Source organism: Halomonas rhizosphaerae, assembly GCF_030012485.1.
Taxonomy (GTDB): Bacteria; Pseudomonadota; Gammaproteobacteria; order Pseudomonadales; family Halomonadaceae; genus Halomonas; species Halomonas rhizosphaerae.
Genome location: NZ_JASCQQ010000009.1, coordinates 1 through 56434, shown reverse-complemented (window position 1 = coordinate 56434; position 56434 = coordinate 1). Strand labels below are relative to the sequence as shown.

General features: G+C 69.4%; 50 protein-coding genes (1 of these 50 cut by a window edge). 16 read left to right on the top strand and 34 right to left on the bottom strand.

Going from position 1 to position 56434, the window contains the following annotated elements:
* From QLQ86_RS04365 to QLQ86_RS04350, 4 genes are all read right to left on the bottom strand, one after another.
* On the bottom strand, window positions 1-755 hold the 5' portion of the coding sequence (locus QLQ86_RS04365; protein ID WP_282736235.1) for a metallophosphoesterase. Its footprint begins 16 nt before the window's first position; only the first 755 of its 771 coding nucleotides appear in the window; its start codon is at window positions 753-755; its stop codon lies off the left edge, out of view.
* A gap of 141 nt (window positions 756-896) precedes the next feature.
* Window positions 897-1211: a cupin domain-containing protein gene (locus tag QLQ86_RS04360; RefSeq protein ID WP_282736234.1), complete on the bottom strand. Its 315-nt coding sequence runs from the start codon at window positions 1209-1211 to the stop codon at window positions 897-899.
* Between the two features lie 372 nt (window positions 1212-1583).
* Complete coding sequence (locus QLQ86_RS04355) at window positions 1584-2759, bottom strand: HAD-IC family P-type ATPase (RefSeq protein ID WP_282816010.1); 1176 nt, start codon at window positions 2757-2759, stop codon at window positions 1584-1586.
* Complete coding sequence (locus QLQ86_RS04350; protein ID WP_282816009.1) at window positions 2735-4309, bottom strand: HAD-IC family P-type ATPase; 1575 nt, start codon at window positions 4307-4309, stop codon at window positions 2735-2737. The genes QLQ86_RS04355 and QLQ86_RS04350 overlap by 25 nt, the downstream gene beginning before the upstream one ends.
* A 227-nt stretch (window positions 4310-4536) precedes the next feature.
* Between QLQ86_RS04350 and QLQ86_RS04345 the strand changes: the two genes are divergently transcribed.
* From QLQ86_RS04345 to QLQ86_RS04310, 8 genes are all read left to right on the top strand, one after another.
* Complete coding sequence (locus QLQ86_RS04345) at window positions 4537-5433, top strand: NAD(P)-dependent oxidoreductase (protein ID WP_282816008.1); 897 nt, start codon at window positions 4537-4539, stop codon at window positions 5431-5433.
* On the top strand, window positions 5430-6194 hold the full coding sequence (locus tag QLQ86_RS04340) for an SDR family oxidoreductase (protein WP_282816007.1): 765 nt from the start codon (window positions 5430-5432) through the stop codon (window positions 6192-6194). The genes QLQ86_RS04345 and QLQ86_RS04340 overlap by 4 nt, the downstream gene beginning before the upstream one ends.
* An 89-nt stretch (window positions 6195-6283) precedes the next feature.
* On the top strand, window positions 6284-7138 hold the full coding sequence (locus QLQ86_RS04335) for an AAA family ATPase (protein ID WP_282816006.1): 855 nt from the start codon (window positions 6284-6286) through the stop codon (window positions 7136-7138).
* Between the two features lie 3 nt (window positions 7139-7141).
* The gene (locus QLQ86_RS04330) at window positions 7142-8332 is read left to right on the top strand and encodes a vWA domain-containing protein (protein ID WP_282816005.1); all 1191 of its coding nucleotides are present in this window, start codon (window positions 7142-7144) and stop codon (window positions 8330-8332) included.
* A 117-nt stretch (window positions 8333-8449) separates the two neighbouring features.
* Window positions 8450-9085, top strand: coding sequence for a nucleotidyl cyclase domain-containing protein (locus QLQ86_RS04325; RefSeq protein WP_282816004.1), 636 nt, complete (start codon window positions 8450-8452; stop codon window positions 9083-9085).
* Window positions 9082-9837, top strand: coding sequence for a DUF3307 domain-containing protein (locus QLQ86_RS04320; RefSeq protein ID WP_282816003.1), 756 nt, complete (start codon window positions 9082-9084; stop codon window positions 9835-9837). Before QLQ86_RS04325 ends, QLQ86_RS04320 begins: the two co-directional genes overlap by 4 nt.
* A gap of 150 nt (window positions 9838-9987) precedes the next feature.
* Window positions 9988-11709 carry a proline--tRNA ligase gene (locus tag QLQ86_RS04315; protein ID WP_282816002.1) on the top strand — a complete coding sequence of 574 codons (1722 nt, stop codon included), beginning with the start codon at window positions 9988-9990 and terminating at the stop codon, window positions 11707-11709.
* Window positions 11710-11887: 178 nt separating this feature from the next.
* The gene (locus tag QLQ86_RS04310; RefSeq protein WP_326521266.1) at window positions 11888-12382 is read left to right on the top strand and encodes a transglycosylase SLT domain-containing protein; all 495 of its coding nucleotides are present in this window, start codon (window positions 11888-11890) and stop codon (window positions 12380-12382) included.
* A gap of 176 nt (window positions 12383-12558) precedes the next feature.
* Here the strand turns inward: QLQ86_RS04310 and ccoM are convergent, their stop codons facing one another.
* The 3 genes from ccoM to rfaH are packed head-to-tail and all read right to left on the bottom strand — an operon-like array spanning window position 12559 to window position 13896.
* Window positions 12559-12807 carry a cytochrome c oxidase subunit CcoM gene (gene ccoM / locus QLQ86_RS04305; protein ID WP_282736225.1) on the bottom strand — a complete coding sequence of 83 codons (249 nt, stop codon included), beginning with the start codon at window positions 12805-12807 and terminating at the stop codon, window positions 12559-12561.
* Window positions 12804-13310 carry an FKBP-type peptidyl-prolyl cis-trans isomerase gene (locus tag QLQ86_RS04300; RefSeq protein ID WP_282816001.1) on the bottom strand — a complete coding sequence of 169 codons (507 nt, stop codon included), beginning with the start codon at window positions 13308-13310 and terminating at the stop codon, window positions 12804-12806. Before QLQ86_RS04300 ends, ccoM begins: the two co-directional genes overlap by 4 nt.
* A 43-nt stretch (window positions 13311-13353) precedes the next feature.
* Window positions 13354-13896 (bottom strand): transcription/translation regulatory transformer protein RfaH, encoded by a 543-nt coding sequence (gene rfaH, locus QLQ86_RS04295; RefSeq protein WP_282816000.1) that lies wholly within the window; start codon window positions 13894-13896, stop codon window positions 13354-13356.
* Window positions 13897-14153: 257 nt separating this feature from the next.
* On the opposite strand from rfaH, the gene QLQ86_RS04290 reads away from it, so the two are divergent.
* On the top strand, window positions 14154-15515 hold the full coding sequence (locus tag QLQ86_RS04290) for an AmpG family muropeptide MFS transporter (RefSeq protein ID WP_282815999.1): 1362 nt from the start codon (window positions 14154-14156) through the stop codon (window positions 15513-15515).
* Window positions 15516-15537: 22 nt separating this feature from the next.
* Here the strand turns inward: QLQ86_RS04290 and QLQ86_RS04285 are convergent, their stop codons facing one another.
* On the bottom strand, window positions 15538-17364 hold the full coding sequence (locus tag QLQ86_RS04285; protein ID WP_282815998.1) for an SEC-C domain-containing protein: 1827 nt from the start codon (window positions 17362-17364) through the stop codon (window positions 15538-15540).
* Between the two features lie 84 nt (window positions 17365-17448).
* Complete coding sequence (locus tag QLQ86_RS04280) at window positions 17449-18693, bottom strand: ABC1 kinase family protein (RefSeq protein ID WP_282815997.1); 1245 nt, start codon at window positions 18691-18693, stop codon at window positions 17449-17451.
* A gap of 118 nt (window positions 18694-18811) precedes the next feature.
* Between QLQ86_RS04280 and QLQ86_RS04275 the strand changes: the two genes are divergently transcribed.
* From QLQ86_RS04275 to QLQ86_RS04265, 3 genes are all read left to right on the top strand, one after another.
* Window positions 18812-20731, top strand: a complete 1920-nt coding sequence (locus QLQ86_RS04275; RefSeq protein WP_282815996.1) for a DNA topoisomerase III — start codon at window positions 18812-18814, stop codon at window positions 20729-20731.
* A gap of 16 nt (window positions 20732-20747) precedes the next feature.
* Window positions 20748-21683, top strand: a complete 936-nt coding sequence (locus QLQ86_RS04270; RefSeq protein ID WP_282815995.1) for a ketopantoate reductase family protein — start codon at window positions 20748-20750, stop codon at window positions 21681-21683.
* 63 nt (window positions 21684-21746) lie between these two features.
* Entirely contained in the window at window positions 21747-22319 is a 573-nt protein-coding gene (locus QLQ86_RS04265; protein ID WP_282736217.1) for a hypothetical protein, read from the top strand.
* A 100-nt stretch (window positions 22320-22419) separates the two neighbouring features.
* Here QLQ86_RS04265 and ppc read toward each other — a convergent pair whose 3' ends face one another.
* From ppc to cysM, 5 genes are read right to left on the bottom strand one after another with little or no spacing between them, the layout of a single operon-like run.
* Complete coding sequence (ppc, locus tag QLQ86_RS04260; protein ID WP_282815994.1) at window positions 22420-25068, bottom strand: phosphoenolpyruvate carboxylase; 2649 nt, start codon at window positions 25066-25068, stop codon at window positions 22420-22422.
* The gene (gene mazG / locus QLQ86_RS04255; RefSeq protein WP_282815993.1) at window positions 25065-25961 is read right to left on the bottom strand and encodes a nucleoside triphosphate pyrophosphohydrolase; all 897 of its coding nucleotides are present in this window, start codon (window positions 25959-25961) and stop codon (window positions 25065-25067) included. Before mazG ends, ppc begins: the two co-directional genes overlap by 4 nt.
* Window positions 25958-28243: a GTP diphosphokinase gene (relA, locus tag QLQ86_RS04250; protein WP_282815992.1), complete on the bottom strand. Its 2286-nt coding sequence runs from the start codon at window positions 28241-28243 to the stop codon at window positions 25958-25960. The genes mazG and relA overlap by 4 nt, the downstream gene beginning before the upstream one ends.
* Window positions 28236-29681, bottom strand: a complete 1446-nt coding sequence (locus tag QLQ86_RS04245; protein WP_282815991.1) for a TRAM domain-containing protein — start codon at window positions 29679-29681, stop codon at window positions 28236-28238. Before QLQ86_RS04245 ends, relA begins: the two co-directional genes overlap by 8 nt.
* 2 nt (window positions 29682-29683) lie before the next feature.
* A complete protein-coding gene (cysM, locus tag QLQ86_RS04240) occupies window positions 29684-30580 on the bottom strand; it encodes a cysteine synthase CysM (RefSeq protein WP_282815990.1) in 897 nt (298 codons plus the stop codon).
* Window positions 30581-30698: 118 nt separating this feature from the next.
* Here cysM and QLQ86_RS04235 point away from each other — a divergent pair, with 118 nt between their 5' ends.
* Entirely contained in the window at window positions 30699-33428 is a 2730-nt protein-coding gene (locus tag QLQ86_RS04235) for an ATP-binding protein (protein WP_282815989.1), read from the top strand.
* Here QLQ86_RS04235 and acpS read toward each other — a convergent pair.
* The 11 genes from acpS to rpoE form a co-directional block, all read right to left on the bottom strand.
* Window positions 33368-33745, bottom strand: coding sequence for a holo-ACP synthase (acpS, locus tag QLQ86_RS04230; RefSeq protein WP_282815988.1), 378 nt, complete (start codon window positions 33743-33745; stop codon window positions 33368-33370). The two genes, QLQ86_RS04235 and acpS, sit on opposite strands and share 61 nt — an antisense overlap.
* The gene (pdxJ, locus tag QLQ86_RS04225; protein WP_282815987.1) at window positions 33742-34542 is read right to left on the bottom strand and encodes a pyridoxine 5'-phosphate synthase; all 801 of its coding nucleotides are present in this window, start codon (window positions 34540-34542) and stop codon (window positions 33742-33744) included. The genes acpS and pdxJ overlap by 4 nt, the downstream gene beginning before the upstream one ends.
* A 200-nt stretch (window positions 34543-34742) precedes the next feature.
* Window positions 34743-35444 carry a DNA repair protein RecO gene (gene recO, locus QLQ86_RS04220; RefSeq protein ID WP_282815986.1) on the bottom strand — a complete coding sequence of 234 codons (702 nt, stop codon included), beginning with the start codon at window positions 35442-35444 and terminating at the stop codon, window positions 34743-34745.
* A complete protein-coding gene (gene era, locus QLQ86_RS04215; RefSeq protein WP_282736207.1) occupies window positions 35445-36344 on the bottom strand; it encodes a GTPase Era in 900 nt (299 codons plus the stop codon).
* The gene (gene rnc, locus QLQ86_RS04210) at window positions 36341-37045 is read right to left on the bottom strand and encodes a ribonuclease III (protein WP_282736206.1); all 705 of its coding nucleotides are present in this window, start codon (window positions 37043-37045) and stop codon (window positions 36341-36343) included. Before rnc ends, era begins: the two co-directional genes overlap by 4 nt.
* Before the next feature lie 100 nt (window positions 37046-37145).
* On the bottom strand, window positions 37146-37949 hold the full coding sequence (lepB, locus tag QLQ86_RS04205) for a signal peptidase I (protein ID WP_282736205.1): 804 nt from the start codon (window positions 37947-37949) through the stop codon (window positions 37146-37148).
* 14 nt (window positions 37950-37963) lie between these two features.
* Window positions 37964-39781: a translation elongation factor 4 gene (lepA, locus tag QLQ86_RS04200; protein WP_282736204.1), complete on the bottom strand. Its 1818-nt coding sequence runs from the start codon at window positions 39779-39781 to the stop codon at window positions 37964-37966.
* 181 nt (window positions 39782-39962) lie between these two features.
* On the bottom strand, window positions 39963-41384 hold the full coding sequence (locus tag QLQ86_RS04195) for a DegQ family serine endoprotease (RefSeq protein WP_282736203.1): 1422 nt from the start codon (window positions 41382-41384) through the stop codon (window positions 39963-39965).
* 61 nt (window positions 41385-41445) lie between these two features.
* Window positions 41446-42444 carry a MucB/RseB C-terminal domain-containing protein gene (locus QLQ86_RS04190; protein ID WP_282736202.1) on the bottom strand — a complete coding sequence of 333 codons (999 nt, stop codon included), beginning with the start codon at window positions 42442-42444 and terminating at the stop codon, window positions 41446-41448.
* Window positions 42444-43151, bottom strand: coding sequence for a sigma-E factor negative regulatory protein (locus tag QLQ86_RS04185; protein ID WP_282736201.1), 708 nt, complete (start codon window positions 43149-43151; stop codon window positions 42444-42446). Before QLQ86_RS04185 ends, QLQ86_RS04190 begins: the two co-directional genes overlap by 1 nt.
* A gap of 201 nt (window positions 43152-43352) precedes the next feature.
* Window positions 43353-43958, bottom strand: coding sequence for an RNA polymerase sigma factor RpoE (gene rpoE, locus QLQ86_RS04180; protein WP_282736200.1), 606 nt, complete (start codon window positions 43956-43958; stop codon window positions 43353-43355).
* A 307-nt stretch (window positions 43959-44265) separates the two neighbouring features.
* Between rpoE and QLQ86_RS04175 the strand changes: the two genes are divergently transcribed.
* Entirely contained in the window at window positions 44266-45345 is a 1080-nt protein-coding gene (locus QLQ86_RS04175; protein ID WP_282736199.1) for a 3-deoxy-7-phosphoheptulonate synthase, read from the top strand.
* A 111-nt stretch (window positions 45346-45456) separates the two neighbouring features.
* Here QLQ86_RS04175 and dinG read toward each other — a convergent pair whose 3' ends face one another.
* Both dinG and rhlB read right to left on the bottom strand, forming a co-directional pair.
* Window positions 45457-47598, bottom strand: a complete 2142-nt coding sequence (gene dinG, locus QLQ86_RS04170; RefSeq protein WP_282815985.1) for an ATP-dependent DNA helicase DinG — start codon at window positions 47596-47598, stop codon at window positions 45457-45459.
* A 6-nt stretch (window positions 47599-47604) separates the two neighbouring features.
* The gene (gene rhlB, locus QLQ86_RS04165) at window positions 47605-48879 is read right to left on the bottom strand and encodes an ATP-dependent RNA helicase RhlB (RefSeq protein ID WP_282736197.1); all 1275 of its coding nucleotides are present in this window, start codon (window positions 48877-48879) and stop codon (window positions 47605-47607) included.
* A gap of 169 nt (window positions 48880-49048) precedes the next feature.
* Between rhlB and QLQ86_RS04160 the strand changes: the two genes are divergently transcribed.
* Both QLQ86_RS04160 and xthA read left to right on the top strand, forming a co-directional pair.
* On the top strand, window positions 49049-49300 hold the full coding sequence (locus QLQ86_RS04160) for a hypothetical protein (RefSeq protein WP_282815984.1): 252 nt from the start codon (window positions 49049-49051) through the stop codon (window positions 49298-49300).
* 2 nt (window positions 49301-49302) lie between these two features.
* A complete protein-coding gene (gene xthA, locus QLQ86_RS04155) occupies window positions 49303-50130 on the top strand; it encodes an exodeoxyribonuclease III (protein ID WP_282815983.1) in 828 nt (275 codons plus the stop codon).
* Window positions 50131-50158: 28 nt separating this feature from the next.
* On the opposite strand, the gene QLQ86_RS04150 is transcribed toward xthA, so the two are convergent.
* The 7 genes from QLQ86_RS04150 to QLQ86_RS04120 form a co-directional block, all read right to left on the bottom strand.
* Window positions 50159-51253: a hypothetical protein gene (locus QLQ86_RS04150; RefSeq protein WP_282815982.1), complete on the bottom strand. Its 1095-nt coding sequence runs from the start codon at window positions 51251-51253 to the stop codon at window positions 50159-50161.
* A gap of 19 nt (window positions 51254-51272) precedes the next feature.
* Window positions 51273-52055, bottom strand: a complete 783-nt coding sequence (locus tag QLQ86_RS04145) for an energy transducer TonB (RefSeq protein WP_282815981.1) — start codon at window positions 52053-52055, stop codon at window positions 51273-51275.
* Entirely contained in the window at window positions 52052-52462 is a 411-nt protein-coding gene (locus QLQ86_RS04140) for an ExbD/TolR family protein (protein WP_282815980.1), read from the bottom strand. Before QLQ86_RS04140 ends, QLQ86_RS04145 begins: the two co-directional genes overlap by 4 nt.
* Complete coding sequence (locus QLQ86_RS04135; RefSeq protein WP_282816124.1) at window positions 52455-52988, bottom strand: MotA/TolQ/ExbB proton channel family protein; 534 nt, start codon at window positions 52986-52988, stop codon at window positions 52455-52457. The genes QLQ86_RS04140 and QLQ86_RS04135 overlap by 8 nt, the downstream gene beginning before the upstream one ends.
* Window positions 52972-54360 carry a MotA/TolQ/ExbB proton channel family protein gene (locus QLQ86_RS04130; protein WP_282815979.1) on the bottom strand — a complete coding sequence of 463 codons (1389 nt, stop codon included), beginning with the start codon at window positions 54358-54360 and terminating at the stop codon, window positions 52972-52974. Before QLQ86_RS04130 ends, QLQ86_RS04135 begins: the two co-directional genes overlap by 17 nt.
* Entirely contained in the window at window positions 54357-55163 is an 807-nt protein-coding gene (locus QLQ86_RS04125) for a DUF3450 domain-containing protein (RefSeq protein ID WP_282736190.1), read from the bottom strand. Before QLQ86_RS04125 ends, QLQ86_RS04130 begins: the two co-directional genes overlap by 4 nt.
* Window positions 55164-55403: 240 nt before the next feature.
* Window positions 55404-56015, bottom strand: coding sequence for a superoxide dismutase (locus QLQ86_RS04120; RefSeq protein WP_282815978.1), 612 nt, complete (start codon window positions 56013-56015; stop codon window positions 55404-55406).
* Window positions 56016-56434 lie beyond the last annotated feature (419 nt).

Here is a 56434-nt window from a genome sequence, read left to right as displayed (position 1 = left end):
TCGATGATCAGGTCGGGGGCGAAGAGCGGCGGGACGAACTCGTCGGGGTAGCCGCCGGGGTTGGCGATGACCCGGGTGCCGCCGGACTCGAGGTCCACCGGCTCATGGACATGGCCATGGAGCCAGAGGTCCGTGCGGCCCATGAGCTGCGGCAGATGGGAGGCGAAGGCCGGCGACAGCGCATCGCCACGGTAGCGCCCCGGGATGCAGTCGGCCAGGGGCGCATGGTGGCTGATCACCACCCTCGGGCCGCTGAACGGCCGGGCCAGTTCGGCCTCCAGCCAGGCCAGGGCCTCGGCATGCAGGCGGCGGCTCTCCGCCGGGGTGAACACCGCCCCCTCCGGCTGCTCGATGATGCGGAAATCCGGCATCAGGTCCAGTGCCCTGGCCTCGGTGAGTGCCGGGTCGTGTTCCGGCTGACCGGCGTAGAGGGCGAAGTCGGTCCACAGCGTGGTGCCGTGAAAGCGCACGCCGTCCAGGGTCAACGTGCGGTTGTCCAGCAGGTGGATGCCGAGCCGTGCGGCCACGGCGGCCAGTTCACGGCGCAGCGCGGGCATGCCCGTGCCGTAGAACTCGTGGTTGCCGGGAACATAGAGGATGGGGGTGCCGGCAAAGCGCTCCGCTGCCCAGCCGAGCCCCTGGATGCCGGCGTGAATGTCACCGGCGAGGATCACCGCATCGGCGCTGGCCTCCGGCAGTGCCGGTGGGCTGTCGAAGTGTTCCAGGTGCAGGTCGGAGAGAAGCCTCAGGCGCATCGTCGGTTCCCTGTGCAGCGAGCCATCCGCGCCAGTGTGAGGCACGGACCGGACCAACACTAGCGCCCGCTCGGCACCCTGTGGCCGCTCCTTGTGCCCTGACGGCGACGCCGCCAGGGGTCGCGCCTCGCCGGGCCGGCCTCAGTCGTAGTGGACCGCCAGCCATATGGTCTCCTCGTCCGGGTCGGTCCAGGCGACACGATGCCGGCAGTGGGCGGGGATCGTCAGGTGGTCGCCCGGGCCCAGCGTCACCGGCTCGCCGCGCTCGAAGGCCACCATCCCCCGGCCCTTGAGCACCAGCACCCACTCGTGGCGCGGCTGGTCGTACCAGCCGGTGGCCGGCGAGGTGTGGCCGCGCGACACGATGCGCTCCACCATCACTCCGCGGCCGCGCACGACCTCCTCGAACAGCTCTTCGGGGAGGGCCTCGGGTATCGCCTCGAACAGGTTCGCCATCGACTGTCACTCCTCCATATAGCGGGTCATGCGCCGACGCATGACCGGATCATTTCTCGCCTCACTGCCCTGACCCTAGCAGCCCGGCTGCCACGAGCGCTCCTCTTTCGAGCACACATAAAAAAGGCCCCCCGAAGGGGACCAGTAGGAGCACGCCAGCTCACTCGGTGAATCGCCACTCTGGCTCGGCGATCATGGCCATTACTTTGCGAGGATCGCGCCAAGAATGTGATCTTTTCAATTAATACAAAATGTTATAGAAAACACGCGGTTCAGGGACCTGGTCCGGACCGCGCGAATGCATGCGGCACTGCACCATACGAGCGCCTTCCGGCATCGGGATGCGCCATGGCGAGGCGGTGCCGCGCCGGTTCACGCCCGGGAGATGCCTCGTTCACGCCGCTTGATGAGGGCCTTCTCGAGTTCCACCAGGACGAAGAGCACCACGCCGAAGGCCAGGATGCTAGCCCACTCCTTCCCACCCAGGGGTGCGGTGCCGAACAGGAACTGAAACGGTGGCGCATAGGTGAAGAGCGCCTGCAGGATGACCAGCACGCCCACGGCCACCAGCACCGCACGGTTGCCCAGCAGGCCGGCGCGGTTGCAGGTCGGCTCGAGGATGTAGCGGCTGTTGAAGAGGTAGGCGATCTCACCCATCACCAGGGCGTTGATGGCCACGGTACGGGCGAGTTCGATCTCCACACCCTGCTGCTCCATCCACAGGAAGTGCCCGAAGGTCCCCGCCAGCAGCAGGACCGACACGAAGACCACCCGCCAGATCAGGAAACCGGAGAGGATCGGGGTGCCGGGATCGCGTGGGCGGCGGCGCATGACGCCGGGCTCGGCGGGTTCGAAGGCCAGGGCCAGGCTCAGGGTCACCGCAGTGACCATGTTCACCCACAGCACCTGGGCCGGCAGCAGTGGCAGGGTCATCCCCAGCAGCACGGCGGCCATGATCGTCAGCGCCTCGCCGCCGCTGGTGGGCAGGATATAGAGAATGGCCTTGCGCAGGTTGTCGTAGACGGTACGGCCCTCCTCCACCGCATGGACGATGGAGGCGAAGTTGTCGTCGGCCAGCACCATGGCGGCCGCTTCACGGGCGGCCTCCGAGCCCTTGATCCCCATGGCGATCCCCACGTCGGCGCGCTTGAGGGCAGGTGCATCGTTGACGCCGTCACCGGTCATGGCCACCACCTGGCCGCCCGCCTGGAGGGCGCGCACCAGGCGCAGCTTGTGTTCCGGCGTGGCACGGGCGAAGACATCTACCTCGCGCACCAGGCTTTCCAGCTCCGCATCGGAGGCCTGCTCCAGGGCGTGCCCCGGGATCACCCCGCCCGCGGTGGCAATGCCGAGCTCGTCGGCGATGGCCCGGGCAGTGACCGCATGGTCGCCGGTGATCATCTTCACCACGATGCCAGCCTGCTGGCACTGCTGCACTGCGGCAATCGCCTCTTCACGGGGCGGGTCGATGAGACCGCACACCGCCACCAGGGTCAGGCCGCCCTCCTCGACGTCGGGGAAGCTCAGGGTGCGCTGATCCGCGTCCACCTGCTTGACCGCCACCGCCAGCAGCCGCTGGCCAAGTGGCCAAGGGCGGCGACCGTTTCCATGCGCCGCTCCCAGCGCGGCAGGTCGAGCGGGCGGTCGCCATCTCGGGTGCGCTCGCGGTCGCAGACGGCCAGCACCCGCTCGGGCGCCCCCTTGAGGAAGAGCAGGCCGTGACCGTCCTCGTGGTGATGGTGGAGGGTGACCATGAACTTGTAGAGGGACTCGAAGGGGATCACGTCGGCACGGGGATAGCGCCTGGCGACCTCCCGGGCATCCAGCCCCGCCTTGAGCCCGGCGACCACCAGCGCCCCTTCCGTGGGGTCGCCCTCCAGCTGCCAGCCATCGTCCCGCTGCTGGAGCTCGGCATCGTTGCACAGCAGGATGCTCCGCAGCGCCTCGGCCAGCACCGGATGATGCTCGACCTCCACCGCCTCGCCCGCGCGGCTGAAGCCACCCCGGGGCTCGTAGCCGACCCCGCTGACCTCGAACTGCTCCTCGGCGGTGAGCAGGGTCTTCACGGTCATCTCGTTGCGGGTCAGGGTGCCGGTCTTGTCGGTGCAGATGGTGGTGACCGAGCCCAGGGTCTCCACCGCCGGCAGGCGACGGATGATGGCATTGCGTACCGCCATGCGCTGCACGCCGATGGCCAGGGTGATGGTCATGATCGCCGGCAGGCCCTCGGGGATGGCCGCCACCGCCAGGCTGACGGCGGCCAGGAAGGTCTCCACAAGGTCGTAGTGGCGCCCCCAGTAGCCGAAGGCGAAGGTCATGGCGGCCAGCACCACGATGGCGCCCGACAGCCAGCGTCCGAAGACGGCGATATCGCGCAGCAGCGGCGTGATCAGGGTCTCCACCTCGCCGAGCAGCATGGATATGCGCCCGATCTCGGTGTCCGCGCCGGTCCCCACCACCACCGCCCGTCCCTGGCCGAAGGCCACCAGGGTGCCGGAGAAGGCCATGCAGCGCCGGTCGCCCAGGTCGGCCTCCGCGTCCACGGCCGCGGGCTGCTTGTCCACGGGCACGGATTCGCCGGTGAGCATTGCCTCGTCGATGCGCAGGTTGTGGCTTTGCAGCAGACGCAGGTCGGCGGGCACCCGGTCCCCGGCCTGGAGGAACACCAGGTCGCCGGGCACCAGCTCCTCGGCGGGAACCGTGTGCCGCTGCCCGTCGCGCAGCACCTGGGCTCGGGGCGAGAGCATGCCGCGGATCGCCTCCAGGGCCTGCTCCGCCTTGCCCTCCTGGAGGAAGCCGACGATAGCATTGATCAGCACCACCCCCAGGATCACCCCGGTGTCGACCCAGTGCTGCAGCAGGGCCGTGCCCAGCGCGGCGGCCAGCAGCACATAGATCAGCACGTTGTGGAACTGCCGCAGGAAGCGACGCAGCGGGCCGCTGCGTGGCGGCGCCGGCAGGCGGTTGTGGCCATGGCGCGCCAGCCGCTCCAACACCTGCTCGGCGGTCAGGCCCTGTTCCGAGGCCGCAAGCCCGGCGAGGACCGCGGCGGGCGCCTGGCTGTGCCAGGCGGGCTCGCGGCGAGGTTCCCCGCTCATGCCGAGGGCTCCAGGCGCGTGTCGTTGCGCTTTTCCGATGGCGTCTCCCACCACTCCTTCCGCATGGCACTCCCCTGTCGAGGCTTCACCCTCCCCGGCCCTGTCGCCGCCGGTCCCGTTCCCCTTCGCTTCTCGCACATTCCTGCCTCGCCGAACAGGCCGAGTTGCTGAAAAACCCGTCCATCACGCATGCTGCATCTCCAGTCTAATTCGCCAGGAGACCCTCCATGACCCAGCCTCGCCTCGGCTTCATCGGTATCGGCCTGATGGGCAATCCCATGACGCGTCGACTGCTGGCCGCGGGATTCGACGTGACCGTATGGAACCGCACCCCCGCCAAGGTCGCCCCCCTGGGCGAGGCCGGCGCCCGGGTAGCCGGCTCCATCGCCGAGCTGATGGAGGCAGTGGACGTGGTACTGCTCTGCCTGGCCAATACCGCCGTGGTGGAGGAGGTGGTGTTCGGCGAGGGAGGCGTGGCCCAGCACGGCCGTGCCGGCCAGCGGCTGGTCGACCTCTCCAGCAGTGACCCTGCCGCGACGCGTGACTTCGCCGACTGGCTCGAGAGCGAATGCGGCATGTGCTGGGTGGATGCGCCGGTCTCCGGTGGCGTCGCCGGCGCCGAGGCGGGCAGCCTGGCCATCATGTGCGGCGGCGACGCCGAGGATATCGCGGCGCTCCGGCCGTTACTGGCGCCCCTCTCCGCCCGGGTGACCCATATGGGCCCGGTGGGCAGCGGCCAGGTGACCAAGGTCTGCAACCAGATGGTGGTCGGCTGCCAGGCGGCGGTACTGGCCGAGATGGTGGCCCTGGCCGAGGCGAGCGGCGTCGATGCCACCCGGCTCGTCGAGGCGCTCTCCGGCGGCTTCGCCGACTCGACCCCCTTCCGGATCCTCACCCCGCGCATGGCGGCGAGCGACTTCGCCGACCCGCCCTGGCACCTGCGCACCCTGCTCAAGGACCTGGACATGGCGGTGGCCCAGAGCCAGCGCAGCCACAGCGCCACGCCCATGAGCGGCCTGGCCGCCCAGCTGATGCGCGCCCATGCCAGCCGCGGCCACGCCGAGCACGATCCGGCGATCCTGGTGGAGGCCTTTCGCCCCGTCGGCGAGGGGGATAAGGCATGAGCGAGCCAAGGGTGGTCTACCTCACCGGCGGCGCCCAGGGGATCGGCCTGGGCATCGCCGAGCACCTGCTGGCCCGTGGCGACTGCGTGGCGCTGACCGACATCGACGCCGAGGCGCTGGCCGAGTGCCGCGAGCGCCTGGGTCATGCCGAACGCCTGCTGGCCATGGTCTCGGACGTGCGCGACGAAGCTCGGGTCGCGGAGAGCCTCGAGGCGACGGTGGCACGCTTCGGCCGGCTCGACGGGGTCATCCATAACGCCGGCCTGGCCGACCCCTTCCAGGGCCCGGTGGAGTCGCTGCCGCTCGCCACCTGGCAGGCCTACCTGGACACCAACCTCACCGGCGCGATGCTCTGCGCCAAGCATGCCGCGCCCCACCTGCGCGAGAGCCGCGGCGCCATGGTGCTGATGGCCTCCACCCGGGCGCTGCAGTCGGAGCCCGATACCGAGGCCTATGCCGCCAGCAAGGGCGGCGTGGTCGCGCTTACCCATGCGCTGGCCGTGAGCCTGGGTCCCGAGATTCGCGTCAACGCCATCAGCCCGGGGTGGATCGAGGTCGGCGACTGGCAGAAGGCGTCGAATCGCACGCCGGTGGAGCACCGGGAGGTCGATCGCGACCAGCACCCGGTCGGACGCGTCGGCCGCCCCGAGGACATCGCCACCATGGCGGCCTTCCTGCTCTCCGACGAGGCGGGCTTCATCACCGGCCAGAACCTGGTGGTGGACGGCGGCATGACGCGCCGGATGATCTACGCCGAGTGAGGCCGGGTGGCTGGATTTGTCGCCTCCCGCCCCCTTCCGTACACTCGTTCGACTTTTTCTCCCATCTGCGACCAGCCGAGGCATGACCCATGGCGTTTGATTCCACTTCCACCTATGTGGCCACCGAGGCCCTGAAACAGGCGGTGAACGCCGCCGTGACCCTGGAGCGACCGCTGCTGATCAAGGGCGAGCCGGGCACCGGCAAGACCCTGCTCGCCGAGGAACTGGCGGCCTCGTTGGGCACGCGACTGCATACCTGGCACATCAAGTCCTCCACCAAGGCGGCCCAGGGGCTCTACGAGTACGATGCGGTGAGCCGCCTGCGCGACTCCCAGCTGGGGGTCGAAGGGGTGGAGAACGTCGCCCACTACATCAGGCCCGGCAAGCTGTGGGAAGCCTTCACCGCGGACGAGCGGGTGGTGCTGCTGATCGACGAGATCGACAAAGCGGACATCGAATTCCCCAACGACCTGCTCCAGGAGCTGGATCGCATGGAGTTCCATGTCTACGAGACAGGCGAGACCATCCGCGCCAGGCACCGCCCGATCATCGTCATCACCTCCAACAACGAGAAGGAGCTCCCCGACGCCTTCCTGCGCCGCTGTTTCTTCCACTACATCGAGTTCCCCGACCGCGAGACCATGCAGGCGATCGTCGACGTGCACTTCCCCGAGATCGCCCCAAAGCTGGTCGGCGAGGCGCTGGAGGTGTTCTTCGACCTGCGCCAGGCCCCGGGCCTCAAGAAGAAGCCCTCCACCTCGGAGCTGGTGGACTGGCTGAAGCTCTTGATGGCCGACGACCTGGCACGGGAGGCGCTCTACCAGCGCGATCCGGCCAAGGCGATCCCGCCGTTGGCGGGGGCCCTGGTGAAAAATGAACAAGATACACAGTTACTGGAACGGCTGGCGTTCATGATGCGCCGCCAGGGCAACCCGAGGCGCTGACCCATGTTCATCGGCCTGTTCGAGACCCTCAAGCGCGCCGGGGTGCCGGTGTCGCTGCGCGAGCTGCTCGACCTCCATGCGGTGGTGGAACGCGGTGTGGTGTTCGCCGACATGGAGGCCTTCTACCGGATCGCCCGCACCGTGATGGTCAAGGACGAGCGCCACTTCGACCGCTTCGATCGCGCCTTCGCCGCCTGGTTCGAGGGGCTGGAAAGCCTGGACGCGGCCATCGAGGCGCTGATCCCCGACGACTGGCTGCGCCGCGAGTTCGAGAAGCAGCTTTCCGACGAGGGGAAGGCACGGATCGAGTCCCTGGGCGGGCTCGAGAAACTGATCGAGACCTTCAAGCAGCGCCTGGAGGAGCAGAAGGAGCGCCACGCCGGCGGCAACAAGTGGATCGGCACCGGCGGCACCAGCCCCTTTGGCGCCTACGGCTACAACCCCGAGGGCATTCGCATCGGTCAGGAGGGCTCACGCCATCGCCGTGCGGTGAAGGTGTGGGACGAACGCCGCTTCCGCGACTACGACGACTCCCTGGAGCTGGGCACCCGCAATATCAAGATGGCGCTGCGCCGGCTCAGGAAGTTCGCTCGCCAGGGGGCGGCGGAGGAGTTCGACGTCGACGCCACCATCCGCGAGACGGCCCGCGACGCCGGCCTGCTCAATGTGCAGATGCGGCCCGAGCGCCATAACGCGGTGAAGGTGCTGCTGCTCCTCGACGTGGGCGGCTCCATGGACGACCACATCCGCACCTGCGAGGAGCTCTTCTCGGCGGCGCGCTCGGAATTCAAGCACCTGGAGACCTACTACTTCCACAACTGCATCTACGAGGGACTGTGGCGCAGCAATGCTCAAGACCAGGCCCGCCGCCACACCGAGCGCATCCCGACGCTGGATGTGCTGCATACCTATAGCGACGACTACCAGGTGGTGATCGTCGGCGACGCCGCCATGTCGCCGTACGAGATCACCCATCCCGGCGGCAGCGTGGAGCACTTCAACGACGAGGCCGGGGCCGTGTGGCTCAGGCGACTGGTGGAGAAGTTCCCGCGCCTGGCGTGGCTCAACCCCAAGCCGCCGCGCGCCTGGGAGTTCACCCACTCCACCCAACTGATCCGTGAGCTGATCAATGATCGCATGTACCCCATGACCCTCAAGGGACTCGAGGGCGCCATGCGGGAGCTGGCCCGGTAGCAATAGATAGCCCTTATGGGCTATTCATCATGAATATAGCCCTTTAAGGCTATCGAGATGACAAATAGCCCTGAAGGGCTATACTCGAGGCACGCTCCCGGAGGAGGATGGAACCCCATGCCAAAGCGCATCGCGGTGCTGACCGGCGACGTGATCGACTCGCGCAAGGTCGAGGACCGGCCTCGCCTCTACCGGCTGCTGGATGAGAGCCTGGCCGAGTTGGCCTCCCGGCATGGCGGCCACGGCGAACGCTTCCGGGGCGACGGCTTCCAGCTCGCCCTGCCGCGGGCGGCGCCGGCCATGGAGGCGGCGATAGTCCTGCGGGCAGCGCTGATCGAGCACTCCGAGCCCGACCAGCGCTGGGATGCCCGTATCGCCGTGGCGGTCGGACCGGCGGAGCGCGGCATCGCGGCGGCCGACGGCGCCGCCTTCGTCGCCTCGGGTCGCGCCCTGGATGCCCTGGCCGACACCACCACCCACCTGTCGCTGACCCGGCTCGAGGCACCCGAGGACCCCGGCCTCGCCCTGCTGATCCGCTTCATCGACGACCTGCTCGATGGCTGGTCGCCCTACTCCGCCGAGGTCGTCGGCCTGAGCCTGCGCCATGACGCCTCCCAGCAGGCCCTGGCCGAGCGTCTCGGCATCCGCCAGCCCAGCGTGCACAAGCGCCTGCGGGCCGCCCGCTGGGCCCTGCTCTCCGACACCCTCGACTACCTGCGACAGCGTCTCGCCGACGAGGAGGGCGCGCCATGAGCGCCGATGCCCTGTCGCTGCTCATGGGCCTGGTACTCGCCCACCTGGTCGGCGACTTCCTGCTGCAGCCGCGGACGTGGGTGGAGGAGCGCTATCGGCTGCGCCACCGCTCTCCGCGCCTGTTCCAGCATGCCGGCCTGCACGGCCTGCTCGCCGGGGGGGTGCTGCTGGTAGCGAGTGCGGCCATGCCCCGGGGCCTGGCCGCGGTGCTGCTCGGTGCCCTGGCGGTGGCCACCAGCCACTGGCTGATCGACCTGGGCAAGGCCCGGCTGCCGGCCGGTGAACTGCGCTGGTTCCTGCTCGACCAGGCCGCTCACCTGCTGGTGCTGCTGGGGCTCTGGCTGGCCTGGCTCGGCAGCCTGGCCCCGCTGCGGGAGTTCGTCGTCTGGCTCGCCTCACCGACGGTGCTGGGGATGGCGGCCGCCTACCTGCTGGTGACGCGCCCGCTGTCGATCGCCATCGCCCTGGTCATGCAGCGCTGGAGCGAGCAGCTCGAGGAGACCGGCACCCTGGCCAGCGCCGGGGCGCGCATCGGCGTACTGGAACGGCTGCTGGTGCTGACCCTGGTGCTGCTGGACCAACTCACCGCGGTCGGCTTCCTTCTCGCCGCCAAGTCGGTGCTGCGCTTCGGCGACCTGCGCGACTCACGCGACCGCAAGCTCACGGAGTACGTGCTGCTCGGCACCCTGCTCAGCGTCTCCACCACCCTGGTGCTGGGCATGCTGGTACGCCTGCTGCTGCTCGAGGGCTGAACGGGCCGACGATCCCCGGCCCCCGCATCGGTGAGACACAAGCTTTTGCCGCCCCGGACAGCGGGCCGTACAATGCTCGGTCATTGCCGCCGACCTGCGCGGCCCCGCTTCCGTCACCCGCACGAACACGCTCGAGGAACCGCCGTACCCATGCGCGCTAGCCAACTGTTGATCGCCACCCTGAAGGAAACCCCCGCCGACGCCGAGGTCATCAGCCACCAGCTGATGCTGCGTTCGGGGATGATCCGCCGCCTCACCTCCGGCCTCTACACCTGGCTGCCACTGGGCCTCAAGACCCTGCGCAAGGTCGAGCGCATCGTTCGCGAGGAGATGGATCGCGCCGGGGCCCAGGAGGTGTTGATGCCGGCGGTGCAGCCCGCCGAGCTGTGGCAGGAGTCGGGCCGCTGGGAGCAGTATGGCCCGGAGCTCTTGCGCCTCAAGGACCGTCACGACCGCGACTACTGCGTCGGCCCCACCCACGAGGAGGTGATCACCGACCTGGTGCGCAAGGAGATCGCCAGCTACAAGCAGCTGCCGGCCAACTTCTACCAGATCCAGACCAAGTTCCGCGACGAGATCCGGCCGCGCTTCGGGGTGATGCGCTCCCGCGAGTTCATCATGAAGGACGCCTACTCCTTCCACGTGGACGAGGCCTCGCTGATGGAGACCTACCAGGTGATGTATGACGCTTATGTGCGCATCTTCACCCGCCTGGGCCTGGACTTCCGTCCGGTGATCGCCGACAACGGCGCCATCGGCGGCAGCGGCTCGCACGAGTTCCACGTACTGGCCGACTCCGGCGAGGACGACATCGTCTTCTCCACCGAGTCCGACTACGCCGCCAACATGGAGAAGGCCGATGCCCTGCCCGCGCCACTGGGCAGCGACGTCCGGCGCCCGGCCCCGGGCGAGGAGCTACGCCTGGTCGACACCCCGAATGCCCGGACCATCGCCGCCCTGGTGGAACAGCACGGCCAGCCCATCGAGAAGACCCTCAAGACCCTGATGGTTCACGCCGCCGAGGGCGGCCTGGTGGCCCTGCTGGTACGCGGCGACCACGAACTGAACGAGGTGAAGGCCGAGAACCTCCCCGAGGTGGCCGCCCCGTTGACCATGGCCAGCGAGGAGGAGATCCGCGCCGCGGTGGGCGCCGGCCCCGGCTCGCTGGGCCCGGTGAACCTGGAGATGCCGATCATCATCGACCGCTCGGTCGCCCTGATGAGCGACTTCGGCGCCGGGGCCAACGTCGATGGCAAGCACTACTTCGGGATCAACTGGGAGCGCGACGTGCCGCTGCCCCCTGTCTACGACATCCGCAACGTGGTCGAGGGCGATCCCTCGCCGGACGGCAAGGGCACGCTTTCCATCAAGCGCGGCATCGAGGTGGGCCACGTCTTCCAGCTGGGACGCAAGTACAGCGAGGCGATGAACGCCACCGTGCTCGGCGACGAAGGTCGTGCCGTGCATCCCTGGATGGGCTGCTATGGTATCGGTGTGACCCGCGTGGTGGCCGCCGCCATCGAGCAGAACCACGACGACGCCGGCATCATCTGGCCCGATGCCATCGCCCCCTTCCAGATCGCGATGGTGCCGATGAACGCCCACAAGTCGCAGCGGGTGCGCGAGGAGTCCGAGCGGCTGTATCAGGCCCTCACCGCCGCCGGCTTCGAGGTGCTGCTGGACGACCGCGACCTGCGCCCCGGCGTGCGGTTCGCCGACCACGAGCTGATGGGCATCCCCCACCGCCTGGTGGTCGGTGATCGCGGCCTGGACAAGGGAGAACTGGAGTACAAGGGACGCCGTGACAGTGACGCTACCATGGTACCGGCCGAGCAGATCCTCGACTTCCTGGGCGAGAAGGTCGCTCGCTGAGGGCGGCCGGGCCGCCGCCCTGGCGGTGGCCTGCTGCCTCTTCACCACCGCCGCGCTGGCCCAGGGCGACGGGGACTTCATCGCCGCCCTGCCCGCCTCGCTCGCGCCCGAGACGCCCGCGCCCTTCGTGCGGGCCCTGCCGGAGGCCCCTGCCAGCCTGCGCGGCACCCTCGACAGCATCCGCGGAGCACCCGTGGCGCCCGCCGAGATATGGGCCGCGCGCCAGTGGCTCAATGACATGGAGCCGCGCCTTGCCCGCTACCTGCCGGAGCCAGCCAGGCGCCGCGAACTGCTGGGCCGCATCCACCACGAGGCGCGGCTGGCCGGCCTGGCGCCGGAGCTGGTGCTGGCGGTGATCCAGGTGGAGAGCGCCTTCAGGGCCGAGGCCGTCTCCTCGGCTGGCGCCGTGGGCCTGATGCAGATCATGCCGTTCTGGATCCGCGAGCTGGGCCTGCCGGCCGATGACCTCAAGGACCCGCGTCGCAACCTGCGCTATGGCTGCACGATCCTCGCCCACTACCTGGCCGTGGAACGCGGTGACCTGACCCGGGCGCTGGCCCGCTACAACGGCAGCCTGGGCAAGACCTGGTACCCGGAGCGGGTGATGCGTGCCCTGGCCCGCCACTGGTCGCCGGCGAGTCCCGCCCCGGTGCGCACCACCGCCGAGCGCTGACTTCGGGCCGGGACGACCGGCTCCGCTCTAGCCGGCCGCTCGTGCCTCCCTCCTTGCTGAAGGTCCGTGCCGCGTTTCCCGGCAAAGTGCGATGAACCGAAAAAAAGCCGACCCAAGCGGGTCGGCTACTGGGGGGAATGCTCCCCCCTCCCCTGACGACTCTAGAAGCGGCTGGATCAGTGCTTGTTCTTGCGATGGTGGTCGCGGACGATGAACGCGACCCAGCCCCCCATGAAAGCGACCATCATCGCGACGGTTACGAGCCCGAAGATTACGGCGTCATCCAGATACATGGTGGTGTCCTCCCGTCCCGATGTGATGGGTGAACTGTAGCCCGTCACGTGGAGAGGAAAGCTGACCTGAATCAAGTTTCTCCGCGCCCTCGCCGGGTCGCGGGAAATCCGTTGATCCAGGTCAGTTTTCACGGCAGCTTCTTGTCCTCGACCTCGCCGGGATCGGTGCCCGGGGGCAGCGGATGGCCCTTGGCGAGCTCGGCACGGGTGGCGTCGCGCACCTCCAGCACCTCGACTCGGTAGCGCAGGACCCGACCGGCCAGCGGATGGTTGGTGTCGATGACCACGGCGTCATCACGCACCTCGAGCACGGTGACGATCTCGGGGCCGTCGTCACCCGGGGTCTGGAAGCGCATGCCCGGCGCGACCTCCTCCACCGGGAAGGCATGGCGGCCGACCTCGCGCACCAGCGCCTCGTCGCGCAGGCCATAGGCCTCGGCCGGCATCAGGGTGACGGAGAGCTGGGCGCCGGCGTCCTGGCCCGCCAGGGCGCGCTCCAGGCCGGCCATGATGTTGCCGTGCCCATGCAGGTATTCGAGGGGCTGCCGGCGGGCACGGGAGTCATCGAGGACACTGCCGTCCCGGTCGCTGAGCACATAGTGCAGGGTCACGACCCGTTGAGGGGCGATGGTCATGGGGTCTCCTGAGGCGGGTGACTGAGTGAGGGAGCCGCGCCGCCTAATCGCGGCGGCGCAGCTGGCCGACGGGCATCTCCAGGCGCTGTTGCTTGTGCAGCATGTTGAGCAGCACGATGGCGCGCTCCTCGCCCTTGTGGCTGGCGAACACGGCCTGGAGGTCCTTGAAGGGGCCCTCGGTGATCTCCACCGCCTCGCCGGCGCGGAAGTAGACGTTCGAGGTCGCGTCCTCTTCGGCGCTGCCATGCGTGAGCAGCGTCTCGACCAGTTCATCGCTGACCGGCACCGGCATGTCCAGGCCGAAGGTGACGATCTTCAGCACGCCGCGGGTGGAGCGGATGGGTCGCCAGTTGCTGGCCAGCCGGTCGAGCCGGATGAACAGGTAGTAGGGGAACAACGGCTCGCTGACCCACTCGAGCTTGCCGCGGCGTTTCTTCTGGACCTGGAGCACGGGGTGGAAGATCTCGTAGCCCTGGTTGGCCAGGTGCTCGGCGGCGCGGAAGGACTCTCCGCCCTTGCACTGGATCACGTACCAGCGGGGCACGGCATCATCGGCCTCGGCCTGGCGAATCTCGGAATCGCTCATGTCGCTCCTGATAAGGGTTCCTGCAAGGAGCTGTCGGATTTGACGGATCTCGCAGCAGATCAGCGACAAGTACGACAGGCTCCTAGTATCACTGCCGGGGCTCTGCAACAATCCCACCGCATGCCAGCCCGGAGGATATCGCACGGTTGACATGGGCCGGACGCTGCCCGGCCCGGCTGCCGATTCCGGGATTTTACCATCGATGATCGAGGCCTGCGTGGCCTCAGTCGCGCCCACTGCAAGGAGTGCTCCCCGACATGCCGTCCCCCACCGCCCGACGCAGCTGGCGCGATGCCCTGGCCATCTACCTGCGTGCGCCGGTCATCACCATGCTGTTCCTGGGCTTCTCCGCCGGCCTGCCCTTCCTGCTGGTGTTCTCGACCCTCTCGGCCTGGCTGCGCAGCACCGGGGTCGAGGTGGCGGCCATCGGCTTCTTCGCCTGGATCGGCATGCTCTACTCGATCAAGTTCTTCTGGGCCCCGGTGGTGGATCGGCTCGCCCTGCCGCTGCTGACCCGCACCTTCGGCCAGCGCCGAGGCTGGATGCTGCTGGCCCAGGCGATGATCGCCATTGGCCTGGTCGGGCTGGCCGGGGTCGACCCGGTGGGCCACCTGCCCCTGGTGGCCGCCTTCGCCCTGCTGGTGGCCTTCGGCAGCGCGACCCAGGACATCGCCATCGACGCCTTCCGCATCGAGTCCGCCCCGGACGATATCCAGGCCGCCATGGCCTCGACCTACATCATCGGCTATCGCGGCGGACTGCTAGCGGCCGGCGCGGGCGCCCTCTACGTGGCCTCGCTGGCCTCGTGGGAGGCGGCCTACCTGACCATGGCGGCGCTGGTGGGGATCGGGGTGGTCACGGTGCTGCTGCGCCCGGAACCCGAGCGACTCTCGCTGACCACCCAGCTGATCCACGAGCCTCGGGTGCGCATCTTCCTGCGGGCCTCCCGCGGCCGGGCGAAGCCGCTGCGGCGGCTCGGCGCCTGGGTGATCGGGGCGATCGTCTGCCCCTTCACCGACTTCTTCACCCGCCACCGACACAAGGCGCTGTGGCTGCTGCTGTTCGTGGCGGTGTTCCGGATCAGCGACCTGGCCATGGCCTCCATGGCCAACCCCCTCTACATCGACCTCGGCTTCACGCTGGCCACCATCGCCAATGTCACCAACGTCTTCGGCATCGCCATGAGCATAGGTGGCGGGATCCTCGGGGGGCTGCTGGTGGCCCGCTACGGCATCGGGCCGATCCTGGTCCTGGGGGCGGTGGCCGCAGCGCTGACCAACCTGCTGTTCGTGGCCCTGGCAATGGCCGGCCAGAGCCTGCCGATGCTGGTGATGGCGATCATCGGCGACAACCTGGCCAATGGCCTGGCCAGCGCCGTGTTCATCGCCTTCCTCTCGAGTCTCACTTCGCGTGCCTACACGGCCACCCAGTACGCACTCTTCTCATCGCTGATGACCCTGCCCGGCAAGTTCCTCAGCGGCTTCGGCGGCCTGGTGGTGAGTGGGGAGGGCTATGCCACCTTCTTCCTGATCTCCACGCTGCTCGGGCTGCCGGCCGTGCTGCTGGCGATCTGGATCAGCCGCGACCGCGAACTGGTGCCGGCCCCCCGGGCCGCCTGATCGCCATGGACCTATCGCTCGGTCAGTCGGCCAGCCGCGCCTGCAGCCAGGCCAGCGCCCCCGGCGTGGTTCGCCACTGGTCGCGCATCAGGGTGCGATACTGCCAGGCCTCGGCACGGGAACCGGGCTCGGCGACGCCCTCGCCACCGCCGACCGGACGCGGGTTCTCGGCACACAGCATGGCCATGGCGTGGGGGTTGTGGCGGGCCACCTCGCCCAGCGCCTCGGCGGCCTCGTCGCGGCGCTCCAGGCGGTAGAGCGCCAGCACCCGCCCCATCAGCAGCCCCAGCGGCGGGGTCTCGTCGTCATCGCCGTCGAGCTCGCGCTCGCTCAGGGCCAGGGCCGCGCGGTCACGCCCCTCCCGGAGCAGCTGGTCGAGGACCAGCTCGCGCAGGCCCAGGCTGTCCTGGTCATCCAGGGTGAGCAGCCGCTCGGCGAGCTCACGGGAGCGCGCCCGGGCGCCGCGCTCCATGCCCACCACCAGCGCCAGACCGGTGCGCAGCAGCACGGCATTGTCGGCACTGTCCCACAGGAAGGCGCCCTCGCCCTCGGCGCGCACCTGCTCGAGCCAGCGCTCCAGCCGGCTCGCCAGGGGCTCGAACAGGCTAGGCGCCATCCACGGCAGGCTGCCGAAGCGGCTGGCCAGCGCCAGCGCCAGGGATTGCACCACGGCGGGGGCGTCCAGCCACTCGGGATGGGCGCAGAGCGCCGGCAGCCACTCCCCGGCATGGGGCCAGGGATCCTCGTCGAAGCCCATCGGGGCGTCGCTCTCGACCCGCGCCCGGAAGACCTTCTGCCAGGCGGCGAACAGGGTGTCCTCGCGGGCGGTGGTGTGGTACTCGAGGCTGCCATCGTCGCCGACGCGGATCTCCAGGCGCGGGGCCACGGGCAGCGATTCCAGCAGCGCCTGCAGGGCCACCAGCGGCTCGGCCAGGTCCTCCTCGGCACTGAGCAGCTGATCGGCGAGCGTCGCCCCGGGGTTCTCGGCCAGGTCGGCCAGGAACTGCAGCTGGTCGGGGTCCAGGTCGCCCTGGCGGGCCAGGCGCCGGAACCAGAAGCGCGACCGCTCGGCGGCTTCCTGCTCATGCCCCTCGTGCAGCAGCAGCATGGCCTCGATATAGGCCAGGGTCGGCGAGTCGGGCAGGGCCTGCTGGGCGCGCACGAAGGCCGCCCGGGCACTGTCCAGGTCATCGTTGTCCAGGTGCATCAGGCAGAGCCGCTCCAGGGCCACGCCGCGCAGGAACAGCGGCCCGCGGTCGAGCACGGCGTCGAGCAGCGCCTCGCGCTTGCGGTGGAAGCCGCGCTCCTGGTAGAGGTCGATGAGGATCTCGAAGGCGGGCTCGGCCTGCTCGGGGAGGGTCAGCCAGTCGGCACGCTCGAACAGCGACTCGAGGATCTGCTGGGCCCGCCCGCGCTGGCCGGACTCGGCGGCGATCAGCCCGGCCTCCAGCAGCGCCTGGGCCGGGGCGCGGCCGCTGGCCAGGGCGGCCTTGAGGGTATCGCCCTTCCAGTCGCGCAGCGAGAGCATCCACATCAGGTGCGGCGGCACATGACCGGGCAGGCTGACCGCCCCGCAACAGTGCTTGGTCTTGCGCCCGGAATCGCACCAACAGGGTTCGTTGCGCCCGGGCCGGGCCAGGGGCTCGGCGGCGAAGTCGAGTCGTGCCAGCGGGGTCTGCGACCACAGCTCCGGCGCCAGCGCCTGGGCCAGCGCCAGGTTGCCGCCGACCAGGGCTGGCCCCTCGTCGCGGGCCCAGGCCATCAGCGTGGGGTAGCGCTCGTCCTGGCGAATGGCCACCAGGGCACCCGAGGCAAAGCCCAGCAGCTGTTCTACCCATACTGCCAGCATCGCGCACTCCAACGTTTGGAAAACGGCATAGTCTACCAGTCCGGCGCCAGGCTGGGCAGGTGGGTCTGTCGCCTGTCCGGGAGATCAGGCGTGCCCTCTGGGGAACAGCGGTCGGGTGCGCTCGGCCATGTCGAGTCTCGCGCCGAGGCGCACCAGATTCCAGTAGTGGCCGTTGAGGGTGCGCGAGAGCAGCAGCGTGTCCGCCGGGGGCTGCAGGCGGTCCATGGCTGCCCAGACCTTCGGGGAGAGCTCGCGCAGCCGACGGTGTACCCGGACGTCGCCGAAGTCCTGCTCACCCGGTTCGAACAGCGGCGTGACCGCCTCGGCCGCCTCGCGGTAGAGGGCCAGGGGCGCCCCCTGCCCCTGACGGCCACCCAGTTCGAGCATCGCCGCGTCCATGGCCATGGGATCCCCCGCCAGGGTCGCCTCGAGCAGCCGCATCATCGCGGCCAGGCGCGCCTCGGGCACCGGGATCACGGCGCCGAGATCGTAGATCACCAGACGCCCCGTCGGGTCGGCGGCGAAGTTGCCGGCATGGGGGTCGGCATGCAGCTCGCCATGGGTGAAGAGTTCCTCGGTCAGCCAGTCGGCGAGCGTCGTTGCCACCCGCTGGCGCAGGGCGTCGTCGGCCGCCTCGAGATCACGCAGCGGGGTCCCGGCGACGTAGCGCATGGCCAGCACCCGCGGGCCGGAGAAGTCCGGCAACGGCTCGGGGATCACCAGGCTGTCGAGGTGCGCATAGCGCGAGCGGTAGCGGGCCAGTGCCTGTGCCTCCGCGTGGTAGTCCAGCTCGCCGCGCAGGCTCACCGCCAGCTCCTCGAAGAGCGCATCGAGCCGCGCCTGGGGCACCTTGAACCAGCGCCCCAGGCGCATCAGGCGTCGCACCTGCGCCAGGTCGCTCTCCAGTACCTCGGCCAGTCCCGGATACTGCACCTTGAGCACCAGGGTCTCGCCGTCCCGGGTCGTGGCGCGGTGCACCTGGCCCATGGAAGCGCTGGCGAAGGGGCGCTCCTCGATGCCGGAGAACACCGCATCCAGATCGCCGTACTGGGCGGCCAGGGTGCGGCGGATGCCCGTCCAGGGCATCGGTTCGGCCTGGCGCTGCAGGCGGGAGAGCTCCTCGGCGAGGTCGGGCGGCAGCAGGTCGTCCCACTGGGACATGATCTGGGCCAGCTTCATGGCCGGCCCCTTCAGCTCGGAAAGCCCCTCGAAGAGGGCCTCTCCCAGGGCCCGCCAGTCGGCCTGCCCGCCCATTCGGGTGCGGATCAGCGCCCCGCCGGTGCGGGCGCCGAGTCCCAGCAGGCGCCGGGTACGACCGCGTTCGCGCATGCCTCTCTCCTCCGATCAATATTGTACAACCATTGTACATCTATTGGTGCAGCTTACACCTGGCGAGGCGTGGCGAATACTGGAAGAATGTCCATGTCATTCACCGCGACGAGCCATCATGCGACTGATCATCGCCGAGAAACCGAGCCTGGCCCGGGCCATCGCCGAGGCCCTGCCCGGCTCCCCCCGCCGCGACGACGGGGCCCTGGTGGTGGGTGAGACCACGGTCACCTGGTGCCTGGGCCACCTTCTGGAACAGGCCCCGCCCGATGCCTACGACCCGGCCCTGAAGCAGTGGCGCCTCGACCAGCTGCCGATCCTGCCGGGCCGCTGGAAGCTGATGCCTCGCCCGAAGGCCCGCGGCCAGCTGGCGGTGATCCGTCGACTGCTCAAGTCCGCCCGCGAGGTGGTGCATGCCGGCGACCCCGACCGCGAGGGGCAGCTGCTGGTGCAGGAGGTGATCGAGCACCTGGGCTGGAAGGGGCCGGTGTCGCGGCTGCTGGTCAGCGACCTCAACCGCCCGGCGGTGCAGCGCGCGCTCGCCCGGCTCGAGGACAATGGCCGCTTCGAGCCTCTCTACCGGGCGGCCCAGTGCCGTGCCCGGGCCGACTGGCTCTACGGTATCAACCTGACCCGCGCCTGGACGCTCACCGGCCGCCAGGCCGGCCACGACGGCGTGCTCTCGGTGGGACGGGTCCAGACTCCGGTGCTGGGGCTGGTGGTGCGCCGCGACGCCGAGATCCGCGACTTCGTCCCCAGGCCCTTCTTCGTGCTGTGGGCCGACCTCGCCGTCGCGCAGGGCCGGTTGCGCGCCTGGTGGGTGCCCGGGGAGGCCCATCCCCTCGACGACCAGGGGCGCCTGCTGGTCCGGAAACCGGCCGCCGCCCTGGCGGAGCGCCTGCCCGGTGCCGAGGGTCGGCTCACGGCACTCGAGCGCCGTGACAAGCGCCAAGCCGCTCCCCTGCCCTACTCGCTCTCGGCGCTTCAGGTGGACGCGGCACGGCGCCATGGGCTCTCCGCCAAGGCGACCCTGGACATCTGCCAGCGTCTCTACGAGCGCCATCAGCTGATCACCTACCCCCGCTCGGACTGCCGCTATCTGCCCGAGGAGCATTTCGCTTCGGCCCGGAGCACGCTGGAGGGCGCCTGCCGCCAGGACGAGACGCTGCGAGGCTGGCTGGCCGGGGCGGATCTCTCACGGCGCTCCCGAGCCTGGGACGATCGCAGGGTCGGCGCCCACCACGCCCTGGCGCCCACCGGCAAACCCGCCGACCTCGCGCGACTCGAGAAGGCCGAGGCCGATGTCTTCCGGCTGATTGCCCGCAACGTCCTGGCCCAGTTCTATCCCGCGCTTTCCACCCGCGAGGTGAAGGCGGCATTTTGCCTCCTCGACGAGACCTTCCGCGCCCGGGGCCAGGAGATCCTCGACCCCGGCTGGAAGCCGCTGTTCACCACCCGTGACGAGGCACCACCGCTGCCACCGCTCACCGAGGGGGAGACTTGCCGGGTCCTGGAGGCCGGTGTCGAGGACCGTGAGACCCGCCCGCCGGAGCCCTTCACCGACGCCAGCCTGATCAAGGCGATGATGAACATTGCCCGCTACGTGGAGGACCCGGCCGTCCGGCGCACCCTGCGCGAGCACGACGGCCTGGGCACCGAGGCGACCCGGGCCGGCATCATCGAGACGCTGGTGGAGCGCGGCTACCTGATCCGCCAGGCAAAGGCGCTGCGCGCCACGCGGCTCGGCAGCGCGCTGATCGCCTCGCTGCCCGAGGCGGTGGGCCGCCCCGAGCGTACCGCGCTCTGGGAGCAGCGCCTGGTCGCCATCGCCGAGCAGGGCGACGCCCCGGCCCCCTTCCTCGCGGCCCTGGTCGAGGACCTGCATGGCCTGCTCGCCGCCGCCGACGCGGGGCGGATGCGCGAGGCGCTGCACAGCGCCCGGGGCGAGCAGGCCCCGGCGGAGCGCTCGGCTCGAGGCCCCCGGCGCGGCGGGTCGCGCCGCAGGACGCCCGCGGCACGGCGCACTCGCCGCCCATGATCCCGGGAGCTGCCCCATGACCCCTGCGACCCACTGGATCGTCGGCCCTGGCGCCCTGGGACGGCTGATCGCCCTCCGGCTGGCCGGACGGGTCCCGGTGAGGCTGGTCGGCCGCCGCCCGCTTCCCGACCGCCAGACCCTGGTCACCCCGGAGGGCGACGCCCGGGTACAGGCAGTTGTCATGGCGCGGATCGATGCCCTGCCCGCGGAGCCCCCGGCCGTGGTGCACCTGACCACCAAGGCCCACGGCGCCGAGGCGGCCCACGCCGCCCTTGCCGCCCGGCTGCCCGCCGGGGTGCCGCTTGTGCTGTGGCAGAACGGCTTCGCCTGTCAGCCCCGGCTCACCGAGCACCATCACGGCCCGGTGCTCTGCGCCACCACCACCGAGGGCGCCCATGTACAGGACGACGACCGGGTGACCCATGCCGGCCATGGCCACACCTACATCGGCGCCCTGGACGGGAGCCATGCGGACCTGGCCACCGCGCTGGCGCAGACCCTGACCGCCGCCGGGCTGCCGGCCGAGGCGGTTGCCGACATCCGCGTGCGGCTATGGCGCAAGCTGGCCGTCAATGCCGCCATCAACCCCCTGGTCGCCCGGTTCGCGATCCGTAACGGGCAGTTGCGCGACCGCCCCTTCCGCCCCATGGCCGAGAGGCTGATCACCGAGGTCGCGGCGATCCTCGCCGCCGAGGGCGTGACCCCTCCCGGCGATGGGGGGCTGGAGGGCTGGCGGCAGCTGGTCTGGCAGGTCGTCGAGGCCACGGCGAGCAACCGGGCCTCCATGCTGCAGGACGTGATGGCCGGCCGCCTCACCGAGCACGAGGCGATCCTCGTCCCGCTGCTGGACGCCGCCTCACGGCACCGGCTGACGGCCCCCTGCCTGGCACGCCATCTCCATGACCTGCGACTCCGGGCGGCGGCATTGGCGGAACCTCCGGCGGCTTGCTAGTCTTGAGTGACTATGATTCCGGGCCGGCGGCCCCCTCAGACTGCCGACTCAAGGTCGGGGAACATGCAACCGGATTCACGCCTCGCCATCGCACTGGCTAGCGTCCTGGCGCTGGTGGCGCTGCCCACGCAGGCCGACTCGGCCATGCCCGCCTACGGCGGCATGGCGCAGGATCTGGTGCACCTCGACAATGGCATGATCGTCCAGGGAAGCGACGTCGAGACCCCCGATGGCTATACCTCGGGCTTCCGCCTCACCGCCGGCTTCACGCCGCAGCACCTGCCCCGCCTCGACCTCGGCGCCGAATTCAGCTACCGCGAGAGCGATGACGTGCCGGTGTCCCTCACCGATGGCCAGCAGCTCCTCGACACCACCAGCCTGGGAGGCAGCCTGGTGGCCGGCGTGCGTCTCGGGCCACTCGGCCTCTATGCCAAGTCGGGCCTGGCGGAGTGGCAGGGAGATCCCGTCGGGGGCGGTGACCAGCTTCGCGAGGGCGGGGGTACGGCCAGGGTGCAGGGCTTCGGTGCCCGCTTGCAGCTGCGCCACCTGGTGAGTCGCCTGGAGTTCGAGGAGATCGATGCGCCGGCCATGAACCACCTCAACCTGATGACCGCCTCGCTGCACTTCCCTTTCTAGCTGCAAGCTGCAAGCTGTAGGATGATGGTGTCCATCCAGGCACAAGCCACAAGGGATTTCCTTGTCGCTTGTGCCTTGCCGCCTGAAGCCGGCCGAAGGCCTAACCCGTATTGCGCAGCCCCGCGGCGATCCCCGCCATGGTCACCATCAGCGCGCGGGAGAGGTCCGCGCTGATCGCCCCGTCGGCATCGCGGTTACGCTGCAGGAGCTCGGCCTGCAGGCCGTGCAGCGGATCGATGTAGGGGTTGCGCACCTCGATGGCCTGGCGAATCAACGGCGTCTTCTCCAGCAGTTCCTGCTGGTCGAGCACCTCCAGCAGCGCCTCGTGGAGTCGACCGAAGCGGGTGCGCAGCCGCTCCCCGAGCGCCTTGAGGGCCGGCTCGTCGACCAGCCGGTGCTCGTAGTAGGCGGCGATCCCCACGTCGGCCTTGGCCAGCAGCATCTCCAGCATGTCCAGGTAGGTACCGAAGAAGGGCCACTGGTCGCGCATCTCGCGGAGCACCTCGAGCCCCCCCTCCTCCTCCAGCCGCTGGCTGAAGGCCTCGCCACTGCCCAGCCAGGCCGGCAGCATCAGGCGGATCTGGGTCCAGGCGAAGATCCAGGGAATCGCCCGCAGGGTCTCCACACCACCGTCCTGGCGACGCTTGGTGGGGCGTGAGCCCAGTGGCAGACGCCCGAGGGCGCCTTCCGGGGTCACCGAGCGGAAATAGGGGACGAAATCGGGATCCTCGCGCACCACCCCCACATAGGCGCCATGGGCCACCTCGGCCAGGCGGTCCATCTCCTCGCGCCATTCCGGCCTGGGCGCCGGCGGCGGCAGCAGGCTCGCCTCTAGCACCGCACAGGCATAGATCTCCATGGAACGCAGGGCGATCTCCGGCTGGCCGAACTTGAAGCGGATCATCTCGCCCTGCTCGGTCACCCGCAGGCTGCCGTTCACCGAGCCCGGCGGCTGGGAGAGGATGGCCGCGTGGGCGGGACCGCCACCCCGGCCCACGGTACCGCCGCGGCCATGGAAGAGGGTGAGGTCGACCCCGTGGCGGTCGCAGACCGCCACCAGCGTCTCCTGGGCCCGGTACTGCGCCCAGGCCGCAGCCAGCTGGCCGGCATCCTTGGCGGAGTCCGAATAGCCGATCATCACCTCCTGGCTGTCGCCGGCCAGGGCGCGATACCCCGGCAGCGCCAGCAGGTGGTCGATGACCTCTCCGGCGTGGTCGAGGTCATCGAGGGTCTCGAACAGCGGCGCGATAGGCAAGGTGACCGTGCCCCCCACCTCCTTCATCAGCAGCGCCACGGCGAGCACGTCGGACGGCTCCCCGGCCATGGAGATGATGTAGGTCCCCAGCGCCTCACGATGCTCGGAGGCGATGACCCGGAAGGTATCGATGACCTCGCGGGACTCGGCGGAGCACTCCCAGCGCCGCGGGATCAGTGGACGCCGCGAGGCGAGCTCGGTGAGCAGGAACTCCTGGCGCTGCGCCTCGTCCCAGTCGCGGTAGTGGCCGAGCCCCAGGCCATGGGTGAGTTCCTCCATCACCTGGGCGTGGCGACTGGCTTCCTGGCGCAGGTCGAGCTTGGTCAGGGTCACCCCGAACACCGCCACGCGGCGCAGGGTGTCGAGCAGCACGCCGTTGGCGATGGTGTCGAGCCCCACGTCACACAGCGAGCGATAGCAGGCCAGCAGGGGGGCATAGAGCTGGTCGCGGGTCTCGATGATGGGGCCACCCTTGTAGCTGCCCCCGTCGAGCTCGGCCTTGGCCCAGTCACGGGTCGCCTCGACCCTCGCAAGCAGGCGCTTGATCAGTTCGCGGTAGGGTTCGGCGACATCGCCCACCTCGGCCTTGAGCGCGCTGTTGGCCTTCCACATGGAGAGCTCGGCCTTGAGCTGCTCCAGGTCGCGCAGGTAGAGGTCCGCCGCCATCCAGCGACCCAGCAGCAGCACCTCCCGGGTCACCTTCGCCGTAACGTTGGGATTGCCGTCGCGATCGCCGCCCATCCAGGACGCGAAGCGGATCGGTGCGGCGTCCAGCGGCAGGCGCTCGCCGGCGGTCTCCAGCAGCAGGTTGTCCAGGTCGCGGTGGAAGTCGGGCACCGCCTGCCACAGGGAGTTCTCGATCACCGCGAAGCCCCACTTGGCCTCGTCCACCGGGGTCGGTCGCTCATGGCGGATCTCGTCGGTGTGCCAGGCCTGGCTGATCAGCTCCTCCAGGCGGCCCTGGGCACGCGCCCCGCGCTCCGGGTAGTCCCCGGAGGACTCGATGGCCGTGAGGCAGTCGTCGATGGCGTCATACTTCTGGATCAGGGTGCGGCGAATGACCTCGGTGGGGTGCGCGGTGAGCACCAGCTCGACGCGCATGCCGGAGAGGGTCTCCACCAGCTTGCGCGGCGAGTGGCCCTCGCCCCGGGCCCGCTCGAGCAGCTCGGAGAGCACCGGCTGGGAGCCGGGCTTGTAGTCCTCGACCCGACGGAAGCGCGCCCGATAGTGCTGCTCGGCGATATTGGCCAGGTTGAGGAACTGGTTGAAGGCCCGGGTCACCGGCAGCAGGTCCCGGTCGGGCAGCTTGCGCAGGTACTCGATCAGGGCGCGCTGGCTGCCCTCCTCGCCCTGGCGGCCGCGCTTGGCGAAGCTGCGAATGGTCTCGATGCGGTCGACGAAGCCCGGGCCCAGGTCATCGGCGATGGTGCGGCCCAGGCTGTCGCCCAGGATACGGACATTGTCACGCAGCGATTCATGCAGGTCATGGCTCATGGCCGGGACTCTCCTTGCGGCGGTTCCTGAACGGGGGTGTCGAGGCGCTTGGCGTCCTGCCAGTGCCGCTCAATGGCCTCCAGGCCGGCCTCCTGCAGCGGCACCTCGGCGGCGGCCAGGGCCGCCTCAACGTGACGGAAGCGCCGCTCGAACTTGGCATTGGTGGCCCGCAGGCACTGCTCGGGTTCGGCCTTGAGCGTGCGCGCCAGGTTGGTCACCGCGAACAGCAGGTCGCCCACCTCCTCGGCGGCATGCGTCCGGTCCCCCTCGGCCAGGGCCTGCTCCACCTCGTCGAGCTCCTCGCGGATCTTGGCCAGCACGCCATGGGCATCCGGCCAGTCGAAGCCGACCCGGGCGGCACGCTTGGAGAGCTTGGCCGCCCGGGAGAGGGCCGGCAGGGTGCGGGGGACATCGTCCAGCACCGACGCCGCGGCGCTGTCACGCGAGGCACCCGGGGTGTCGCTTGCCCGCTCGGCGCGCTCCTCGGCCTTCAGCGACTCCCAGCGGGAGTGGACCTGTCGGGTCTCGATGTCCTCGGCACTGACCCCCGGCGGGCGGCGCGAGGCCAGGGTCCCGTCGGGGAAGACGTGGGGATGACGGCGCAGCATCTTGGCGGTGAGGACATGGACCACCTCGTGGAAATCGAAGCGCCCTTCCTCGGCCCCGAACTGGCTGTAGTAGACCACCTGGAAGAGCAGGTCACCGAGCTCGCCGGGCAACTCGTCCCAGGCCCGACGCTCGATGGCATCGGCGACCTCGTAGGCCTCCTCCAGGGTATGGGGCACGATGGAGTCCCAGTCCTGCTTCACGTCCCAGGGGCAGCCCTGATCGGTGTCACGCAGCACGGCCATCAGCTCGAGCAGGTCATCGAGGTCATACCGGGGCTTGCTCATGTCATCCTCCTCCTGCGCTTGCCCGACTTGCCCTGGCCACCCCCGCTGCGCAGCCGTCGCACCTCGATGACGTTGGGCAGCTGCTGGATGCGCGAGAACAGACGCCCCAGGGTCTCCAGGCCGTCGACCTCGACGGTGATGGACATGCGTGCGATGCCGTCATCGGTGTCGGTGAGGGTGTTCACCGAGAGGACGTTGACGCGGTCGTTGCTGAGCACGCCGGTGACATCGCGCAGCAGTCCCGAGCGGTCCCAGGCCTGGATCTCGATGTCCACCGGGTACTGGGTGCGGGCACGCTCGCCCCACTCCACCTCGATGATGCGCTGGGGCTCGTCCAGGCGCAGCTGCAGGATATTGGGGCAGTCCTGGCGATGCACGGTGACGCCGCGCCCCTGGGTGATGAAGCCGACGATGGCGTCGCCGGGCACCGGATGGCAGCAGTTGGCCATGCTGGTCTTGAGGTTGCCCACCCCGAGCACGGTGATGTCGCTGCCACTGCCCTTGCCCAGCGCCTTGCGGGGCTTGGCCAGCAGGCGGTCGAGCTGTTCCTGATCGTCGCTCTCGCCGAACAGCTGCTGGGCCTGGTGCAGCACCTGGCCGATGCGCAGGTCGCCCGCCCCCAGGGCCGCATACATGTCGTCCGGGGTGGGGTAGTTGACCTTGTTGGCCAGGCGCGTCAGGTCCATGCCCTCGACGTCGAGACGCTTCATCTCGCGCTCGAACAGCGCCCGGCCCTCCTCGAGGTTGCGGTCACGGGCCTGCAGCTTGAACCAGGCCTGGATCTTGGCCCGCGCCCGGGAGGTGCGCACGTAGCCCAGGTTGGGGTTGAGCCAGTCGCGGCTGGGCCCGCCCTTGCTGGCGGTGAGGATCTCCACCTGCTGGCCGGTCTTGAGCCGGTAGGTGAGCGGTACGATGCGGCCGTTGACCTTGGCCCCCCGGCAGCGGTGGCCCACCTCGGTGTGTACCCGGTAGGCGAAGTCGATCGGCGTGGCGACCCGGGGCAGGTCGATGACGTGGCCGTCCGGGGTGAAGACGTAGATGCGGTCCGGGGCCACGTCGCTGGTCAGTCCCTCGCGCAGGTCGCCGAAGTCGCCCACCTCCTCGTGCCACTCCAGCACCTGGCGCAGCCAGGCGATCTTCTCCTCGTAGCTGGCGCTTCGCGCGCTGGTGTCGTGGCCCTTGTAGCGCCAGTGGGCACAGACCCCGAGCTCGGCCTCCTCGTGCATGGCGAAGGTGCGGATCTGGATCTCGAGCACCTTGTTCTCGGGGCCGAGTACCGCGGTGTGCAGCGACTGGTAGCCGTTCTTCTTGGGGTTGGCGATGTAGTCGTCGAACTCGTTGGGGACGTGATGCCAGCGCGAGTGGACGATGCCCAGCACCGTGTAGCAGTCGGTCACCTCGGGCACCAGGATACGCACCGCCCGGATGTCATGGACCTGGGAGAAGTCGATGCGCTTGCGCTTCATCTTGCGCCAGATCGAGTAGATGTGCTTGGCGCGCCCGTCGACCTGGAAGCGGCTGATCCCCTGGGCCGACATCAGCGACTTGAGGGTATTCACCACCTCGCTGATGTAGCGGTCGCGGTCCAGGCGCTTCTCGGCGAGCTGGCGGGCGATGGCCTTGTACTCCGCCTCGTGCAGGTAGCGGAAGGAGAGGTCCTCGAGCTCCCACTTGAGCTGTCCGATGCCCAGGCGATGGGCCAGGGGCGCATAGATATCGAAGACCTCCCGAGCCACCTGCAGGCGCTTCTCCCGCGGGGCGTCGCGCACCTGGCGCAGGGCGCAGGTACGCTCGGCGATCTTGATCAGGGCGACGCGGACGTCGTCGATCAGGTTGACCAGCATCTTGCGCAGGTTGTCCTGCTGGTCGTGCTGGCTCAGCCCCTGGCTGGGGGCCTGGAAGGTGCTGATGGCGGCCATCTGCAGCACGCCGTCGATGAGCCCGGCGACCTCGTGGCCGAAGCGCTTGTCGACCTCCTCGAGGCCGATCAGCTTCTCGCGGACGGCACGGTAGAGCACCGCGGCCTCCAGCGCCGGCTGGTCGAGCTTGAGCTCGCCCAGGATGTCGGCCATCTCGAGGCCCATGCGAAAGCTCGAGCCATCCTTGAGCCAGGCCTTGTGGGGGCGGTCGGACGCCAGCTCCAGCTGCTGTGCCAGCTCGCAGGCACGGCGCATCTCGTCGACGTCGCGCAGCTTGACGTCGTCCTGCAGGCGTGTGAGCCACTGGTCGATCGCGACCCTCCCGTCCCCGGTCAGCGGCTGCTCTTCACGCACTTTAACCATCGCTTGACGCTCCTTGGGCCTGCCGCGCCGAGCCGGGATACTCGAACAGCAGCATGGATTCCAGGTGTGAGGTGTGCACGAACATGTCGGCCACGGCCGCACGCCGGATACGATAGCCACCATGCACAAGGTGTGCCGCATCCCGGGCCAGGGTGGCCGGATCACAGGAGATGTAGAGCAGCCGCGGCACCGGATGTTCCACCAGTGCCCGGCTTACCGCCTCGGCTCCCTCCCGGGGCGGGTCCAGCACCACCATCTCGGGGACGGCCTCCTGTAGCAGGGCGCGCACGGCCGGCGGCGCGGCGAGATCCGCCTGACGCGCCACGACGTCCAGGCCCCGTCCTGGCGCATTGGCGCGGGCATTCTCGCCAAGCCGCGCAACCATCGCCGGATTACCCTCCACCGCCGTCACCCTTGCACCGGCGGAGGCCAGCGGCAGGCTGAAATTGCCCACGCCGGCGAACAGGTCCAGTACCCGCTCGCCGGCGGCCAGCGGCGCCAGCCAGGACAGGGCCGTCCTCACCATCAGGCCATTGACCTCGGCATTGGCCTGCAGGAAGTCCCCGGGGGCGACGCTCAGGGCGAGGTCCCCGTCTGGCCCCGGCACCCGGCAACGTAGTGCCGGTGCGGCAGTCAGCCAGTCGAGCTCGGGCGCCTCGCGACCCAGCCAGCGGGCCAGGTGGACGCCATGGGCCCTGGCGAAGGCCTGCCAGCGCCGCACATCCCCCGGGTTGTCACGCAGCTGCCGCACGACCACCACCACTGCCTGATCGCTCTCGAGCAGCTCGAGGTGCCCCACCTGGCGCGGAGCCTCGAGCTCTGCCAGCAGCAGGTGCAGCGGCACCAGCAGGGCGTCCAGGGCCGGCACCAGCAAGGTGCAGGCGTCGATGTCGATCAGGCGATGGGTATGGCGCGCGCGAAAGCCCAGGTGGACGTCACCGTCGGCGTCCACCTTGACGCCCAGGCGGGCGCGCCGGCGGTAGTCCTGTCCCGCGCCGGCGAGCAGCTCGGGCGACGCGGCCAGGGCGATGCCCTGGCGCCCCAGCAGCTCCTCCAGGACCGCCTGCTTGTGGCGGCGCTGCGCCGGTAGCGCAAGGTGCTGCAGGTCGCAGCCGCCACAGCGCCCGAAGGAGGGACAGGGGGGTAAGACGCGCTCCGGCGAGGCCAGCAGCAGCTCCTGCACATGGGCCTCGTCGAAGCGCTTGCGGGTGCGATGGACGGCGACCTTCACGTGCTCGCCGGGGAGTGCGCCCTCGATGAACACCGTCTTGCCCAGGGCGGTGCGCGCCACCCCTCGCCCGTCATGGGCCAGCCCCCGGATCTCCAGGGTATCCTGCTCGCCGACGCCGGAGGCCTCCCGGCGTTCCCCCTGGCGCCCATGCAGCCCCGAGACACCCGACGCCGCGCGCCTCGGACGACGCTTGCCCAGCATGGCCATGCTCAGCGCTCCGGGGCGAACAGGCCGGTGGAGAGGTAGCGATCGCCACGGTCGCAGACGATGAAGACGATCACCGCATTCTCGACCTCGGCGGCGATCCGCAGCGCGCCGGCGAGCGCCCCGCCGGACGACACCCCGGACAGGATGCCCTCCTCCCGGGCCAGGCGACGCATGTGCTTCTCGGCCTCCTGCTGGCCGATGTCCAGCACCCGGTCGACGCGGCGGGGGTCGAAGATGCTCGGCAGGTACTCCGGCGGCCAGCGGCGGATGCCGGCGATGCTGGCCCCGTCCTCGGGCTGCAGGCCGATGATCTGTACCTCGGGGTTGCGCTCCTTGAGGTAGCGCGACACGCCCATGATGGTGCCGGTGGTACCCATGGAGCTGATGAAGTGGGTGATGGTGCCGCCGGTCTGCTCCCAGAGTTCCGGGCCAGTGGTGCGGTAGTGCGCCAAGGGGTTGTCCGGGTTGGCGAACTGGTCCAGGCGCTTGCCATCGCCGCGGGCTATCATCGCCTCGGCCAGGTCACGGGCCTCCTCCATGCCCCCTTCCTTGCTCACCTCGACCAGTTCGGCGCCGTAGGCGGCCATGGCCTGCTTGCGCTCGGCGGAGGCACTCTCCGGCATGGTCAGCACCATGCGATAGCCCATGATGGCGGCCGCCATGGCAAGGGCGATCCCGGTGTTGCCGGAGGTCGCCTCGACCAGGGTGTCGCCGGGCGCGATCTCGCCGCGGGCCTCGGCCTGCTGGAGCATGGAGAGGGCGGGGCGGTCCTTGACCGACCCGGCGGGATTGTTGCCCTCCAGCTTGGCCAGCAGGGTATTGCCGCGCCCGGCGGTGATGCGCTTGAGACGGACCAGCGGCGTGTGGCCGACGGTCTCCTCGAGAGTGGGGAAATGCATGTAACCTTCCTGATGGAAACGCCTTTTCAGCATTATATCCCTGCGGCTGCACACTGGACAGGCATCTGCCCACCCTGTGGCATACTGGACGCCGATTCACCGCCCGACGAGCCCACCGATGTCCCTCAAGACCCGACTGATGCTGATGATCCTCGGCCTCCCCCTGCTGCTGCTGGCCCTGCTGGTCGTTGCGGTCCTGGTGCTCGAGGATCGCCAGCGCCACGCGGAACTTCGCAACCAGCTGACGCGGGGTGCCGAACTGGTCGCGCCGGCCCTGGGTGAGGCCCTGTCGACGCAGGATGACCGGGCACTGTCACGCCTGACCGACGGTCTGCTGGCGTTGCCCCATGTCCAGGCACTGAGCCTGCAGGATGGTCAGGGCGCACCCCTGCTGGCGCGCGGCAGGGTTCGCGACCTGCCGGCGCCGACCGACCCCGACACCTCACGCCTGCTGGAACGCGACCGCCGCTGGCTGCTGCAGATCCCCCTGGTCAACGGCGCGCCGACGCCGGCCTGGCTGGTGCTGGACATCGACACCACTCCCCTGCTGCTTACCCGTTATCGCCACCTGGCCAGCGCCGGCCTGGCGCTGATGCTCGCCGGCCTGCTGCTGTTCCTCGCGGCCTATGCCACCACGCGACGGCTGAGCCAGCCGCTGGAGGATGCCGGCCGCGCCCTGGATCGCCTGACTCTCGGAGTAGTGCCCGAGCGGCTGGCCATCCCCCCGGCACCGGAACTGGCCGGGCTCGCCCGACGCGTCAATGACCTGGCCGACCATCTGGAGACGGCCCGAGAGGAGATGCAGGCCCAGATCGAGCAGGCCACCGACGAGCTCCAGGAGTCCATGGAGACCATCGAGGTCCAGAACATCGAACTGGACCTGGCCCACCGTCGGGCCCTGGAGGCCAACCGCGTCAAGTCGGAATTCCTGGCCAACATGAGCCACGAGATCCGCACGCCTCTCAACGGCATCGTCGGCTTCTGTCGGCTGCTGGGACGCTCGCGGCTGGAGCCGCGCCAACGGGAATGGCTGGACCACGTGCAACGCGCCTGCGACAACCTGCTGATGCTGGTCAACGATGTCCTGGATTTCTCCAAGCTGGAGGCCGGCCGGGTGGAACTCGAGACGCTACCGCTGGACATGGTCGGCCTGGTCGACGAGGTGCTCGGCCTGCAGGCCCCGCTGGCCCAGCAGAAGGGACTGCAGCTGCTCGGCCTGGTCTACGATGACGTGCCGGCCGACCTCAAGGGCGACCCGCTGCGGATCCGCCAGGTGCTCACCAACCTGGTCCACAACGCCCTCAAGTTCACCGACGAGGGCGAGGTGATCGTGCGGGTGATGCTGGAACAGGCCGAGGCCAGCCGGGTGGTCCTGCGCGTCAGCGTCAGCGACACCGGCCTGGGGCTGACCGACGAGGCCCGCCGACGCCTGTTCCAGGCCTTCCATCAGGCCGACGTCAGCCATCCGAGAGAATTCGGCGGCACCGGCCTGGGGCTGGCCATCTGCCGTCAGCTGGTCGAGCAGATGGGCGGGGAGATCGACGTCGAGAGCGAGCCCGGCGAGGGCTCGACCTTCTCCTTCACCCTCGCCCTGTCGGCCAGCACGCAGAGCGAGCGCCCCCCGGAGCTCAGCCTGGACGGAGAGGTCATCGTGATCGAGGAGCCCCACCCTCCCACGCGTCGCGCCCTGCAGCACCTGATGACCCGCTGGGGCGCCCGGGTCACCACTCGGGCAATCGCCGGGAGCCTGCCTGCCGCCTCGCTGGTCGTGGCGGGGCTGGGGAGCGAGGACCTCGACGAGGCGCACCTGGCGGGTTGGCGACGCCGGCTGGATAGGCTGGGCTGCCCCGCCCTGCTGCTGATCAACGCCAGCCCCCCCGACCTGCCGGCCCTGCCGCTGCCGCATGGCGGCGAGGTCCTGGGCAAACCGGTCTCCCGCTCGGCCCTGGCGGATGCCGTGGACCGCCATCTGGCGGGAACGCCTCGGGCCCTGCCGGCCCCCGCGCAGCACCGGCCGTCAGCGCCGCCGGTCCGGCTGCTGGTCGTCGATGATACGGAGTCCAACCGGCGGCTGCTGGACGAACTGCTGGCCGGGCCCGGCCTCACGGTGACCCAGGCGGCAAGCGGGGAGGAAGCCCTGGCACTGGCGCATGACCGGGACTTCGACATGGTGTTGATGGACATCCGCATGGCGGGCATGGACGGGGTGGAGACGACCCGGGCATTGAGGCGCCTCGGCGGCGCCTGGCAGCGGGTGCCGGTCATCGCCGTCACCGCCCATGTACAGGGCGAGCAGCACCGGGTGCTGCGTGAGAGCGGTCTCGACGATGTGCTGATCAAGCCGCTGCAGCCGCAGCGCCTCGCCCAGTTGCTGGAGGAGCACCTGGGCATCGTGCTGCCGGCGCAGCACGCGGAGAGCGCGCCGTCGGCACGCGGTGATACCCCGGGGGAGGAGGACCCGGAGCTGGCGGTGGTGGACCTGGAGCTGGGCGCACGCCTGGCCGGCGGACGCGAGCCCCTCGCCCGGGAACTGCTGGAGAAGCTGGCCGACTCGCTGGCGCACAGCGAGCGGGCCATCCGTGACGCCGTCGCCCGCGACGACGAGGTGGCCATGCTCGACGCCCTGCATGCCCTGAATGGCGCCTGTCGCTATTGCGGCACGCCGCGCCTGGGACTGCTGGCGGAAACCCTGGAGACACGGCTGCGCTCGCGGGGCGTGTCCGCCGTGGTGCCGCTGCTCCCCGACCTCTATGCCGCCATGGGCGAGCTGCGCGCCTGGCAGGCGGCTCAGCCCTCGAGCACCACGAAGGCCATCGCCAGGGCCTCCTCGTCGGAGAGCGACAGGTGAACCGACCTCACACCGGCCGCCTCGGCCAGCTCATGGGCCTTGCCGGAGAGGACCAGTGAGGGACGCCCAAGCGCATCGTTGACCACCTGGATCTCGGTCCAGCGCATGCCCCGTCGCAGGCCGGTGCCCAGCGCCTTGACGAACGCCTCCTTGGCGGCGAACCGCTTGGCCAGGAAGGCCGCGGGCAGGACATGACCACGGAACCGTTCTCGCTCCCGCTCACCGAGCAGGCGCAGCGCGAAGCGCTCTCCGTACCGTCCCATGGCCCGCTCGAAACGGGCCACCCGGGCGATGTCGGTGCCGATGCCGATGATCATCGGCAGCAGTCCGACTCCTCGTCATGATCGTGGTCGTGTTCCTCGAGCGAGGCCACGAAACCCGCCTCCTGGCCGGCGATGGCCAGCCGCTTCATCTCGGCCACGGCCTCCTTGAGGCCCACGAAGAGCGCCCGGGCGATGATCGCGTGACCGATATTGAGCTCGTGGAGCCCGGGCAGCGCAGCAACCGCCTCGACGTTGTGGTAGTTCAGGCCGTGGCCGGCATTCACGGTGAGGCCCAGTTCGAGGGCCATCTCGGCGGCGGCGGCGAGACGGGCATGCTCGCGACGGGCGGCCTCGCCCGCGACCTCGGCATAGGCACCGGTATGCAGCTCGATCACCGGCGCGCCGGCCCTGGCCGCCGCCTCGATCTGGGCGGGCTCGGGATCGATGAACAGCGACGCCTTACAGCCGGCCGCGGCGAGCCGACGGCAGGCCGCGGCAACGGCCTCAAAGCTCCCCGCCACGTCGAGCCCGCCCTCGGTGGTCAGCTCCTCGCGCTTCTCGGGCACCAGGCAGACATGGGCCGGAGACAGCTGCTCTGCCAGGCACAGCATCTCCTCGGTGACCGCCATCTCCAGGTTCATGCGCGTATTGAGCACCTCGGCCAGCAGGCGCACGTCGCGCTCCTGGATATGGCGACGGTCCTCGCGCAGGTGCACGGTGATGCCGTCGGCGCCGGCCTCCTCGGCGAGCAGGGCCGCCTGGACCGGGTCCGGGTAGCGGGTGCCACGGGCCTGGCGCAGGGTGGCGATATGGTCGATATTGACGCCGAGCAGGATACGGGGGGGATGCATGGGGACTCCATGGGGGTCGGAAAATCAGGAATAAGCAACCCGCCTGAGCCGTGGGCTCGGGGCTGATCCGGCGGCAGCCCTGCGAGGAGGCGCTGTGAACCCATCCCTGGGCGCTACCGATGCCATCCATGGCATAGGACCTCCTCTTCGGCCTACCCCCGGCGCCCCTCACGGTCATTGCGAGAAGTGCCAGAAAGCCATCAGTGTGAACCGGCCCGCCGGCGCTGGGCAAGCTGGCGCATCAGCTCGCGGGAGCGCAGCGGACGGCTGCCGAGCAGCGGGGCCAGCGCCGCCCGGGTGACCGCCTTGGCGGGACCGGCGAGCCCCGGCTCGGCCCAGTCGCCGCGGGCCAGCAGGCGCAGGGTGCGCCCGTCGATGCCGCCCTCGCCGGCCACGAAGGCCCGCGAGGCCGGATCGAGGACATAGCGACGCTGGGGGTCGAGTTCGCCCCCCTCCGGGTCGGTGAAGCGCGGCCAGGCGTCCAGCGCTTCGAGCGCGGCCACCTCGAGCCGACGCAGCGCACCGGCGCGCCCCTCGGGCCGGGGCAGCACCTCGAGCATGGCGGTGTAGAAGGCAAAGACCTCGGGGACCGGCAGCTCCACCGGCAGTACCCGCGTCAGGAGTTCGTTGGCATAGAGGCCACAGAGAAGCCCCTCGCCGGCGAGTAGGGCCACACTGCCGCGTCCCTCCATCAACCGCAGTCGCTTGAGCTCGCCCTCGCCGACCCAGGTGACATGCAGCGGGGCGAAAGGCTGCAGCCGGCCTCGCGAACGCGAACCGGGGCGCTGGACGCCCTGGGCCACGGCCCTGACGCGGCCGTGGTGCAGCGTCAGCAGCTCCACCAGGGCGCTGGTCTCGCGGTAGGGCCGCTTGTGCAGCAGGAAGGCGGGGGCAGGCTGCATCTAATCCAGGTCGTAGCCCAGGCTCTTCAGCGCACGCTCGTCGTCGGACCAGCCGCGCTTGACCTTGACCCACAGGTTGAGCATCACCTTGGCCCCCAGGGCACGCTCCATGTCGAGGCGCGCCTCACGACCGATGTTCTTGATGCGCTCGCCGTTCTCGCCGATCAGGATCTTCTTCTGCCCGGCCCGTTCGACGAGGATCAGTGCGCTGATGTGCACCACTCGCCCTTCGTCGCGGAACTCCTCGATCTCCACGGTCATCTGGTAGGGCAACTCGTCGCCCAGCTGGCGCATGACCTTCTCGCGCACCAGTTCGGCGGCCAGGAAGCGCTGGCTCTTGTCGGTGATCTGATCCTCGGGAAAGTAGTGCACGCTCTGCGGCAGGTGCTTGGCCACCTCGCCCTCCAGCTCCGGGACGTTGGTGCCGTGCTTGGCGGAGATCGGCACGATGGCGGCGAAGTCGCGGCGCGCGCCGACCTGCTCCAGCCAGGGCAACAGGCTGGCCTTGTCCTGCAGGCGGTCGACCTTGTTGACGGCCAGGATCACCGGCGCCTCGACGTGTTCGAGGCGCTGCAGCACCACCTGGTCCTCGTCGCTCCAGCGGGTACGGTCGATGATGAAGACCACGCAGTCCACGTCACGCAGGGCCTGGACGGCGGCCTGGTTCATGAAGCGATTGATCGCCTTGTTACGATCCTTGGCCATGATGTGGATGCCGGGGGTGTCGACGTAGATGAACTGGGCCTCCCCCTCGGTCTTGATGCCCATCACCTGATGGCGAGTGGTCTGGGGACGCCGCGAGGTGATCGAGACCTTCTGGCCGAGGATCCGGTTCATGAGCGTCGACTTGCCGACATTGGGGCGGCCGACGATGGCCACGAAGCCGCAGGTGGTGGTCATGGACGGTCCCCCGTGCTGTTGGACTTGACCGGTTCGAGGCGAGAGAGCGCCTGGGCGGCGGCCTGCTGCTCGGCATGACGCCGGCTCGATCCGACGCCCAGGGTGTGCTTCTCGAGCATCTCGACGTGGCACTCGACGGTGAAGGTCTGGGCATGGGCCTCGCCCTCCACCGAGGTCACCTCGTAGCGCGGCAGGGGCACCTGGCGTGACTGCAGGAACTCCTGCAGGCGGGTCTTGGGGTCCTTCTGGGTATCGTCGAGGCTGATGGCCTCCAGCCGCTCGGCATACCAGGAGAGCACCCGCGCCCGGGCGACTTCCATGCCGGCATCCAGGTAGATCGCGCCGAGCACCGCCTCGACGGCATCGGCGAGAATCGATTCACGACGATGGCCACCGCTCTTCATCTCGCCGGACCCCAGCCGCAGGCATTCGCCGAAGGCCATCTCCCGGGCCAGCTCGGCCAGTGTCTGCCCCTTGACCAGGCGCGCACGCAGCCGCGACAGCTGGCCTTCCCTGGCCTGGGGGAAGCGCTGGAAGAGTGCCTCGGCGATGATGAAGTTGACGATGGAATCACCGAGAAACTCGAGGCGTTCGTTGTTCTGGCCGCCGTAGCTGCGATGGGTCATGGCCAGCTCGAGCAGACCGGGGTCGGCGAACGTATGGCCGATGCGGCGGCTGAAGGCGTTGAGGGAGTTGCTCACGGAGCTCCTGACTAATATTCGATGATGGACATGGGGGGTCGTGTCGGTGGACCCGGCGACGCGCGCGAGCCGCCGGGTCCGAGGGGCGGCAGGTGTCGCCCTACTGGATACGGCGCACGCTGGTGAAGCTCGGCAGTCCACCGTCCCAGTGCATCCAGACGGCGAAGGCGCGCCCGACGATGTTCTCCTCCGGCACGAAGCCCCAGTAACGGCTGTCGTTGGAGTGATCACGGTTATCGCCCATGGTGAAGTAGTGCCCCTGCGGCACCTCAAGCTCGCGCACCTGGGGACCCGGGTCCCGAGGATTATTGTAGATACGGTGTTCCAGCTCGCCCAGTTGCTCGGCCAGCAACAGCTCGGTGGGCGCCGCGGCGGGGCCGGCCTCGAGCAGCGCCTTGGGCACCGCCTCGCCATTGACGAAGAGCTGCTTGTCCTCATAACGGATCCGGTCGCCCGGCAGGCCCACCACCCGCTTGATGAAGTTCACGGCGGGCTCGTCGGGAAAGCGAAACACCATGACGTCACCCCGCTCCGGCTCGCCGACCTCCAGGATGCGGGTATTGACCACCGGCAAGCGCAGGCCATAGGCGAACTTGTTGACCAGGATGAAGTCGCCGACCTCCAGCGTCGGTCGCATCGACCCGGACGGGATCTGAAAGGGTTCGACCACGAAGCTGCGCAGTATCAGCACCACCAGCAGCACCGGGAAGAAGGAGCGGGCATAGTCGACCGGCCAGGGCTCCTTGAGCGCCTTCTCGCGGGCCCGCTCATCGAGCCCCTCGGTCGTGCCGGCCTCGGCGGTGGCCAGGCGCTGCCGGCGGGCAGGACGCCACCAGAGCAGATCGAGCAGCCAGATCACGCCGGTGACGGCCACCGCCACCACCAGCATCAGAGAGAAGTCCATGGGGTTATCCGTTCCTAGTCATTGACCCTGAGCACGGCAAGGAAGGCGTCCTGGGGAATCTCCACTCGACCGACCTGCTTCATGCGCTTCTTGCCCGCCTTCTGCTTCTCGAGCAGTTTCTTCTTGCGACTCACGTCGCCGCCGTAGCACTTGGCGGTGACGTTCTTGCGCAGCGCCTTGACGGTGGAGCGCGCCACCACCTGGCCGCCGATGGCGGCCTGGATCGCCACATCGAACATCTGCCGCGGGATCAGCTCCTTCATCTTCTCGACCAGCAGGCGACCGCGGCTGTGGGCGTGATCGCGATGGATGATCACCGCCAGGGCATCGACCCGGTCACCGTTGATCAGCACGTCCAGGCGCACCAGCTTGGCAGCCTGGAAACGCTCGAAATTGTACTCGAGCGACGCATAACCCTTGGAGATGGACTTCAGGCGGTCGAAGAAGTCCATCACCACCTCGCTCATCGGCAGCTCATAGGTGAGCTGGATCTGGCTGCCGAGGAACTGCATGTCGAGCTGGGTGCCGCGGCGCTGCTCGCACTCGGTGATGACATTGCCGACGAAGTCCTGGGGCACCAGGATGCTGGCGCGCACGATGGGCTCGCGCATCTCCTCCACGTCAGCCATGTCGGGCAGCTTGGAGGGGTTGGCGACGTAAATGACCTCGCCATTCTTGAGCAGCAGCTCATAGACCACGGTGGGCGCCGTGGTCAGCAGGTCCAGGTCGTACTCGCGCTCGAGGCGCTCCTGGACGATCTCCATGTGCAGGGTGCCGAGGAAGCCGACGCGGAAGCCGAAGCCCAGGGCGTCGGAGTTCTCCGGCTCGTAGTCCAGCGAGGCATCGTTGAGCGCCAGCTTCTCCAGGGCGTCGCGGAAGTCCTCGTAGTCGTCGGCGCTGACCGGGAACATCCCGGCATAGACCTGCGGCTTGACCTTCTGGAAGCCGGGCAGACGCGCGACGTCAGGGGTCCTGGTATGGGTGATGGTATCCCCCACCGGGGCACCCTGGATCTCCTTGATACCGGCCACGATGAACCCCACCTCACCGGCGCGCAGGATGCCGGTTTCACGACGCAGCGGAGTGAAGATGCCCACCTCGTTGGCCTGCCAGTCACGCCCGGTGGACTTGATGCGGATCTTCTCGCCCTTCTTCAGGGTGCCGTCGAAGATCCGCACCAGCGAGACCACGCCCAGGTAATTGTCGAACCAGGAGTCGATGATCAGCGCCTGTAGGGGGGCCTTGGGGTCACCCTTGGGCGGCGGGATGTCGCGCACCAGGCGTTCGAGCAGCGCGTCGATCCCCAGCCCGCTCTTGGCCGAGACCTGGCAGGCGTCGGTGGCGTCCAGCCCGATGATCTCCTCGATCTCGTGAGAGACCTTGTCCGGGTCGGCCTGGGGCAGGTCCATCTTGTTGAGCACCGGCAGCACCTCGAGGCCTTGCTCGATAGCGGTATAGCAGTTGGCCACCGACTGGGCCTCGACGCCCTGGCCGGCATCGACCACCAGCAGTGCGCCTTCGCAGGCATACAGCGAACGCGACACCTCGTAGGAGAAGTCCACGTGTCCCGGGGTGTCGATGAAGTTCAGCTGGTAGGTATTGCCGTCCTGGGCGTGGTAGTCCAGCGTCACCGACTGCGCCTTGATGGTGATGCCACGCTCGCGTTCGAGGTCCATGGAATCGAGCACCTGCTCCTTGAGCTCACGCTCGGTCAGCCCACCGCAGGTCTGGATCAGGCGATCGGCCAGGGTCGACTTGCCGTGGTCGATGTGCGCGATGATCGAGAAGTTGCGGATGTGCTTGAGGGGGTCGGCGGTTGCGTCTTGGGACATCGAGTCGATTCTGCCTTGTGGGTGTCGGGCCACGGCCGACAGGATGGATCGCGTTGCGGTCGGCTGGCGGGCTCTGGTCGGATTGGGCGCCATTGTAGCGGGATGCGCCTGCCAGATACAGCGACCCGACGGCGGGCGCCATCGGGTCGCGTGATTGCTGCCGCTCGCCGAGGCGGCGGGGTCAGCCGCGGGAGAGCCGCAGCGCCACGAACAGCGAACGGCCGTCGCGGTAGAGGCGCACCGGAATCGCGCGATCATCGGGCAGCCCGGTCACCAGTTCGGCAAGCTGGTCGGGGTTCTCCACCGCGCTCTGGTCGATGCTGACCAGGATATCGCCGGCCCGGATGCCCGCCTGAGCGGCCGTGCCGCGCGGGTCCACCTCGCGCACCCGGACACCGCCCTCGATGCCGAGTTCACGACGCTCGGCGTCCTCCAGCGGTGCCACGGCGATGCCCAGCCGCGCCGGCGCCGGTTCCTCGCCCTGGCCAGTTGCCGTGCCGCCCTGGCTGTCGGGCCAGTCGCCCACGGTGACGGTCTCCTCGCGACGCTCGCCGTCGCGCAGCAGCGTCAGTTCCACATCGCTGCCCGGGCTGACCCGTCCGATCAGCCGCGGCAGGGTACTGGAACTCTCCACCGCCTCACCATTCACCTCGAGGATGACGTCGCCGGCCTGGAGCCCGCCCTGGGCCGCCGGCCCCTCGGGATCAAGGTCGGCGATCAGCGCCCCCTCGGTGTTGTCCATGCCGAAGGACTCGGCCAGGTCACGGGACACCGGCTGGATCATCACCCCGAGCCAGCCGCGGCTGACGCGACCGTCGTCACGCAGTTGGTCGGCGACATCCAGGGCCACGTTGATGGGGATCGCGAAGGAGAGCCCCATGAAGCCGCCGCTGCGGGTGAAGATCTGCGAGTTGATGCCGACCACCTCGCCGTCCAGGTTGAACAGCGGGCCGCCGGAATTGCCCGGATTGATCGCCACGTCGGTCTGGATGAAGGGGACGTAGGCATCGCGGGGCAGAGTCCGATCGATGGCACTGACGATGCCGGCCGTCACCGAGTGGTCGAAACCGAAGGGCGAGCCGATCGCGGCGACCCACTCCCCGACCCGGAGATCATCGGAGTCCGCCAGGGTAAGGGCCGGCAGTCCGTCGGCGTCGACCTTGAGCAGGGCGACATCCGTCTTGGTATCGGCACCGATCAGCTCGGCCTCGAGTTCGCGCCGGTCGTTGAGTCGCACCAGGATCTCGTCGGCGCCCTCCACCACATGGGCATTGGTCATGATGTAGCCGGCCTCGTCGATGATGAAGCCCGACCCCAGGGACTGGCGCTCCTCGCTGCGCCCCGGCGCCCCTCCGGGCGGCACCGGGAAACGGTCGCCGAAGAAGTGACGAAAGATCTCCGGGATCTCCTGGCCGCCGAACTCGCCGAAGGGCGACGCCTGGCGTTCCACCATCCGCGAGGTGGAGATGTTGACCACGCCGGGCGCGGCCTGGTCGACCAGTTCGGTGAAGTCCGGCAGCTCGCGGGCCATGGCCGTCTGCCACGCCAGCAGGGCCGTGGCGAGCAGCATCCAGAGGGAAAGGTGTCGTGTCATGCGCTTCATGAAAGGCTCCTGCGTCGGCAAGAATGGAAGTGTCCTTCATACCGTCTGTGTGTCAAAAGGTTCAGGGCATGTCGCCCTCATCGCCGGCCTGCCACTCCACCGAATCGGCCACGCGCAGCAGGACACCGGGGGGGAGCTCGCCCATCACCACCACCTGGCGGGTCTGACCGCCGAGTTCGCGATGGCGCACGGCCGCATGGGAGACGCCGAGGCGATGCATGCCCGGGATCAGCTGGTCCGGTCCCTCCACGGGTTCCACGAACAGGCTGAGGGTGGCGAGCCCGTCACTGTAGACCCGGTGGCCGACATCATCGTCGTGGCGAGAACTGCGGGTCTCCACGGGCTGGGGGATAAAGCCCGTGGGTAGCCAGGCGGGGTGCCAGGGGTCCTCCGGGCGGGCACGGCGTCGGTCGAGGCCGATCTCTCCCTGGTACAGCTGTGGCTGACGCAGCTCGGTGATCTGGAAGGTCTCCACCACGCGCCCCTCCTCGTCCAGCAGGATCTGCTTGAGCGGCAGCCCCGTGGCAGTGTCGAGCCAGAATCGGTGGCCATACCGCATGACATCCAGGGGTTCGATGTCGAGGCGGATGGTGGTGCGATTGGCAAGGCGCTCCTCACCGCTCAGCTGGAGACGGTAGAGGCCATCTAGGTGTTGGGCGATGCCCGCCGGCGAGGCCGGCACCGGGGCATCACCCTCCGCCCAGCTCAGGCGCCCGATACGCCCGCGCCGCTCGAAGACCACCGCGGGACCGTCCAGAAACCGGGCCACCTCGCGCTCGACGCCCTCCACGACATCATGGGAAAGCGCCAGGGAACGGACCCCGTCGCCGCCGATACGTACCGCCCGCGCCTGGAACTCGTAGCAGTGGTTGGCCCAGAGGCTGCGCTCCAACCAGCCCAGGGCCGTCTCGGGTGGTTCGCGCTCCGCCAGGGAGCGGCAGTCGAATCGCTCGGCCTGGGTCGAGTCGTCGTCGGGCTGTGCCACCGCGCCTGACGAGTGGATCAGCAGGGCCGCGACCAGCATCCCGCCGAGCAGGCGGGTCGGACGACCCTGACGCATCAGTGCTGCCCCAGGGACTCGCTACCGGACGCACGCAGCAGCGGCATCCAGGTGTCGCCACTGCGATAGGCCGCGCCCTCGGCATGGCGGTCCAGGTAGGACTGCAACAGCTGAGCCTGTTGCTGGTCATCCCGGGCGGACTGCCGCGGGGAGAGGAACAGCGGCGAATCGAAGCCCGCCCCCACCGTCATCGCGCCCCGGGAATCGCCGGAGGGCGTCTGGAAGAGCGGCAGGCCCGGCAGCGAGGGACGGCTGTCAGCGCCGGAGGACGCCAGCTCCGACCCGCCGAGAGCGGCAGGGCTAGCCTGCATCTCCCCCCCCGGCTGGCCCTGGGTGGCCACCTCGGCGGGGGCCTGCCCCGAGTCGAGGCTACCGTTGTAGAACTGCACGCCGGTGATGACCATCAGGGACACGGCGGCAGCGATGCCGGCACCGCGCGCCAGCGACACGGGACGACCGGATGGCTCGCCGGCGTCGACCCGGGGCAGCGGCTCGTCCTGCAGGCGCGCCATGATGCCCGCCGAGAGGTCGGTGGCGACATCAACCTCCGGTTCCCGTCGCATCAGGCTGCGCATCAGATGGTAGCGGCGCCAGGTCTCGGCGGCATCCGGGGAGTCGTCCAGTGACTTCAGGACTCGACGCAGCTCCAGCTCATCCCCTTCGTTGTCCATCAGGGCAGAAAGCGATTCCCGTGCGTTCTGACTCATTCTTCACACCCTCACACTCGACAAGGCGACCCGGTCCGGGTCCTTTGACAGCCTGTTGATCCCGACATCGGCGCGTGTCGCCCTGGCCATGTCGGCATGTTGTTGCCCGCTGGTGGCGGGCCGGTCACCGCATATGACGTCGCAGATCCCGGACAGTTCAGCAAATCGTCAAAAAGCTTGCAGTTTCTCGCCTCCAACGCCTCATTCGACCACTGACTCCTGGTTGCGGGAAGTGGTGACGAGCGGGCGGATGTGCTGGTCCACCGCCTCCCGGGCCCGGAAGATCCGCGAGCGGACGGTACCCACGGGACACTGCATGATGGCGGCGATATCCTCGTAGGAGAGGCCATCGAGCTCACGCAGGGTGATCGCGGTCCGCAAGTCGTCAGGCAGGCCCTCGATCGCCTCGAAGATGGCCGCCTCGAGCTGGTCGCGGGCCATGGCGGCCTCGGGGGTCTCGGTATCGGCCAGCCGTCCGCTGTGGTCGACAATCTCGGCATCGGCGATGTCCAGATCGCTGCCCGGGGGACGACGCCCCTTCGAGACCAGGTAGTTCTTCGCGGTATTGATGGCGATGCGGTACATCCAGGTGTAGAACGCGCTCTCGGCGCGGAACTTGCCCAGTGCCCGGTAGGCCTTGATGAAGGCCTCCTGCGCCACGTCCTGCACCTCGGCGTGGTCGTGCACATAGCGGCCGATCAGGCCGATGATCTTGTGCTGGTACTTCTTCACCAGCAGATCGAAGGCGCGAGTGTCCCCCTTCTGGGCGCGCTCGACGAGCTGCTGGTCGGTTTCCCGGGTGCCCATTCAGGCCCTCCCCGAACAGAGAGGCACGGACGGCGACCCGACGGCGGGTCGCGAACGGTCTGGCGTTGCTAGCATAGTGTCAACCTGGGGCCTTGCAGCCACTGAATGGTCAGGGTCATGAATCACGAGAGGTACAAGTGTTCCTGTTTCTTGAACGTCCATCAAGCCGATTGCCTTGCCCCGTTGCCGGCGATGGGACCTGCAGCGGCCCGCCGGGTTCCCGCGGCGATTGAATTTGCCGGCCCCGCGCGCGATAGTAGATGCCACTGGACATCGCCATCAGCGCAGACACGATACAGGAAGCACAATGTCAGAGCAGCAGGTCAACAACCTCAACGTTCTCGCCCAGGACGTCCTGATCACACCCGAGGCCCTCAAGCGGGAGATCCCCCTCACCGAGGCCGCCGAGCGCACGGTGATCGAGGGCCGCGAGACGATCCAGGCCATCCTCGACGGCCGTGATCCCCGCCTGCTGATGGTGGTGGGCCCCTGCTCCATCCATGACGTGGATGCCGCCTTGGACTATGCGCGCCGCCTGCGCCGGCTGGCCGACGAGGTCAAGGACAGCCTCTACATCGTGATGCGCGTCTACTTCGAGAAGCCCCGCACCACGGTGGGCTGGAAGGGCCTGATCAACGACCCTCACCTCAACGGCTCCTTCGAGATCGAGGAGGGCCTGCATATCGCCCGCAAGCTGCTGGTCCAGCTCGCCGAGATGGGCCTGCCCCTGGCCACCGAGGCGCTGGACCCGATCTCGCCGCAGTACCTGCAGGACTGCATCAGCTGGTCAGCGATCGGCGCCCGCACCACCGAGTCCCAGACACACCGCGAGATGTCCTCGGGACTCTCCTGCCCGGTGGGCTTCAAGAACGGCACCGACGGTAGCCTGGACGTCGCGGTCAATGCCCTGCAGTCGGTTTCTCATCCCCACAACTTCCTGGGCATCGACCAGGCCGGCCAGGTGGCGATCATCCGTACCCGCGGCAACGCCTATGGCCATGTGGTGCTGCGCGGCGGCAACGGCAAGCCCAACTACGACAGCGTCAGCGTGGCGCTGGCCGAGCAGGAGCTGAAGAAGGCCGGGATCAAGCCCAACATCATGATCGACTGCTCCCACGCCAACTCCAACAAGGATGCGGCCCTGCAGCCGCTGGTGCTGGAGAACGTCACCAACCAGATCCTCGAGGGCAACCGCTCGATCATCGGCCTGATGGTCGAGTCCAATATCGGCTGGGGCAACCAGAAACTGACCGAGGATCTCAGCCAGCTCAAGTACGGCGTCTCCATCACGGACGCCTGCATCGACTGGGACACCACCGTCGACGCCTTCAAGCGCATGAACGAGAAACTCGCGCCGGTGCTGGCCGAGCGACGCCAGGCCGCCTGAGCCCTGTCGCCGCCCCCACACTCCCGGGCCTGCCTGACGGCGGGCCCGTTCGTTGCGGGTGACGCCTACGCTGACCGGGGATCTCTCCCCCTTCCCCCTTCCCTCTGCCGCTCAGACTTCGCGTACGCCGTCGATCTCGCGCACGAAAGGAGGCAGGGCGTCGAGCAGCGCCCGGCCGTAGCGGCGGGTCAACACCCGGCGATCTAGCAGGGTGATGCGCCCATGGTCGGCCTCCTTGCGGATCAGTCGGCCACAGGCCTGCACCAGCTTGATCGAGGCATCCGGCACACTGATGCGCATGAAGGCATTGCCGCCGCGGCTCTCGATCCATTCGGCCAGCGTCGCCCCCACCGGGTCGTCGGGTACCGAGAAGGGCAGCCGGGTGATCACCACATGGGTGAGGTAGTCACCGGGCAGGTCGATCCCCTCGGCAAAGCTCGCCAGGCCGAAGATTATGCTGCCCTCCCCCGCGTCCACCCGCGCCCGGTGGCGGGTGATCAGCTCGCGCTTGGGCAGGCGATCCTGGGCCAGCACCCGCTCGCGCCGGGCCCCGGAGAGCGCCTTCTCGACGCCGCGAAGCTGGGCCCGTGACGAGAAGAGCATCAGCACCGCCTCCGTGTCACCGAGTGCTTCCACGAAGTCGACGATGGCCCGCTCGTGCCCCTCGCGGTCGGCGGGGTCGACCGCCTCCCGGGGTACGCTGAGCACCGCCCGGGAGTAGTCGAAGGGACTGGGGAGGCGCTGGTAGCGATAGCGGTTTGCCAGCCCGGCACGCTCCTGCAGCCGCTCGAAGCGCCCCAGGGCGGTAAGCGTCGCCGAGGTCACCACGGCCCCGAAGGTGGTGCCCCACAGGCTCTTCGCCAGGGTGTGGGCCGCCGAGACCGGGCTCGCGGAGAACGTCAACTCAGGCTCGCCATGGAAGCGCTCCAGGGTCAGCCAGCGCGCGCGCGGCGGCTCGCCCTCGGGGTCCGTCTCGGCGAAGGCCAGCCACAGGGCATGGGCTTCCAGGGCTCGCCCATGGAGCAGCGCCACCAGCGGCAGCCAGGCCTCGGCCTGTTCCCGCGGCAGGCCGGTGTGCTTGTCCGGGTCGAGGCTCTCGCGCAGTATGTCGGCCATGCCCTCCAGGGTGCGGGAGAGCTCGGCGAAGATCACCACCAGACCACCCGCCTGCTCGCGCAGCGCCTCGGGGGCCCGCCCCATCTCCAGGCGGTGGTGCCGGCTCTCCTCGCCGTCGGCCAGCCCCTGGGGGCGCCCGGCCAGCTGGTGGCCCAGGGCGAAGGCCTCGCCGAGGCGGGGCTCCAGGGCATTGATCGCCTCCGGGAGTCCCGCCAGCAGCCGCGCCAGGGTCGGCTGCACGGCCAGCGCCTGGTTGAGCTCGGTGAGCGAGCTCTTCAGGGTCTTCAGCCAGCGCAGTGCCCCGCCCACGGCGAAGCGGTAGGTAAAGTGCTGGAGGGCCTTGTCGGGCAGGTGATGCCCCTCGTCGAAGACGTGGATGCAGTCACCCGGAGCCGGCAGCACCACCCCGCCCCCCAGCGCCAGGTCGGCCAGCACCAGGTCGTGGTTGGCGACGATGACGTCGGCGCTCTCGAGATGGCGGCGGGCACGGAAGAAGGCGCAGGCCCCGAAGTGGCCGCAGCGGCGGTTGGTGCACTGGCGGTGGTCCACGGTGAGACGGCGCCAGTGGCTGTCCTCGATGGCCTCGGGCCAGCTGTCGCGGTCGCCCTCCCAGCGGCCGTTGCCGTAGGCCTCGCCCAGTTCCTTGGCCAGCGCCTGGAAGTCGTCGCCGCCGCTGGCCAAGGACTGCTCGAAGAGCGACAGGGTCGCGTTCTCCTCCCCGCCGTCCAGCGCCTGGTCGAGGCGCGCCACGCAGACATAGCGCCCGCGCCCCTTGGCCAGGGCATAGTCGAAGTCGAGCCCGCTGTGGGCCTTGAGCGCCGGCAGGTCCTGGTGCAGCACCTGCTCCTGCAGGGCCACGGTGGCGGTGGCGATGACCAGCCGCTTGCCGCGGGCCTTCGCCACCGGCAGCGCGGCCAGCAGGTAGGCCAGGGTCTTGCCGGTCCCGGTGCCGGCCTCGAGCACGCAGACATGCTCGTCACTGGTGCGCCGGCCGGCCTCGTCGGCCTCGATGCCCGCCAGGGTGCGGGCGATCTCGGCGATCATCAGCCGCTGGCCATAGCGCGGCGTGAGCTCGAGGCCCTCCAGAACCCGACGGTAGGCGTCCTGGATCTCGGCCTTCAGCGCCTCCTCAAGCATGGGCCGTCAGAGCAGGCCTTCCGGCGGGTGCTCGCAGGGCAGCTTGTCGTTGATGTAGCGCTCGATCTCGGGCAGGGAGAAGGCGTCCTCCTCGCCCACGAAGCTGATCGAGACGCCCTTGGCCCCGGCGCGGCCGGTGCGCCCGATGCGGTGCACATAGTCCTCGGGGTCTTCCGGCAGGGTGTAGTTGATCACGTGGCTGACATCCTCGATGTGGATGCCGCGCCCCGCCACGTCGGTGGCGACCAGCACCTGGATCTGGCCCTCGCGGAACTTCTCGAGGGTCTCGATGCGCTGGTTCTGGGGCACGTCGCCGGAGAGCATGGCGGCATTGATGCCGGCCTTCTCGAGCAGGTCGTCGAGCTTGCGCACCAGGTCGCGGCGGTTGCCGAACACCATGACGCGGTCGAAGCTCTCCTGCTTGAGCAGGTTGACCAGCAGGCGCTGCTTGTCCTCGTCACCGACCAGGTAGACGCGCTGGTCGATGTCGGCGGCGTTGTCGACGGTGACCTCGATCTCCACGTGGGCAGGCTCGTGGGTCCACTGGCTGGCCAGGTTGAGGATGTCCTGGCTGAAGGTGGCCGAGAACAGGAAGGTCTGGCGCTGCTCCTTGTTCGGGGTATGGCGGATGATGCGCTTGACGTCGGGGATGAACCCCATGGAGAGCATGCGGTCCGCCTCGTCCAGCACCAGCACTTCCACCTGGGTGAGGTCGACGTCGCGCTTCTCGTGGAAGTCCAGCAGCCGACCCGGGGTGGCGACCAGGATGTCGAGCCTGTCCCCCAGAGCGTCACGCTGCTTCTGGTAGTCCATGCCGCCCACGACGCTGGCCACCTTGAGGTCCGTGAAGCGGGCCAGGGCCTTGGCGTCCTTCTCGATCTGCAGCGCCAGCTCGCGGGTCGGGGCCACGATCAGCGCCCGTGGTGCCCCCGGCTTCTGGCCGTTGGGCGCCTCCTCCTCGAGGAAGTAGGCCAGGATCGAGATCAGGAAGGCGGCGGTCTTGCCGGTGCCGGTCTGGGCCTTGCCCACCACGTCACCGCCCAGCAGGGTCTGGGCCAGGGCCTCGGCCTGGATGGGCGTGCAGTACTCGAAGCCCAGGGCATGAATGGCCCGCATCAACGGCAGCGGCAAGTCGAAGTCATGGAAGCGCCACTTGCCCGCCACGACGGGGACCTGGAACTGGCGCAGATCCCAGTTCGACTGGCGACGGCGCGGCTTGCGCCGGCGACGCTTGGGCTTGCGGTTCTGGGCCGGTGCTGTGGTCTGTTCCGACTCGCTCATAGGCTGTGCTGTCTTGTCCGTATCGGTGGATGGGGTGCATGACGCAAACCGGCATTGTACCAGTCTCCGGCGACGAGGGCGCGCCCCTGACACCTGCCGCCGGTTCGGCGCTGTCGGCCTGGCCGCCGCGACTGGTAGAATGGCGCCCATTCATGCAAGGAGTTGCATCATGACACGCCGAAAGAAGACCCGTTCGCTCGCCGACAAGGTGCAGATCCGCACCGGCAAGCGCAAGGATTTCAAGAAGTGGCGCCACGAGAATCCCGACCAGGTCACCTCGACGACCCGCTTCACTCAGAAGAAGCGCCAGCAGCGCAAGTTGCAGGCGGCCCGCAAGATGGCCCGCCAGGAGTCGGGGCAACCGATCGCCATCCACCCCGGGACATCGGGCAGCGACACTCCCGAGCGCAAGGACGACTGACGATGCGCCTGGTCTCCTTCAACATCAACGGCATCCGCGCCCGCCTGCACCAGCTCGCCGCCCTGGTCGAGACGCATCGCCCGGCGGTGATCGGCCTGCAGGAAACCAAGGTCCAGGACAGCGAGTTCCCCGTGGCGGCGGTGGAGACGCTGGGCTATCGCGTCTTCTACCACGGCCAGAAAGGCCACTACGGCGTGGCGCTGCTGGTCGACACGGCCCAGTGCGGGGAACCGGAGGCGATCTTCCATGGCTTTCCCGATGACGGCGAACAGGCCCAGCGGCGCATGATCGGGGTGCGCGTGCGCCCGGGCGACGGCGACCCCGTCACGGTGTGGAATGGCTACTTCCCCCAGGGCGAGAACGTCGAGCATCCGGTCAAGTTTCCCCACAAGCGCGCCTTCTACGCCCAGCTCCAGCGGCTGCTGGAGACGCAGCACCGCCCCGACGAGCGCCTGGCGGTGATGGGCGACTTCAACATCTCCCCCGAGGAGAGCGACATCGGTATCGGCGAGGCCAACCGCCGGCGCTGGCTGCGCGAGGGCAAGACCAGCTTCCAGCCGGTGGAGCGCGAATGGCTCGCCGGCATCAAGGCCTGGGGTCTCACCGACAGCTACCGGCTTTGCTACCCGACGGCAGACGACCGCTTCAGCTGGTTCGACTATCGCTCCCGCGGCTTCGAGCGCGACCCTCGGCGCGGCCTGCGCATCGACCATATCCTGGTGAGCGCGCCGCTCGCCGAGAAGGTGACGGACGCCGGCATCGACTACGAGCTGCGCGGCATGCAGAAGCCCTCCGACCATGCCCCGGTGTGGACGGAGCTGGCGCTGTAGGCAGCCCCCCTGTCTTGAGGCCGATGACTCAGCGGGCGTCCATCGAGGCCATGGCCTCGAGCCAGCGCTCGGCGTCGTCCTCCCCCCGCTCATGAGCCCGGGTCAGCGCCCGCTCGGCCAGATCGTGGCGTCCCCAGGCGTGGGCAAGCTGGCCGAGCCTCAGCCAGTCGCCGCCGCTGTCGCTCCGCCTGGCCACGGCCCCCCAGGCGCCCAGGGCACGATCGCGGTCACGCGCCGCCTCCCAGGCCCGAGCCAGCAGGCGCCGGTGCGTCTCGCTGTCCTCCAGCTCGCCCTGCTCCAGCGCCTTGACCAGGTACTCGGCGGCCCGCGCCGGGGTGCCACCGGCCAGGTGCAGCTCGATCAGGCGACGCAGGTCGTCGCTGTCTTCGAGCACACCGCGCCGCCAGCCGGCCTCCCAGATCGCCGCGGCCTGGCCGGCGTCACCCAGCCGCCGGGCCAGGGCCGCGGCCTGCCGCCAGCGCGCGGGGTCGCGACTCTCCGAGAGACCATCGGCCAGCAGCGCCAGGGCCGCGCCGTCCCGTCCGGCGCGCCTGAGCACCGAGATGGACAGCCCGCGCTGAGCCTCGCTCGGCTCGGGCGTGACAGCCAGGGCACGCTCCACCCAGTCGGCGGCGTCATTCCATTGCTCCCGCTCGGCCAGCGCCCGCGCCAGGCGCCAGCGATCCCGCGGTTCTTCGTCATGCCGCGTCAACCAGTCGGCCAGCAGCCTGGCGCCCTCTGCGGCTTCTCCCGCCGCCAGGCGAAGCCGGGCCTCGTCGCGCTGCCAACGGTCCTGCCGCGCCGCCTCCACGCCACGAATCTCGCGCGCGACAAGAAGATGGTCGGCGGCCGCCGCCGGGTCGTCGGCGCGTGCCGCGGCGCCGGCGGCCAGTTGCAGATAGAGGGCCCGGGCCCAGCGGTCGGCGGCATTGCCGCCGGCCAGGCGCTCGGCCTGGGCCAGGGCCCGCTCGCTCACTGCATCGATCTCGCCGGCCTCGAGACGCTGCTGCAGGCGCTCCAGGTCGTCGATGAAGGCGCCCGGCAACGCCGGTGCCGCCAAGGCCACGGGAGCCATCAGCAGCCAGCCGGCGATGACCAGGGAAAGGCGACGAAGATGCGACATGAGAGCTCCCTGTTGCAGGCTATCTCAGCTGGAATGCCAGCCGCTGCCGGGCGCGACGCTGACCGTCGGCCGGCGCGAAGCGCCACTGCGCTACCGCCTGACGCGCGGCCTTGTCGAAGACGTTGCGCGGCCTGGCGGAGAGCACGCGGACGCTCGACGGGTCGACGCTGCCGTCCGCGCGGATCACGAACTCCAGCTCCACGTGACCCTCGAGCCCGCGACGCTGGGCCCGCGCCGGATACTGCGGCGGCACCCGCTCGGTGGGCGCCGCCTGCCCCACGTCCACCGGTTCGCCGACCTCGGGGGCGCCTGCATCCGGCTGGCCACTGGCGGGCTCGCCGGATGTCTCGGCCGCGTCGGACGGCCGAGCCGACGCTTCGGCCCGGGGCTCCGGTTCAGGCTCCGGTTCAGGCTTCGGATCAGGGTCGGGTTGCGGCTCGGGCTGCGGTTCGTGTTCCGGCCGCGCCTCGCTGAGCTCGGGCAGCTCGGTGTCGAGTTCCATCGGCTCAGCCTCTTCCGGCGGCAGCGCCGGCTCGGGCAGGACCATCTCGTTCTGCGCCAGTGGCGCGGGCTCGGGCAGCGGCGGCGGGACGACCGGCTTCGACGGTGCCGGCGGGGCGGCCTCGGCGGGCACCTCGGCCGCCTCGGGTTCGGCGTCGGGCGACTCGATGCTGGTCAGCGGCATGCTCATCTCCAGCACCTCGATATCCGGCTCGGGGGGCGAGACCAGCAGCGCCAGCAGCCAGAACAGCAGCAGCGCCATGGCCACGCCGGCCGACGCCGAGACCAGCACCCGGGTCATGGCGCGCCCCGGCTCGCAGCCACCGCGACCTGCTCGACGCCGGCCGTCCGGATACGGTCCATCACCTCGATCAGCAGGCCGGTGGTGGCCTCGCGGTCGGCCTGGATCACCACCCCGCCATCGTCGCTGACGAGTGCTGCGATTTCCTCGCCGACGCGGTGGGCGTCCACCGGCCGGCCGTCCACCCAGACGGTGCCCTCCGGGGTGATCGCCACCATCAGCCGGGCATCGGGCTGGGGGCTGGCGGCGCTGGACTCGGGCCGCTCGATCTCCACGCCACTCTCCTTGATGAAGCTGGTGGTGACGATGAAGAAGATCAGCATGATGAAGACGACATCCAGCATGGGGGTCAGGTTGATCTCGCCGGCATCGCCTTCCTCGGCGGCCAGGCTGCGGCGTCTACGCATGGGACTCCTCCACGGCGCGGGCCAGGCGGTCATGCAGCCGCTGATCCTCGCGCCGGATGATCTGTTCCAGTCGGCTGGTGAACAGCAGCCCCACCACGGCCACCGCCATGCCGGCCAGGGTCGGCAGGGTGGCCCGCGCCACGCCATCGGCCATGGCCCGCGCCTGGCCGGTCTCACTCAGCGACAGGCTGTCGAACACGGCGATCATGCCGGTGACGGTGCCCAGCAGGCCGAGCAGCGGGCAAAGCCCCACCAGCAGCTTCAGCCAGGGCAGCGGGCGCCTCAGCCGGGCGATCAGCTCTCGGGTCCAGGCCTCCCGCAGGGTCAAGGCGCTCCAGCTGAGGTGCTCTTGGCGCGCCGCCCAGCGCGCGATCAGGGCACGGCGGGCGCGGCGGTAGGTGATGCGGAAGAACAGCACACGCTCCAGGGCCAAGCCGAAGAGCAGCGCCGCCACCCCGGCGATGCCCACCAGGATGATCCCGCCGGCATCGACCAGCCGCGCCAGGGGTTCAAGCCAGAGCGGCAGCACGGCGCTCGCTCCCGGATGCTGTCGGGGAGGCCCGGCGATGTTCGAGCTGCTTGGCCAAGGCCGCGCTGGCCTGGCCCTCCATCACCCCCGCCAGGTGACGGCTGCGTTCGGCCAGGGCGGTATGGGCAAACAGCAGCGGCACCGCGGTGATCAGGCCCAGCACGGTGGTGACCAGCGCCTGGCTGATGCCGCCGGCCATCAGCTGGGGGTCGCCGGTGCCGAACACCGTGATCGCCTGGAAGGTGACGATCATGCCGGTGACGGTGCCCAGCAGGCCCAACAGCGGGGCCACGGCGGCGAGCAGCTTGACCAGCGGCTGGCCGCGCTCGAGCCGCGGCAACTCGGCCAGCACCGCCTCATCGAGGCGCGCCTCCAGCGCCTCGGGCACGGGGTCGTCGGCGAGCGCCCGAAAGCGCAGCAGCACTCTGCCCAGCGGGTTGTCTTCGCGCAGCCGGCCGAGATCGCGCAACTGGCGGCGCGTCGCCATGCTCACCCTGAGCAGGTAGGCGTACTGCAGCAGTGCCACCAGCAGGCCGATGGCACCCAGGCCCACCACCACATAGCCCACGGCGCCGCCCTGCTGGAAGCGCTCCCTGAGGCTCGGCCGCTGGGCCAGGGCCTCGATGACCTGCCCCCGGGTAGGGTCCAGGGCCAACCGCTCCCCCTCCCCGGCCTGGAAATCGGCGAGCAGCTCGCTTACCTCCGCCGGGAGGGGGGGCGCGGTGGCGAGCACATCCTCCTCGGCACCGTGCTCGAGCAGCTGCCCCTCGCTGAAGGCGGCCAGGTCACCCAGGCGCACCACCTCGCGGGTGGCGACCTGGCCGCCACCGCCCGCCACGGGCGCATCGAACGCGACGACCCGCCCGGTCTCGGCGGTCAGCGCCATCAGCGCATCGCCCAGGGTCTCAAGGTGCTCGGGCCTGAGCACCTCGGCCTCGTCGAGGCGCGGCGGCAACGCGGCGCCGCCCACCGTGATCCAGCTCTCCGCCAGGTCATCGCGCAGTTCGCCGCTGTGTCGCACCAGGGTATCCAGCACCGCTGAAAGATCCTCTCCCTGAACCGCCTGGCGTTCGTCGAGCGCCTCGCGACGGGTCTGCTGGGCCTGCTCCTGTTCCGCCAGGCCCGCGAAGCGCGCCTGGGCTTCATCGTGAGCCTCGCGGGCCTCCTCGAGAGCTGCCTGCAGGGCCTCGCGATCCTCGACGAGCTCGGCCAGGCGCGCCGCATCACGGGCCTCGGCCGCCTCGCGCTCGGCGCGCAGGGTGGTCAGGGGCTCCTCCTGAGACTGGGCGGGCAGCCCGACGATCAACAGACTGCCCATCACCAGCCCTACCAGGGCACGGCGTGCGACACGCATCCCGGGATGGATCATGAGCTCGCCTCCGCGTCGGTGGTAGTGGCTCCCCGCTCGAGCGGCCGGGAGATCGGCAGGGTCAGCAGTTCCGGTGCCCGCTGGTCGCGGGCGATGCGCAGGCCGTGGCGCAGCTGACCACGTCCGGTTTCATCCAGTGCCTCCCAGCGCTCGGCATCGGCGCGCCAGACGCCACCTTCCCGGCCATCCGGCGTCAGGTAGTAGAGCCCCACCCGCCCCAGGCGCAGGAAGTCCACCTCACGGCGGGCGTCTCCCTCGTCTTTCCCCTCGTTCAGGATGCCGCGCCAGGCGTCCAGTTCACGGCCATAGTCGAGCTCGGTACGCCAGGCGGCGAGAATACGATCCAGGCGCTCCGCGGCCGAGGCATCGGGGTCGGCCAGGCCTGTCTCGAGACTCCTGGCACGGGCCAGGCGCTCTTCCTTGAGGAACGGCAGGTCGCGTTCCACCCAGGTCCGCAGGCGCGAGATCAGCGCCTGCTCGAGCTTCGGCAGCGCCTCGCGGGTCTCGGCCAGCGTATCCAGCGCATCCTCGCGGCTATCCAGCCGCTCGCCGCGTCGCTCCAGGCGTGGCGCCAGGGCGTCGCTGCGCACCTCCAGGCGCCGTGTCTCGGCCTCTAGCCGGCGCAGCTCGGCAAGCATCTCGCGGCTCTCGTCGTCGACCGTGGCGATGCGCGACTGCAGCTCGGCCTGGACGCGCTGGGCCCGGCTGGCCTCTTCGATCACGGATTCCTGTGCCTGAAGAAGGCCGAGGGTCAGCAGACCGAGGGCGATGCCGGCCGGTAATTGTAAGCGAAAGATCCTCACCATGGCTCTCCGTCGTGGTCCCGGGCAGGGCGCCCACCATGCCACCAATACGAACGATTATCAATGCGCATGATAATCGTCCGTGCGGATACGATGGTGTCATCCGCAGGTAGCAGATGGCGCGGGATGGCGCTGCTGATCCACCGGGCACTGACCTGTGACAAGCTCGGAGATTCAAGTCGCACGCGCAAAAAAGCCGCACCCTGAGGGTACGGCTCATCCGACGGGAAAGGCCTGGCATCAGGCCGTGGCGTTGCGGTAGCGACGCTCCACGTCCTCCCAGTTGATCACGTTGAAGAAGGCCGCCACATAGTCCGGGCGCTTGTTCTGGTATTTGAGGTAGTAGGCGTGCTCCCAGACATCAAGCCCCAGGACGGGCGTGTTGCCATCCATGATGGGGCTGTCCTGGTTCAGGGTATTTTCCACCACCAGCTGGCCCTGCGGTGTCACGCTAAGCCAGGCCCAGCCGCTGCCGAAGCGGCCCAGGGCCGCCTTGGTGAAGGCGTCCTTGAACGCATCGAAGCCGCCCAGCTCCGACGCGATGGCGCGGGCCACCTCGCCATGGGGCTCTCCTCCTCCATCGGGGGACATCATCTGCCAGAACATCGAGTGGTTGGCATGGCCACCGCCGTTGTTGATCACGGCCTGGCGCTTGCCCTCCGGCACGTGGTCCAGATTGGCAATCAGCTCCTCCACGTGAACCTCCTCGAGGCCGGTCCCCTCGAGGGCGGCATTGAGGTTGTTGACGTAGGTCTGATGGTGACGGGAATGGTGGATTTCCATGGTCATCGCATCGATATGCGGTTCCAGGGCATCGTAGGCATAGGGAAGGTCTGGAAGGGTATGCGCCATGATCACTCCTCCTCGTTGCTGTCTAGAGGGACCCGTGGTCCCGGTTCACCCACAAGGATGGCAGGGAACCGCAATTGTTGCTAATGATTCCTGTTATCCCTTGTATAGGAGATGTTAATCGACACCCTGAACGACGCGGGCCGGCCCCCAAGGGGCCGNCCGGCCCGCGGGCAGGCTGGCGAAAAAACGCGGCCTGCGTTACCGATCAGGCAGCGCCTCGAAGAGATCGGCGACGAGACCGATGACTGTCGAGAGCGCCACCTGGAAGATCCCGATCTTCCTTACAGCTTGCTTTCCAGCTCCGGCAGGGCCTCGAAGAGATCCGCGACGAGACCGATGACTGTCGAGAGCGCCACCGGGAAGATCCTGATCTTCCTTACAGCTTGCTTTCCAGCTCCGGCAGGGCCTCGAAGAGATCA

Bases quoted from the DNA above. Each gene is read 5' to 3' on its own strand.
- QLQ86_RS04360 (WP_282736234.1), bottom strand. From the start codon at position 1,211: ATGGCGAACCTGTTCGAGGCGATACCCGAGGCCCTCCCCGAAGAGCTG.
- QLQ86_RS04350 (WP_282816009.1), bottom strand. From the start codon at position 4,309: ATGAGCGGGGAACCTCGCCGCGAGCCCGCCTGGCACAGCCAGGCGCCC.
- QLQ86_RS04345 (WP_282816008.1), top strand. From the start codon at position 4,537: ATGACCCAGCCTCGCCTCGGCTTCATCGGTATCGGCCTGATGGGCAAT.
- QLQ86_RS04340 (WP_282816007.1), top strand. From the start codon at position 5,430: ATGAGCGAGCCAAGGGTGGTCTACCTCACCGGCGGCGCCCAGGGGATC.
- QLQ86_RS04335 (WP_282816006.1), top strand. From the start codon at position 6,284: ATGGCGTTTGATTCCACTTCCACCTATGTGGCCACCGAGGCCCTGAAA.
- QLQ86_RS04330 (WP_282816005.1), top strand. From the start codon at position 7,142: ATGTTCATCGGCCTGTTCGAGACCCTCAAGCGCGCCGGGGTGCCGGTG.
- QLQ86_RS04325 (WP_282816004.1), top strand. From the start codon at position 8,450: ATGCCAAAGCGCATCGCGGTGCTGACCGGCGACGTGATCGACTCGCGC.
- QLQ86_RS04320 (WP_282816003.1), top strand. From the start codon at position 9,082: ATGAGCGCCGATGCCCTGTCGCTGCTCATGGGCCTGGTACTCGCCCAC.
- QLQ86_RS04315 (WP_282816002.1), top strand. From the start codon at position 9,988: ATGCGCGCTAGCCAACTGTTGATCGCCACCCTGAAGGAAACCCCCGCC.
- QLQ86_RS04300 (WP_282816001.1), bottom strand. From the start codon at position 13,310: ATGACCATCGCCCCTCAACGGGTCGTGACCCTGCACTATGTGCTCAGC.
- rfaH (WP_282816000.1), bottom strand. From the start codon at position 13,896: ATGAGCGATTCCGAGATTCGCCAGGCCGAGGCCGATGATGCCGTGCCC.
- QLQ86_RS04290 (WP_282815999.1), top strand. From the start codon at position 14,154: ATGCCGTCCCCCACCGCCCGACGCAGCTGGCGCGATGCCCTGGCCATC.
- QLQ86_RS04285 (WP_282815998.1), bottom strand. From the start codon at position 17,364: ATGCTGGCAGTATGGGTAGAACAGCTGCTGGGCTTTGCCTCGGGTGCC.
- QLQ86_RS04280 (WP_282815997.1), bottom strand. From the start codon at position 18,693: ATGCGCGAACGCGGTCGTACCCGGCGCCTGCTGGGACTCGGCGCCCGC.
- QLQ86_RS04275 (WP_282815996.1), top strand. From the start codon at position 18,812: ATGCGACTGATCATCGCCGAGAAACCGAGCCTGGCCCGGGCCATCGCC.
- QLQ86_RS04270 (WP_282815995.1), top strand. From the start codon at position 20,748: ATGACCCCTGCGACCCACTGGATCGTCGGCCCTGGCGCCCTGGGACGG.
- QLQ86_RS04265 (WP_282736217.1), top strand. From the start codon at position 21,747: ATGCAACCGGATTCACGCCTCGCCATCGCACTGGCTAGCGTCCTGGCG.
- ppc (WP_282815994.1), bottom strand. From the start codon at position 25,068: ATGAGCCATGACCTGCATGAATCGCTGCGTGACAATGTCCGTATCCTG.
- mazG (WP_282815993.1), bottom strand. From the start codon at position 25,961: ATGAGCAAGCCCCGGTATGACCTCGATGACCTGCTCGAGCTGATGGCC.
- relA (WP_282815992.1), bottom strand. From the start codon at position 28,243: ATGGTTAAAGTGCGTGAAGAGCAGCCGCTGACCGGGGACGGGAGGGTC.
- QLQ86_RS04245 (WP_282815991.1), bottom strand. From the start codon at position 29,681: ATGGCCATGCTGGGCAAGCGTCGTCCGAGGCGCGCGGCGTCGGGTGTC.
- cysM (WP_282815990.1), bottom strand. From the start codon at position 30,580: ATGCATTTCCCCACTCTCGAGGAGACCGTCGGCCACACGCCGCTGGTC.
- QLQ86_RS04235 (WP_282815989.1), top strand. From the start codon at position 30,699: ATGTCCCTCAAGACCCGACTGATGCTGATGATCCTCGGCCTCCCCCTG.
- acpS (WP_282815988.1), bottom strand. From the start codon at position 33,745: ATGATCATCGGCATCGGCACCGACATCGCCCGGGTGGCCCGTTTCGAG.
- pdxJ (WP_282815987.1), bottom strand. From the start codon at position 34,542: ATGCATCCCCCCCGTATCCTGCTCGGCGTCAATATCGACCATATCGCC.
- recO (WP_282815986.1), bottom strand. From the start codon at position 35,444: ATGCAGCCTGCCCCCGCCTTCCTGCTGCACAAGCGGCCCTACCGCGAG.
- era (WP_282736207.1), bottom strand. From the start codon at position 36,344: ATGACCACCACCTGCGGCTTCGTGGCCATCGTCGGCCGCCCCAATGTC.
- lepB (WP_282736205.1), bottom strand. From the start codon at position 37,949: ATGGACTTCTCTCTGATGCTGGTGGTGGCGGTGGCCGTCACCGGCGTG.
- lepA (WP_282736204.1), bottom strand. From the start codon at position 39,781: ATGTCCCAAGACGCAACCGCCGACCCCCTCAAGCACATCCGCAACTTC.
- QLQ86_RS04195 (WP_282736203.1), bottom strand. From the start codon at position 41,384: ATGAAGCGCATGACACGACACCTTTCCCTCTGGATGCTGCTCGCCACG.
- QLQ86_RS04190 (WP_282736202.1), bottom strand. From the start codon at position 42,444: ATGCGTCAGGGTCGTCCGACCCGCCTGCTCGGCGGGATGCTGGTCGCG.
- QLQ86_RS04185 (WP_282736201.1), bottom strand. From the start codon at position 43,151: ATGAGTCAGAACGCACGGGAATCGCTTTCTGCCCTGATGGACAACGAA.
- rpoE (WP_282736200.1), bottom strand. From the start codon at position 43,958: ATGGGCACCCGGGAAACCGACCAGCAGCTCGTCGAGCGCGCCCAGAAG.
- QLQ86_RS04175 (WP_282736199.1), top strand. From the start codon at position 44,266: ATGTCAGAGCAGCAGGTCAACAACCTCAACGTTCTCGCCCAGGACGTC.
- dinG (WP_282815985.1), bottom strand. From the start codon at position 47,598: ATGCTTGAGGAGGCGCTGAAGGCCGAGATCCAGGACGCCTACCGTCGG.
- rhlB (WP_282736197.1), bottom strand. From the start codon at position 48,879: ATGAGCGAGTCGGAACAGACCACAGCACCGGCCCAGAACCGCAAGCCC.
- QLQ86_RS04160 (WP_282815984.1), top strand. From the start codon at position 49,049: ATGACACGCCGAAAGAAGACCCGTTCGCTCGCCGACAAGGTGCAGATC.
- xthA (WP_282815983.1), top strand. From the start codon at position 49,303: ATGCGCCTGGTCTCCTTCAACATCAACGGCATCCGCGCCCGCCTGCAC.
- QLQ86_RS04150 (WP_282815982.1), bottom strand. From the start codon at position 51,253: ATGTCGCATCTTCGTCGCCTTTCCCTGGTCATCGCCGGCTGGCTGCTG.
- QLQ86_RS04145 (WP_282815981.1), bottom strand. From the start codon at position 52,055: ATGACCCGGGTGCTGGTCTCGGCGTCGGCCGGCGTGGCCATGGCGCTG.
- QLQ86_RS04140 (WP_282815980.1), bottom strand. From the start codon at position 52,462: ATGCGTAGACGCCGCAGCCTGGCCGCCGAGGAAGGCGATGCCGGCGAG.
- QLQ86_RS04130 (WP_282815979.1), bottom strand. From the start codon at position 54,360: ATGATCCATCCCGGGATGCGTGTCGCACGCCGTGCCCTGGTAGGGCTG.
- QLQ86_RS04120 (WP_282815978.1), bottom strand. From the start codon at position 56,015: ATGGCGCATACCCTTCCAGACCTTCCCTATGCCTACGATGCCCTGGAA.